The 55,382-nt window shown below is 69.1% G+C and carries 51 protein-coding genes and 11 tRNA genes (2 of these 62 only partly in view); 17 read left to right on the top strand and 45 right to left on the bottom strand.

Annotated elements, in window-relative coordinates; translation table 11 throughout:
• Window positions 1–404 carry the 5' portion of a 3-deoxy-D-manno-octulosonic acid kinase gene (locus ACE3TE_RS01850; RefSeq protein WP_374601663.1) on the bottom strand. The gene continues 367 nt to the left of window position 1, outside the view, so only the first 404 of its 771 coding nucleotides appear in the window; it begins with the start codon at window positions 402–404; the stop codon falls past the left edge of the window.
• Window positions 405–420: 16 nt separating this feature from the next.
• Between ACE3TE_RS01850 and ACE3TE_RS01855 the strand changes: the two genes are divergently transcribed.
• Window positions 421–1,467: a glycosyltransferase family 9 protein gene (locus ACE3TE_RS01855; RefSeq protein WP_374601665.1), complete on the top strand. Its 1,047-nt coding sequence runs from the start codon at window positions 421–423 to the stop codon at window positions 1,465–1,467.
• Window position 1,468: 1 nt separating this feature from the next.
• Here ACE3TE_RS01855 and ACE3TE_RS01860 read toward each other — a convergent pair whose 3' ends face one another.
• The 3 genes from ACE3TE_RS01860 to ACE3TE_RS01870 all read right to left on the bottom strand — a co-directional run bounded on the left by ACE3TE_RS01860 (window position 1,469) and on the right by ACE3TE_RS01870 (window position 4,155).
• Window positions 1,469–1,876: a DUF6165 family protein gene (locus tag ACE3TE_RS01860; protein WP_374601667.1), complete on the bottom strand. Its 408-nt coding sequence runs from the start codon at window positions 1,874–1,876 to the stop codon at window positions 1,469–1,471.
• 116 nt (window positions 1,877–1,992) lie between these two features.
• A tRNA-Ser gene (locus ACE3TE_RS01865) sits at window positions 1,993–2,083 on the bottom strand.
• Window positions 2,084–2,151: 68 nt separating this feature from the next.
• A complete protein-coding gene (locus ACE3TE_RS01870) occupies window positions 2,152–4,155 on the bottom strand; it encodes a caspase family protein (protein ID WP_374601669.1) in 2,004 nt (667 codons plus the stop codon).
• 107 nt (window positions 4,156–4,262) lie between these two features.
• Between ACE3TE_RS01870 and ACE3TE_RS01875 the strand changes: the two genes are divergently transcribed.
• Together ACE3TE_RS01875 and ACE3TE_RS01880 are read left to right on the top strand one after the other, a co-directional pair.
• A complete protein-coding gene (locus tag ACE3TE_RS01875) occupies window positions 4,263–7,484 on the top strand; it encodes an autotransporter domain-containing protein (RefSeq protein ID WP_374601670.1) in 3,222 nt (1,073 codons plus the stop codon).
• 86 nt (window positions 7,485–7,570) lie between these two features.
• Entirely contained in the window at window positions 7,571–8,272 is a 702-nt protein-coding gene (locus tag ACE3TE_RS01880) for a PP2C family serine/threonine-protein phosphatase (protein WP_374601672.1), read from the top strand.
• An 18-nt stretch (window positions 8,273–8,290) separates the two neighbouring features.
• On the opposite strand, the gene ACE3TE_RS01885 is transcribed toward ACE3TE_RS01880, so the two are convergent.
• Genes ACE3TE_RS01885 through ACE3TE_RS01900 form a run of 4 tightly spaced genes read right to left on the bottom strand, consistent with a single transcriptional unit; the run spans window position 8,291 to window position 11,748 of the window.
• Window positions 8,291–9,832, bottom strand: coding sequence for a protein kinase (locus ACE3TE_RS01885; protein ID WP_374601674.1), 1,542 nt, complete (start codon window positions 9,830–9,832; stop codon window positions 8,291–8,293).
• 44 nt (window positions 9,833–9,876) lie between these two features.
• Window positions 9,877–10,596, bottom strand: coding sequence for a DNA polymerase III subunit epsilon (gene dnaQ, locus ACE3TE_RS01890; RefSeq protein ID WP_374601676.1), 720 nt, complete (start codon window positions 10,594–10,596; stop codon window positions 9,877–9,879).
• Between the two features lie 8 nt (window positions 10,597–10,604).
• Window positions 10,605–11,048 carry a ribonuclease HI gene (gene rnhA / locus ACE3TE_RS01895; protein WP_374601678.1) on the bottom strand — a complete coding sequence of 148 codons (444 nt, stop codon included), beginning with the start codon at window positions 11,046–11,048 and terminating at the stop codon, window positions 10,605–10,607.
• A 7-nt stretch (window positions 11,049–11,055) separates the two neighbouring features.
• Window positions 11,056–11,748 (bottom strand): methyltransferase domain-containing protein, encoded by a 693-nt coding sequence (locus ACE3TE_RS01900; protein ID WP_374601680.1) that lies wholly within the window; start codon window positions 11,746–11,748, stop codon window positions 11,056–11,058.
• Between the two features lie 75 nt (window positions 11,749–11,823).
• Here ACE3TE_RS01900 and gloB point away from each other — a divergent pair, with 75 nt between their 5' ends.
• The 3 genes from gloB to ACE3TE_RS01915 all read left to right on the top strand — a co-directional run bounded on the left by gloB (window position 11,824) and on the right by ACE3TE_RS01915 (window position 14,676).
• Window positions 11,824–12,591 (top strand): hydroxyacylglutathione hydrolase, encoded by a 768-nt coding sequence (gene gloB, locus ACE3TE_RS01905; protein ID WP_374601920.1) that lies wholly within the window; start codon window positions 11,824–11,826, stop codon window positions 12,589–12,591.
• Entirely contained in the window at window positions 12,588–13,799 is a 1,212-nt protein-coding gene (locus ACE3TE_RS01910; protein WP_374601682.1) for a transglycosylase SLT domain-containing protein, read from the top strand. The genes gloB and ACE3TE_RS01910 overlap by 4 nt, the downstream gene beginning before the upstream one ends.
• 85 nt (window positions 13,800–13,884) lie before the next feature.
• Entirely contained in the window at window positions 13,885–14,676 is a 792-nt protein-coding gene (locus tag ACE3TE_RS01915) for an enoyl-ACP reductase (RefSeq protein ID WP_374601684.1), read from the top strand.
• 76 nt (window positions 14,677–14,752) lie between these two features.
• Here the strand turns inward: ACE3TE_RS01915 and ACE3TE_RS01920 are convergent, their stop codons facing one another.
• The 14 genes from ACE3TE_RS01920 to ACE3TE_RS01985 all read right to left on the bottom strand — a co-directional run bounded on the left by ACE3TE_RS01920 (window position 14,753) and on the right by ACE3TE_RS01985 (window position 24,242).
• On the bottom strand, window positions 14,753–16,693 hold the full coding sequence (locus ACE3TE_RS01920; protein WP_374601686.1) for a SurA N-terminal domain-containing protein: 1,941 nt from the start codon (window positions 16,691–16,693) through the stop codon (window positions 14,753–14,755).
• A gap of 83 nt (window positions 16,694–16,776) precedes the next feature.
• Window positions 16,777–16,853, bottom strand: a tRNA-Asp gene (locus ACE3TE_RS01925).
• A 14-nt stretch (window positions 16,854–16,867) separates the two neighbouring features.
• Window positions 16,868–16,942: transfer RNA gene (locus tag ACE3TE_RS01930), tRNA-Val, on the bottom strand.
• Window positions 16,943–16,958: 16 nt separating this feature from the next.
• Entirely contained in the window at window positions 16,959–17,231 is a 273-nt protein-coding gene (locus tag ACE3TE_RS01935) for an HU family DNA-binding protein (protein WP_374601688.1), read from the bottom strand.
• A gap of 207 nt (window positions 17,232–17,438) precedes the next feature.
• Window positions 17,439–19,871 (bottom strand): endopeptidase La, encoded by a 2,433-nt coding sequence (gene lon / locus ACE3TE_RS01940; RefSeq protein ID WP_374601690.1) that lies wholly within the window; start codon window positions 19,869–19,871, stop codon window positions 17,439–17,441.
• 136 nt (window positions 19,872–20,007) lie between these two features.
• Window positions 20,008–21,297 carry an ATP-dependent Clp protease ATP-binding subunit ClpX gene (gene clpX, locus ACE3TE_RS01945; RefSeq protein WP_374601692.1) on the bottom strand — a complete coding sequence of 430 codons (1,290 nt, stop codon included), beginning with the start codon at window positions 21,295–21,297 and terminating at the stop codon, window positions 20,008–20,010.
• Between the two features lie 117 nt (window positions 21,298–21,414).
• Complete coding sequence (gene clpP, locus ACE3TE_RS01950; RefSeq protein ID WP_374601694.1) at window positions 21,415–22,038, bottom strand: ATP-dependent Clp endopeptidase proteolytic subunit ClpP; 624 nt, start codon at window positions 22,036–22,038, stop codon at window positions 21,415–21,417.
• Between the two features lie 25 nt (window positions 22,039–22,063).
• Window positions 22,064–23,365, bottom strand: coding sequence for a trigger factor (gene tig, locus ACE3TE_RS01955; RefSeq protein WP_374601696.1), 1,302 nt, complete (start codon window positions 23,363–23,365; stop codon window positions 22,064–22,066).
• A gap of 88 nt (window positions 23,366–23,453) precedes the next feature.
• Window positions 23,454–23,538: transfer RNA gene (locus ACE3TE_RS01960), tRNA-Leu, on the bottom strand.
• 31 nt (window positions 23,539–23,569) lie between these two features.
• Window positions 23,570–23,645 (bottom strand) — tRNA-Lys (locus tag ACE3TE_RS01965).
• Between the two features lie 52 nt (window positions 23,646–23,697).
• Window positions 23,698–23,774 (bottom strand) — tRNA-His (locus tag ACE3TE_RS01970).
• Between the two features lie 38 nt (window positions 23,775–23,812).
• Window positions 23,813–23,889: transfer RNA gene (locus ACE3TE_RS01975), tRNA-Arg, on the bottom strand.
• Between the two features lie 67 nt (window positions 23,890–23,956).
• Window positions 23,957–24,033 (bottom strand) — tRNA-Pro (locus ACE3TE_RS01980).
• A gap of 132 nt (window positions 24,034–24,165) precedes the next feature.
• Window positions 24,166–24,242, bottom strand: a tRNA-Arg gene (locus tag ACE3TE_RS01985).
• A gap of 14 nt (window positions 24,243–24,256) precedes the next feature.
• Between ACE3TE_RS01985 and ACE3TE_RS01990 the strand changes: the two genes are divergently transcribed.
• Window positions 24,257–24,385, top strand: a complete 129-nt coding sequence (locus ACE3TE_RS01990; RefSeq protein ID WP_374601697.1) for a hypothetical protein — start codon at window positions 24,257–24,259, stop codon at window positions 24,383–24,385.
• Here ACE3TE_RS01990 and ACE3TE_RS01995 read toward each other — a convergent pair.
• From ACE3TE_RS01995 to ACE3TE_RS02025, 7 genes are all read right to left on the bottom strand, one after another.
• Window positions 24,375–24,467 (bottom strand) — tRNA-Ser (locus ACE3TE_RS01995). The genes ACE3TE_RS01990 and ACE3TE_RS01995 overlap by 11 nt on opposite strands.
• A 55-nt stretch (window positions 24,468–24,522) precedes the next feature.
• Window positions 24,523–24,741, bottom strand: a complete 219-nt coding sequence (gene csrA, locus ACE3TE_RS02000; RefSeq protein ID WP_374601699.1) for a carbon storage regulator CsrA — start codon at window positions 24,739–24,741, stop codon at window positions 24,523–24,525.
• Between the two features lie 141 nt (window positions 24,742–24,882).
• Window positions 24,883–27,552: an alanine--tRNA ligase gene (gene alaS / locus ACE3TE_RS02005; protein ID WP_374601700.1), complete on the bottom strand. Its 2,670-nt coding sequence runs from the start codon at window positions 27,550–27,552 to the stop codon at window positions 24,883–24,885.
• Window positions 27,553–27,659: 107 nt separating this feature from the next.
• Window positions 27,660–28,148 (bottom strand): regulatory protein RecX, encoded by a 489-nt coding sequence (locus ACE3TE_RS02010; protein ID WP_374601702.1) that lies wholly within the window; start codon window positions 28,146–28,148, stop codon window positions 27,660–27,662.
• A 7-nt stretch (window positions 28,149–28,155) separates the two neighbouring features.
• A complete protein-coding gene (gene recA, locus ACE3TE_RS02015; protein WP_374601704.1) occupies window positions 28,156–29,190 on the bottom strand; it encodes a recombinase RecA in 1,035 nt (344 codons plus the stop codon).
• A 182-nt stretch (window positions 29,191–29,372) separates the two neighbouring features.
• Complete coding sequence (gene lexA, locus ACE3TE_RS02020) at window positions 29,373–30,017, bottom strand: transcriptional repressor LexA (RefSeq protein WP_374601706.1); 645 nt, start codon at window positions 30,015–30,017, stop codon at window positions 29,373–29,375.
• A gap of 54 nt (window positions 30,018–30,071) precedes the next feature.
• Window positions 30,072–30,578: a CinA family protein gene (locus ACE3TE_RS02025; protein ID WP_374601708.1), complete on the bottom strand. Its 507-nt coding sequence runs from the start codon at window positions 30,576–30,578 to the stop codon at window positions 30,072–30,074.
• A gap of 41 nt (window positions 30,579–30,619) precedes the next feature.
• On the opposite strand from ACE3TE_RS02025, the gene mutS reads away from it, so the two are divergent.
• A complete protein-coding gene (mutS, locus tag ACE3TE_RS02030; protein ID WP_374601709.1) occupies window positions 30,620–33,196 on the top strand; it encodes a DNA mismatch repair protein MutS in 2,577 nt (858 codons plus the stop codon).
• A gap of 82 nt (window positions 33,197–33,278) precedes the next feature.
• Complete coding sequence (locus tag ACE3TE_RS02035; protein WP_374601711.1) at window positions 33,279–34,583, top strand: amidohydrolase family protein; 1,305 nt, start codon at window positions 33,279–33,281, stop codon at window positions 34,581–34,583.
• 18 nt (window positions 34,584–34,601) lie between these two features.
• Here the strand turns inward: ACE3TE_RS02035 and ACE3TE_RS02040 are convergent, their stop codons facing one another.
• Window positions 34,602–35,786, bottom strand: a complete 1,185-nt coding sequence (locus tag ACE3TE_RS02040) for a PLP-dependent aspartate aminotransferase family protein (RefSeq protein ID WP_374601713.1) — start codon at window positions 35,784–35,786, stop codon at window positions 34,602–34,604.
• A 92-nt stretch (window positions 35,787–35,878) separates the two neighbouring features.
• Between ACE3TE_RS02040 and ACE3TE_RS02045 the strand changes: the two genes are divergently transcribed.
• The gene (locus tag ACE3TE_RS02045; RefSeq protein ID WP_374601714.1) at window positions 35,879–36,355 is read left to right on the top strand and encodes an Lrp/AsnC family transcriptional regulator; all 477 of its coding nucleotides are present in this window, start codon (window positions 35,879–35,881) and stop codon (window positions 36,353–36,355) included.
• 1 nt (window position 36,356) lies between these two features.
• On the opposite strand, the gene ACE3TE_RS02050 is transcribed toward ACE3TE_RS02045, so the two are convergent.
• The 6 genes from ACE3TE_RS02050 to ffh all read right to left on the bottom strand — a co-directional run bounded on the left by ACE3TE_RS02050 (window position 36,357) and on the right by ffh (window position 40,453).
• Window positions 36,357–36,773, bottom strand: a complete 417-nt coding sequence (locus ACE3TE_RS02050) for an RNA-binding S4 domain-containing protein (protein ID WP_374601716.1) — start codon at window positions 36,771–36,773, stop codon at window positions 36,357–36,359.
• 80 nt (window positions 36,774–36,853) lie between these two features.
• Complete coding sequence (gene rplS / locus ACE3TE_RS02055) at window positions 36,854–37,222, bottom strand: 50S ribosomal protein L19 (protein WP_374601718.1); 369 nt, start codon at window positions 37,220–37,222, stop codon at window positions 36,854–36,856.
• A 137-nt stretch (window positions 37,223–37,359) separates the two neighbouring features.
• Window positions 37,360–38,118 carry a tRNA (guanosine(37)-N1)-methyltransferase TrmD gene (gene trmD / locus ACE3TE_RS02060; protein ID WP_374601720.1) on the bottom strand — a complete coding sequence of 253 codons (759 nt, stop codon included), beginning with the start codon at window positions 38,116–38,118 and terminating at the stop codon, window positions 37,360–37,362.
• A gap of 14 nt (window positions 38,119–38,132) precedes the next feature.
• Entirely contained in the window at window positions 38,133–38,642 is a 510-nt protein-coding gene (gene rimM, locus ACE3TE_RS02065; RefSeq protein WP_374601921.1) for a ribosome maturation factor RimM, read from the bottom strand.
• A 31-nt stretch (window positions 38,643–38,673) separates the two neighbouring features.
• Window positions 38,674–38,931, bottom strand: a complete 258-nt coding sequence (rpsP, locus tag ACE3TE_RS02070) for a 30S ribosomal protein S16 (RefSeq protein ID WP_374601722.1) — start codon at window positions 38,929–38,931, stop codon at window positions 38,674–38,676.
• Window positions 38,932–39,079: 148 nt separating this feature from the next.
• Entirely contained in the window at window positions 39,080–40,453 is a 1,374-nt protein-coding gene (gene ffh / locus ACE3TE_RS02075) for a signal recognition particle protein (RefSeq protein WP_374601724.1), read from the bottom strand.
• On the opposite strand from ffh, the gene ACE3TE_RS02080 reads away from it, so the two are divergent.
• From ACE3TE_RS02080 to ACE3TE_RS02090, 3 genes are all read left to right on the top strand, one after another.
• On the top strand, window positions 40,452–40,928 hold the full coding sequence (locus ACE3TE_RS02080; protein WP_374601725.1) for a type II toxin-antitoxin system RelE/ParE family toxin: 477 nt from the start codon (window positions 40,452–40,454) through the stop codon (window positions 40,926–40,928). The genes ffh and ACE3TE_RS02080 overlap by 2 nt on opposite strands.
• A gap of 9 nt (window positions 40,929–40,937) precedes the next feature.
• Window positions 40,938–41,240 carry an addiction module antidote protein gene (locus ACE3TE_RS02085; RefSeq protein ID WP_374601727.1) on the top strand — a complete coding sequence of 101 codons (303 nt, stop codon included), beginning with the start codon at window positions 40,938–40,940 and terminating at the stop codon, window positions 41,238–41,240.
• 96 nt (window positions 41,241–41,336) lie between these two features.
• Complete coding sequence (locus ACE3TE_RS02090; protein WP_374601729.1) at window positions 41,337–42,134, top strand: inner membrane protein YpjD; 798 nt, start codon at window positions 41,337–41,339, stop codon at window positions 42,132–42,134.
• A gap of 438 nt (window positions 42,135–42,572) precedes the next feature.
• Here the strand turns inward: ACE3TE_RS02090 and radA are convergent, their stop codons facing one another.
• The 3 genes from radA to ACE3TE_RS02105 form a co-directional block, all read right to left on the bottom strand.
• Window positions 42,573–43,970, bottom strand: coding sequence for a DNA repair protein RadA (gene radA / locus ACE3TE_RS02095; protein ID WP_374601731.1), 1,398 nt, complete (start codon window positions 43,968–43,970; stop codon window positions 42,573–42,575).
• A 102-nt stretch (window positions 43,971–44,072) separates the two neighbouring features.
• Entirely contained in the window at window positions 44,073–44,882 is an 810-nt protein-coding gene (locus tag ACE3TE_RS02100) for a metallophosphoesterase (RefSeq protein WP_374601732.1), read from the bottom strand.
• Window positions 44,879–45,844, bottom strand: a complete 966-nt coding sequence (locus ACE3TE_RS02105) for a diacylglycerol kinase family protein (RefSeq protein WP_374601734.1) — start codon at window positions 45,842–45,844, stop codon at window positions 44,879–44,881. The genes ACE3TE_RS02100 and ACE3TE_RS02105 overlap by 4 nt, the downstream gene beginning before the upstream one ends.
• Before the next feature lie 137 nt (window positions 45,845–45,981).
• Between ACE3TE_RS02105 and lexA (ACE3TE_RS02110) the strand changes: the two genes are divergently transcribed.
• The 4 genes from lexA (ACE3TE_RS02110) to ACE3TE_RS02125 are packed head-to-tail and all read left to right on the top strand — an operon-like array spanning window position 45,982 to window position 51,720.
• Complete coding sequence (gene lexA, locus ACE3TE_RS02110; RefSeq protein WP_374601736.1) at window positions 45,982–46,587, top strand: transcriptional repressor LexA; 606 nt, start codon at window positions 45,982–45,984, stop codon at window positions 46,585–46,587.
• Between the two features lies 1 nt (window position 46,588).
• Window positions 46,589–47,209, top strand: a complete 621-nt coding sequence (imuA, locus tag ACE3TE_RS02115) for a translesion DNA synthesis-associated protein ImuA (protein WP_374601738.1) — start codon at window positions 46,589–46,591, stop codon at window positions 47,207–47,209.
• Between the two features lie 12 nt (window positions 47,210–47,221).
• Window positions 47,222–48,640 (top strand): DNA polymerase Y family protein, encoded by a 1,419-nt coding sequence (locus tag ACE3TE_RS02120; RefSeq protein ID WP_374601740.1) that lies wholly within the window; start codon window positions 47,222–47,224, stop codon window positions 48,638–48,640.
• Entirely contained in the window at window positions 48,637–51,720 is a 3,084-nt protein-coding gene (locus ACE3TE_RS02125; RefSeq protein WP_374601742.1) for an error-prone DNA polymerase, read from the top strand. Before ACE3TE_RS02120 ends, ACE3TE_RS02125 begins: the two co-directional genes overlap by 4 nt.
• Before the next feature lie 5 nt (window positions 51,721–51,725).
• Here the strand turns inward: ACE3TE_RS02125 and ACE3TE_RS02130 are convergent, their stop codons facing one another.
• The 6 genes from ACE3TE_RS02130 to ispH form a co-directional block, all read right to left on the bottom strand.
• Window positions 51,726–52,697 (bottom strand): PIG-L family deacetylase, encoded by a 972-nt coding sequence (locus tag ACE3TE_RS02130; protein ID WP_374601744.1) that lies wholly within the window; start codon window positions 52,695–52,697, stop codon window positions 51,726–51,728.
• 42 nt (window positions 52,698–52,739) lie between these two features.
• Window positions 52,740–53,429, bottom strand: coding sequence for an SOS response-associated peptidase (locus tag ACE3TE_RS02135; protein ID WP_374601746.1), 690 nt, complete (start codon window positions 53,427–53,429; stop codon window positions 52,740–52,742).
• Window positions 53,430–53,472: 43 nt separating this feature from the next.
• Complete coding sequence (locus ACE3TE_RS02140) at window positions 53,473–54,225, bottom strand: MauE/DoxX family redox-associated membrane protein (protein WP_374601748.1); 753 nt, start codon at window positions 54,223–54,225, stop codon at window positions 53,473–53,475.
• Between the two features lie 110 nt (window positions 54,226–54,335).
• Entirely contained in the window at window positions 54,336–54,947 is a 612-nt protein-coding gene (locus ACE3TE_RS02145) for a hypothetical protein (protein WP_374601750.1), read from the bottom strand.
• Between the two features lie 126 nt (window positions 54,948–55,073).
• A tRNA-Thr gene (locus ACE3TE_RS02150) sits at window positions 55,074–55,149 on the bottom strand.
• Window positions 55,150–55,186: 37 nt separating this feature from the next.
• Window positions 55,187–55,382: the final stretch of a 4-hydroxy-3-methylbut-2-enyl diphosphate reductase gene (ispH, locus tag ACE3TE_RS02155; protein ID WP_374601752.1), read on the bottom strand. It continues 755 nt past the right edge of the window; the window shows 196 of its 951 coding nt (coding positions 756–951); its start codon lies off the right edge, out of view; it ends in the stop codon at window positions 55,187–55,189.

The following is a 55,382-nucleotide window of genomic DNA, read 5'->3' on the forward strand; positions in this document are numbered from 1 at the left end:
TCGACCACGATCGCGGCCCGATAGGACAGGCCCTGGCGCCAATAGCCGGCCAGCAGCGGCGCCGGCACCGGCAGGCCCAGGCCATGCAGCCTCGCCAGCAGCCGGAACTCCGCGAAACTGCGCACGCGGCGTTCCCCGAGCCACAGGTAGGCATCGCGGCTGGCGCGCGCCGCCAGGCCCCCGCGCCGGTAGCGGCGCAGCACGCCATGTCCGAACGGCCCTTCGACGAACCAGGCGGCGCCGCGGCCGCCGGCGGCGACCGGCGTGGCCTTGTCCCAGCCCGCGGGCTCGAGCGCCGCCGCACTGGCTTGCGGCCATCGCGCAGCGTCGAACACAATCGCTCCCTCTCCCCGTTCATCGCGGATCGGCTGCCTGGTCGCGGCGATGGCGGCGGTGTTTCCCATCCGTGCAGTCTAACCAATGACCGTGAAGCCCGCGCCGCGTTCGATCTGCCTGCTGCGCCTGTCGGCGCTGGGCGACGCCGTGCATGCGGTGGCGGTGGTTCGCGAACTGCAGCGCGCCTTTCCCGACGCGGCGCTCACCTGGGTGATCGGCAAGGGCGAGGCGAAGCTGCTGGAGGACCTGGACGGCGTCGAATTCGTCGTCTTCGACAAAAAGGCCGGACTGGCGGGCTGGCGCGACTTGCGCGCCCGCCTGGCCGGCCGCCGCTTCGACGTGCTGCTGAACATGCAGCTGGCGCTGCGCGCGGGCCTGGCCTCCACGGCGATCCGCGCCTCGCGGCGCATCGGCTTCGACCGGGGCCGCGGCAAGGAGGGCCACGGCCTGTTCATCAACGAACGCATCCCGGCCGGGGGCCATCACGTGCAGGACGCCTTCCTGCAGTTCCTGCGACCGCTCGGCGTGACGCCGGGGCCGGCGCAATGGCGGTTGCCGGTGCCCGAAGCCGCCCACCGCTGGGCGGCCGACCAGCTGCCGGGTGAAACGCCCACCCTGCTGGTCTCGCCCTGTTCCAGCCACGTGCTGCGCAACTGGCGACCCGACCGTTACGCGGCGGTCGCCGACCACGCCGCGTCAAAAGGCTGGCGTATCGCCCTGTGCGGCGGTCGCAGTGCGCTCGAGCGCGAGACCGCCGACGCGATCCTGGCAGCGATGCAGGCGCCCGCGCTGGACCTCGTCGGCAAGGACACGCTCAAGCAGCTGCTCGCGCTGCTGGGTCGCGCCCGGCTGGTGCTGAGCCCCGATTCGGGGCCTGCGCACATGGCCAACGCCATGGGCACGGCCGTGCTGGGCCTGCATGCCTGCACCGACGCCGAACGGTCTGGCCCCTATTCGGACCGGCGCTGGACGGTGAACCACTACGACGCCGCCGCACGGCAGTTCCTGGGCAAACCCGCCCGCGAACTGCCCTGGGGCAAACGCGTCGAATTCCCCGGGGTGATGGACCTGGTGCAGGTGGACGAGGTGATCGCCCGCTTCGAGGCCTTCCGCGCCGAAACCGGCGCCTGACTCAGGCCTGCGGCGTCGCGCGGTAGTCCTGGTAGGACTTTTCCTCGACGTAGGCCGAGCCCAGGGCCAGGTTGATGTCCTTCTTGATGCGCGCGCGCTCGTCGTTCTCGAAATAAACGGCGCGGGCCAGGCGGATGAATTCCTCGTCGAAGGCCTGGGCCTTTTCCTTGAGCCGGATGTCGTCCTCGATCACCCACAGGCGCTCGTTGACCGCCTTGAGTTCGGCGCGCAGGCGGGCGATGTCGTTGCCGGCGGCGGGATGCGCCATCCAGGTCGATTCGAGCGCGGACAGCTCGGCGCGCACGTTCGCCAGCTTCGCCGGGTCGGACATGCGCTCGGACTTGATCTGCAGGATGGCGATCTTGTCGAGCAGTTCGCCAAAGGAAACGGGGACTTGGATTTCGGACATGAGGGGCTCCGTGGCAAGGCCGCAAGTGTAGCGCGGGCGGCGCGGCGACCATGGAAAAGCGGCCCTTTCGGGCGCCAATGAAAAAGGGGCCCTTTCGGGCCCCTTCTTGCTGCATCTGGCGGAGAGGGAGGGATTCGAACCCTCGAGGCGCTATAAACGCCTGCCTGATTTCGAGTCAGGTACATTCAACCGCTCTGCCACCTCTCCGGACCCGGCGCCGCCGTGGCTGGCGCCGGGCCCGCCATTATAGGGGCACCGGGGCCGGCCCGCCAGCCTCAGGGGCCCGCGGCGGCCCCGCCCCCCTTGGGCATGAAGAAGAACTCGCCGCTTTCGTGGCCGGCATAGCGGATCGGCGCGTATTCCGGCATCTGCGCCAGCGGCGCGTCCATCGCCCCCAGCGCCAGCGAGGTGGCCACCTCCTGGAACAGGCGCTGGCCCTCGAGCAGGCGGTCGTTGTCCTGCAGCACGTTCAGGAAGGCGCGGGCGAAGTAGCTGTGCTTGCCGCTGCCGGTGTCGGGCACCGGCATCACGCCGCCCGAGGTGAGCGCGGTACGGCTGCGGCCGTCGGCCATGGCCTTCACCCAGGCATTCCACTTGTCGGGCGGCATGGTGCCGGTGGCGAAGGTCGGCACCGACGCGCGGGTCATCGTGCCCGAGTAGCAGGAATCGGCCACCACCAGCACGTGGCGCGCCGCGACGGTGTTGAGGATGTCGCTGACGGCGGCGTTGGACACCCAGGACTTCGGGTTGCCCTGCACGCCGTCGGTCGGCACCCAATAACCCTGGCCGTCGGCCCCGATCTCGCCGTGCCCGGCGTAGTAGATCAGCAGGTTGTCCTCGGGCTTGAGCTTCTCGCGCATGTCGTTGAGCGCGCTGAGCAGTTCAAGGCGCGTGGCATTGAGCACCACGGTGGTTTCGTAGCCATAGCGGCCGCGCAGCAGGTTGGCGACGGCATTGGCGTCGTTCATCGCGCTTTGCAGGGTCGGGTAACCGGCGTCCCGGTAGCTGTTGTTGCCCACGACCACCGCGTAATAGCGGCCGAGCTTGACGCCCCGCGGCAGCGTGCCCGCGGTCGCCGGTGCCGCCGTCACCGGCGCGCTGCCGCCGCCCGCCTGCGGCAGCAGGGTGAAGTCGAGCTGGGCGCGGGCGCCGCCGGTGTCCACTGCCGCCACTTGGACCTGGGCACCACCGGCCGGCACGTCGACCTCGGCGCTGAAGGCCCCGTTGGCGCCGATCGGCGCCGGCTTGCCGTTGACGGTGATCTCGCGCACCAGCTGCGGGGCAGTGACGCGGCCGACGATCTTGCGCGTGCCGGGACCACCCCGGTACACGGCGGTGTTGCGGCCGCGCGTGGCCACGAACACCGGGTCGAGGATTTCCAGCCGGGACGACCCGGCAAGCATGGCACCACCGCTGCCGGCCTGGCGCTCCAGCGCGGCCAGCTGCGTACGCTGGTCGTTGATCTGTTCCTGCTGGGTCAGCAGCTGGTTTTCCAGCAGTTGGGTGAGCTGGTCGTCGCGGCTGGCGCGGGCATCGGCCAGCTGCTGCTCGGTGCGGGCCAGCTCCTGGCGGGTCTGCTGCAGAGCGCTTCGACGCTGCGCCAGCTCCTGTTCGAGCTTGCGGACCTTTTCGCGCAGTGCTGCCGACTCCGCCTCGCCCTGCACCACCTGCTGCTGCAGGCCGGAAATGCGTTCGTCCTTCGCGCGGATCTCGACCTGCACCACCGACGCGTAGAGCAGTTCGTCCTCGATGCCGGAAGCTTCGCGATAGAGATTGAGCGCGGCCGCCTGGTCCTGGGGCACGCCCAGGCCCTGTTCGTACAGGAAGCCAAGATTGATCTTGGCGCGCCCGTAACCCTGCTCGGCGGCCTTCTTGAACCACTGGAAGGCCATGCCGTAGTCAGGCGCGGTGCCCAGGCCCTTGGCATAGATCTCGCCGACGTTGTTCTGTGCCTCGGGGCTTCCGGCCATCGCGCCCTCCAGCCACACCTTCAGCGCGGTCTGGTAATTGGCGCGATCGTAGGCCACGTACTCGCCGCCACGGATCTCGCAGTCGGCCTGCGTGGTGCGCACCGGGCGCCGGGCGCTGAGGTAGGTGGCCTGGCGGCCGAGCTTGCGGATCTGCCCGGGCAACAGGCAGTCGACGATCATCAGGTCCTCGGCGTTTCGCACCGCCGCGTGGGCCGGCGCAAGCGGCCAGCCGGCGAGCATCACGAGGACGAAACCAAAAGCGAAAACGGAGATCCGGGACAGGACCGGACACGCTTGGCGCAGGTTCATTGGCGTGGCTCCCAGGGAAGCAACGCGACCCGCGCCGGGGCACTTGCAGCGGCGCGACAGCCGCTATACTCGTGCCGCCGTTATAGCGGCATCGCAGGGGAAAAGCGATGGACAGTCGGGGCAAGGTCGAGAGTGGCCGACGAACGGCCGGATCGGGTTTCCAGCGTTTCGCCGTCGGGTTCCTTCTTGCATTGCTGGCGGTCTGCACCGCCATGTTTCCCGACGAAGTCCGGGCGCAGGCGGCGGCCTGCAACATCGTTCCCGACGGCCTGACCGACAAGACCGTGGCAGCGGGCACGACGGTCGACTTCAGCTTCCAGCTGATCGGCGCCTGCACGACGAGCAACGTGCTCGCGACGATCACCGCCGACAACACCGGTGGCGCGACCGTCGCACCGGCCGGCACCTTCAGCGTCACGCCGGCGACGATCACCAACATCACGGTGACGCTTGGCCTCACGCCCGGCCAGTCAGGCACGGTGAGCGTCTCCTGCCCCACCGGTGGCTGCGCCGGCGCGGCGGTCTTCACCTTCCGCAGCGCCAACCAGTTCAACTACACCAACTTCAGTGCGCTGAACGTGGTGACCAACCAGATCCAGGACTTCACCGTCGCTACCGAACTGGAGCTCAATGGCGCACCCTCGACGCTGCCCAGTAATTTCACCAACATCACCACCACGACGAACTACGGCCAGCGCCCCACCGATGCCGGCGGCGTGTCGACGCTGACCGAAACCATCACCGCCGCCGGCAACTACCTGGTGCGCGCGAACATCGTCTGCCCGGTCGCCTTCGTGCTGGAAGGCTGCGCGGCGGTGCCGCCGGTGGACTTCACCGTCGTGGTGGAAGCCGTGTCGCTAGACCCGGTCACCCCGCTGGCCGTGACGGCCGCGGCTGGCGTACCGCAGGTCCTGACGGTGTCCTATGGCAGCGCCAGTTTCCCCGGCCCGGCCGGCACGCCGGTCAGCTGGGTGCTGGCCAGCCAGCCCGCGGGTGGCGACGGCGTGCTCACCGGCGCCAACCTCGCGGGCGGCGAAAGCGACGCCAGCTTCAGCGCGACCGTGCCGGGCGTCTATACCGTGCAGGCCAGCGTCGCCTGCGCGGTCTGCGCAGTGAACACGCGCACCTTCACCATCACCGTTCCGGCCGCGCCGCTGTTCAACCTCGCCAGCGCCAGCCCCAATCCGGCGCCAGGCACCGACGGCATCCCGGTCGGATTCAGCGTGCTGCTGGACGTGGGCGGCGCGCCCGTCGCCGGCGAAACCATCCAGTGGACGGCTGCCGCCCCCTTCAGTCCGGGCACCGCCACTTCGATCACCAATGGCAGCGGCGTGGCGACGGCGAGCTTTACGCCGTCGGCGCCGGGCACCTACCCCGGCGCGATCACCGCCAGCTTCGATCCCGACGGCGTGCCCGCCAGCGGCGACGAACTCGTCGTCAGCTTCGACGCCGTGATCGCCGCCACGCCTGGCCTGTCCATCGCCGGCGGCAACGGCCAGCAGGCCGTCGTCGGCAATGACTTCGGGCAGGCGCTGGTGGTGCTTGCCGACGACAGCGGCGCGCCGGCGGCCGGCGTGGGCATCGTCTGGGCGGTTGCCGGCGACGCGGTCCTGACGGCCGGTGGCCCAACGGATGCCGGGGGCCAGGCCAGCGCCAGCGTCACCGCGGGAGCGACGCCGGGGGCGGTCACCATTACCGCCACGCGGCAGGATGCGCCGGCGGCGAGCGTCAGTTTCAACCTGGTGGTCAGCGCGCCCGGCACGCTGCAGCCGGTGTCCGGCGACGGCCAGACGCTGCAGGCCGGCCAGGCTTCCGAACCGATGGTGGTGCGCCTGCTCGACCACGCCGGCAATCCGGTCGCCGGCGCCACCGTCAACTGGACGACCAGCAAGGGCACGCTTGAAACCGCCAGCAGCACGACCAATGCCAGCGGCGAAACCAGCACCCGCCTGACGCTGGAAACCGCCGGCGAAGCCGAGGTCACCGCCACCTCTTCCCTCGCCAGCGCACCGGCCGTCTTCCGCCTGCGCGGGGCACTGGCGGGCCTGGCGGGCCTGGACGAGACCCAGTCCCAGGTCGCGCAGGCCGTCGACAACTTCTGCCCGGCGCTGGCCGGATTGCCCTCGCGCACGCCGGGCCAGGAAGACCTGTACCAGCGCTGCCAGGAACTGTCCCGGGCGGCGGGACTGGATCCGGAGGCCGCCGTGCTGGCCCTGGACCAGATGATGGCCGACGTGGCCATGGCCCAGGCCAATGCCGCCTTCGCCGCGGCCCGCTCGCAGTTCCAGAACCTGCGCGCGCGCATCGCGGCGCTGCGGAGCGGCACCCAGGGCACCGACTTCGGCGGCCTCGCGCTGACGACGCCGCAGGGCCTGTTCTCGATGGGCCTGCTCATGCAGGCGCTGGGCGACGAAGACCCGGCACCGATGGAGATCGGCGCCGACTTCAGCCGCTGGGGCTTTTTCGCCTCGGGCACGCTCGGACGCGGTGAAGTGGAGCCGGGCCAGGTCGACCCGGCCTACGACACCGACATCGAAGGCATCACGGCGGGCGTGGACTACCGCATCAGCGACCGCTGGATCGCCGGCGGTTCGCTGGGCCTGACCCGGCAGGACACCACCCTGCCCGGCGGGCGCGGCGAAGTGGAAACCTCCGGCTGGAGCGTGTCCGGCTACACCACCTTCTACCAGCCCGACAGCTGGTACATGGACGGCGTACTGACCTGGGGCCGCAACGACTACGACCTGCTGCGCACCATCCGCTACACGCTGCCGCTGCCCGGCGGCGGCACGCAGAGCATTGACCAGCGCGCCGTGTCCTCCTCCGACGGCGACCTGCTGTCGATGGCGCTCACCTTCGGCCGTGACTTCAACCGCGGCGCGTGGGGCCTGGGGCCCTACGGCCGGCTGCTGTTCACGCGCATCGATTTCGAGGTCATCGAAGAAACCCTGCAGCCGGGGCCCGGCTCGGGCCTGGGCCTGCGCATCGAACAGCGCGAGCTCGAGTCGCTGGCCAGCGTGCTGGGCGGCAAGCTCACCTACACCCACAGCACCGACTGGGGCGTGCTGATGCCGCACCTGCAGCTGGAGTGGGAGCACGAGTTCCGCGACGACCCGCAGGCGCTGGAGGCGCACTTCCTCAACGACCCCACCGGCACACCGATCCTGCTGCGCGGCGACGAACTGGACACCGACTATTTCCGCATCGGCCTGGGCCTGTCGATGGTGCTGACCAAGGGCCGTTCGGGCTTCTTCTACTACGAACGGCTGATGGGCAAGGACCGCAGTTCCCAGTACAACCTGGCGCTTGGCTTCCGGATGGAGTTCTGAGTGGCCGCTTGCAGCCCGGCGCGGGGGAAACGCATGATGTCGTGCATGGAAACCACCCCCACGCCGGCCGCGGGCAGGCGACGCGCATGATCGAGTTCGGCCACCTGAGCCACGTTGGCCTGCGCCGCGAGCTCAACGAGGACACCTATTACGGCGACGCCGAACTGGGCCTGTGGCTGGTCGCCGACGGCATGGGCGGGCACGAGTTCGGCGAGGTCGCCAGCGCCCTGGCGCGCGACGCCGTGGTGCGCGAGGTGCGCGCCGGGCGTTCGCTGGTGGACGCCATCCGCCGCGCCGACGAGGAAATCATCCGCCACAGCAAGCTGCGCTCGGAAAGCCTGCCGATGGGCACCACGATGGTTGCCCTGCGGGTGGCCGACAGCCGCTTCGAGCTGGCCTGGGTCGGCGACAGCCGCGCCTACTTGTGGAACGGCCAGCTGCGCCAGCTGTCGGCCGACCACAGCTACGTCCAGGAACTGATCGACCAGGGCGCGATCACCGCCGAACAGGCGCGCGTGCACCCGCACCGCAACGTGGTCACCCAGGCCTTGGGCGTGACCGACCCGCAGAGCCTGAAAGTCGAAACCCTGTCCGGCGAACTGCGCCCCGGCCAGCAGCTGCTGCTGTGCAGCGACGGCCTGACCGAGGAAGTCGACGACGCCAGCATCGGCTCGCTGCTGGCGCGCACCGAACTTTCCGCCCAGGAATGCGTGGACCACCTGGTGTCAGCGGCGCTCGACGGCGGCGGATCGGACAACGTCACCGTCATCCTGCTGCGTCGCCGCTAGAAACCCTCGCCGGCCGGGTCAGCCGGCGGGCGGTGCGGGCAGCGTCGGGTTGCCGCCATTCTTGCCCGTGACCGCGACGTCCTGCAGCTGCTGCAGGTAGGGGTCGGCCGGATCCACCGCCTGCCCCTTCATCACCAGTACCTGGCACTGGACCCAGCGGCCCAGCCTGCAGGCTTCGTAGGCGTTGCTTCGATAGAAGGCCACCACGTTCGCAACGCCGGCGCGGGCGCGGGGGTTTTCGGGGTCGATGGCCAGGGCCTGGCGGTAATAGCCCAGCGCACTGTCGTCGGCCGGGTAATCGAGCTTGCGGCCGATGTCCGGACCCGGCCTGGTCGCGTTCTCGTACAGCGCATCACCGGCGTTGAGCAGGCTTTCCAGCCGGTCGTCGGCCGGGGCGTCCACCGGCGCCGGCAGGCTGAAACCTTCCGGCAGCGGGCCCTCGATTGCCGTCGCGGCCGTCGTGGCCGTCGTGGCCGTCGTGGCCGTCGTGGCCGTCGTCGGCCCCTTCACCTCTGCCGGCGGACCGGCGACGTCCGGCGCCGGAGGCGTCATCAGCCACCAGGCCAGCACCGCGACGACGAACACACCCAGCAAACCGGCAACCGGCAGCAGCCAGGCCGGCCGTGCGGCCTTTTCCCCAGCGCGGATGCGGGTGCGCTGCTGGGTGGCGCCGGCGACGCGGTCGCCGCCCGGACGCCGGGCCCGCGTTCCCATTCCGACCGCGCCAGCCGGGGCGCCGGCCACGCACTTGTGCATGGCTTCGACGAAGGCCGCGCCGGTGTTGAAGCGCTGCGCCGGCTCCTTCGCCATCAGGCCCTCGACCAGCGGCTGCAGCCAGGCATGCTCTTCGGGCAGCGCCGGCACCGGATGGGTCACGTGCATCAGCGCCACGGTGAAGGCGTCGCTGGCCTGGTAGGGCGGCACGCCGGCGAGCATTTCGAACAGCACGGCGCCGAGGCTGTAGAGGTCCGAGCGGCCGTCCACCGCTTCGCCGCGCGCCTGCTCCGGACTCATGTAGTCGGGCGTGCCGATCGAGGTACCGGCGACGGTCGAACTGTTGCTGCCGTCCATCGCCTTGGCGATGCCGAAGTCGGCGAGCACCACGCGGCCGTCGCTGTGGAAGAGCACGTTGCCCGGCTTGACGTCGCGGTGAACGAAACCCTTCTGGTGGGCGAAATCCAGGCCGTGGGCGATGTCGGCGGTGATGTCCAGGATCTGGCCGACGCTGAGCCCGCCTTCCTCGATGCGGTCCTTGAGGGTGCCGCCGGGGATGTACTCGGCGGCCAGGTAATAGACGTTGCCGTGGTTGCCGATGTCGTGGACCGTCACCAGGTTCGGGTGCTGCAGCCTGGCGGTGATCCTGCCTTCGGTCAGGAAGCGGTGCGCGAATTCGGCATTGGCGGCCAGCGCCGGCGCCATCACCTTCAGCGCCACCTCGCGGTCCAGCGACTCCTGCACCGCCAGGAATACCGAGGCCATGCCGCCCTCGCCGATCGGCCGCAGGATGCGGTAGCCGGGGATGTTGATGTCGACCGAGGTAAGCAGGACCGTGGCGTTCAAGGCGACCTCGTGGGAATTGACCCCAGGCTCATGCAACAACGGATTCAGGAACCAGTTCCGGTCCCCGCCCACAGCAGCTTACCGGCCTTGGCCGCGATCTTCCCCAGGCGCTCGGCGTGCGCCGACTCTTCCGCGGCGCTGGCACGCCGCACGATGCGCGCCACGCTCACGCTGGCCAGGCGGGTGGTGGTGGCCGCGGCTGCCGCGGCCTCGGCTTCGCCGCTCGCGGCCAGGCCCAGGTCGCCCTGGCCCGAGGTCATGCCCAGGTAGACCTCGGCCAGCAGTTCGGCGTCGAGCAGCGCGCCGTGCAGCTTGCGGTGGCCGTTGTCCACGCCCAGGCGACGGCACAGGGCGTCGAGCGAATTGCGCTGGCCCGGATAGCGCTCGCGCGCCATCGCCAGCGTGTCGAGCACGCCGGCGTGGTCGGTGATGCGGCCGAAGTGCTTGCCCGCCAGCGACAGTTCGTAGTCGAGGAAACCCACGTCGAAGCTGGCGTTGTGGATGATCAGCTCGGCGCCGCGGATGAAGTCGATGAACTCGTCGACCGCGGTTTCGAAGCGCGGTTTGTCCCGCAGGAACTCCAGGGTAAGCCCGGTCACTTCCTGCGCACCGGCCTCCATCTCGCGGCCGGGATTGAAATAGCGGTGGAAATGCCGGCCGCTGGGCCGGCGTTCGACCAGCTCGATGCAGCCAATCTCGACCACGCGGTTGCCCTTTTCCCAGGACAGGCCGGTGGTTTCGGTATCGAGCACGATCTGGCGCATGCGGGCGTTCAACTCCTGAATTTTTCTGCTTCGGCGCGGGCCAGCTTGTCCACGCGCTCGTTCTCGACGTGGCCGGCATGGCCCTTGACCCATTTCCAGCGCACCGCGTGCGGTTTGGCGGCGGCGTCCAGCCGCATCCACAGGTCCTGGTTCTTGACCGGCTGGCCGGCGGCGGTTTTCCAGCCGCGGCGGATCCAGTTCGGCAGCCATTCACCGATGCCCTTCTGCACATACTGGGAGTCGGTGGACAGCTCGACCTCGCAGGGCGACTTCAGCGCCTCGAGCGCCATGATCGCCGCCATCAGCTCCATGCGGTTATTGGTGGTCTCCGATTCACCGCCGGCCAGTTCGCGCTCGCGGCCGGCATGGCGCAGCAGGGCCGCCCAGCCGCCGGGACCGGGGTTGCCCAGGCAGGCGCCATCGGTGTGGATTTCAACGGACTTCTTGCTCACTTCGGACTCATCCAGCAGAGATTCCCGGCCTCAGGGCCATGGTCGGTGCGCCGGCGCGCAGTGGGGTCATGCCGGGTTCGCGCCGGCGCGCCACCAGCAGGTGCGCCGAACGCAGGCCGGCGAAAAGCCCCTGCCCGCGCGGCTCGCGAAGTTCCAGCCCGGGCGCCGGCGCCCAGACCGGGCCCAGCCAGTGCTGGCGCTCGATCTCCAGCCCGTGGTCGACGACCTGCTGGCCAAGGCGGACCGGATCGATGCCGCGCAGGCCGCGGAACGCCCATCGCAGACGGGCCAGGCCCCAGGGGTTGAGCGTGGCCAGCAGCGCCACGCCGCCGGGCTTGAGCACGCGCGAGATCTCGCCGACCAGCGCGTCGGGGTCCTGCGACGTCTCGAGCACGCACAGGGCATACACCAGCGAGAGGCTGCCACTCGAAAGCGGCAGCGCCGGGTCGCGGCAGGCCAGGGCGCCCGCGAAACGGTCGTCCTGGCGGTACAGGCTGAGCACCTGCGCCAGCATGTTCCCCGACAGTGCCTCCGGCACCGCCCGGCAGGGGCGCAGGTACAGGCCGCTGTGGCCGAACACCCGCGTCAGTTCGGGTATCGCCTCGCGCTGTATCTGGTGCAGGAGGGCCAGGCCGGGATCCCGGCAGAACCAGGAGTCGGTGCTGCCATCGTGTTGACGGGGGGTGGGAGCCGCGGGCATGTTCGCGATTCTGCGTCATTCACGCCGTCGAGGTCACCCCGCTTGCCCCAGGCCCCGCAATCCCCGGACGTCGCCCTGGACGTCATCGCCCTGCCGGCGTTCCAGGACAACTACATCTGGCTGCTGGCCAACGCGCAAGGCGACTGCATCGTGGTCGACCCGGGCGAGGCGCCGCCGGTGCTGGCGGCGGCCAAACGCGGCCTGCGCCCGGTGGCGGTGCTGCTCACCCACCATCACGCCGACCACGTCGGCGGCGTGGACGCGCTGCTGCAGGCCTTCCCGGTGCCCTGCTACGGTCCCGACGACCCGAGGATCCCGGCCGCCGCCACGCGGGTCGCCGACGGCGACCGGGTCGAGGTGCCGGCGCTGGGCGTCCGATTCGAGGTGATGGCCGTACCGGGCCATACACGCAGCCACATCGCCTTCCACGGCGCCGGCCTGCTGTTCTGCGGCGACACCCTGTTCAGCCTGGGCTGCGGCCGCCTGTTCGAAGGCAGCCCGGAACAGATGCTGGCCTCGCTCGACCGCCTGGCCGCCCTGCCCGGCGACACCCGGGTCTGCTGCGCCCACGAGTACACCGAGGCGAACGGCCGCTTCGCCCGGGCGGCCGAACCGGACAATGCCGCCCGGGACCGTCGCCTGGACGAGGTGCGGCGACTGCGCGCCCGCGGTGAACCCAGCCTGCCGGTGTCGCTGGCCAGCGAGCGCGACTGCAATCCTTTCCTCCGGGTGGATGCTCCCGGGGTACGCGGGTCGGTCGGCGAGCGACTGGGCCGTCCACCCCGCGACCGGTTCGAGGCTTTCGCCGAACTGCGCGCCTGGAAGGACGGCTTCGCCGCATGAGGGTCGTCCGCAGGCAATGGCTGCTGCTGCCGGCCCTGCTGCTGGCCGCCTGCCAGGTGCCGGTGAAACCGGTTACCCCGGAGGCGCAGGCGCCCGCCGCGGCGGCGGCGACGCCGGCCGCGCAGGCGGACGCCGCCGAAACCAGGCCCGGCAAGACGCCCCCGGCCACGCCGCCGCCAGCGCCGAAACCCGAAGAACCCGCGACCCCGCCCGACCCCATCGACACCGGTGCCGAACTGTTCGACCACCTTGCCGGCAACTTCCAGTCGCCGGTCTGCATCAAGGGCGACGCGAACCGGGCCTGGCGCAAGCGCTACGCCGGCCACCCGGCGTCCTTCGCCCGGCACCTGGAAGAGATCCTGCCGCTGATGGCCTATGTCGCCGCCGAAGTCGACCGGCGCGGCCTGCCGGCGGAATTCGTGCTCATCCCGATCGTGGAGAGCTGGTACCGGCCGGCCGTGATCGGACCCGGCGGGCCGGCGGGCATGTGGCAGATGATCGCCAGCACCGCACGCAACCACGGTATCCGCATCCACGCCGGCTACGATGGCCGCCTGTCGCCGGTCGCATCGACGGATGCGGCGCTGGACTACCTGGCGGCGCTGTCCGGGCGTTTCGACGGCGACTGGCGCGCCACCGCCATGGCCTACAACGCCGGCGAATACCGCATCCTTCGCGCCTTCCGGTCGAACGGCCACCGCGATGCCTCGGCCGAGCGCAAGCTGCCACAGGGCCTTTCGCGGATCACCTACGACTACGTCGCCAAGATCCGCGCGCTGGCCTGCCTGATCGCCGAACCCGGCCGGCAGGGGCTGGAACTGCCCCGCGACGCCCGCTTCGTGCCGCTGGCGCGTTTGCCGCTGCCGCCCGGCGCCACCAGCCTGGACCAGGCGGCGCTGAAGCTGGTCGCCGACGCCCGCGAGCTGCGCCGGCTCAACCCGGCCTATCGCGGCGGACGGGTTCCCGCAGGCGCGCCGCGCGAGGTGCTTGTGCCCGCTGTCCCCGCCACGCTGCTCGCCGCGCAGTCGCTGCCACCGGCTCCCCCGCCGGGCGACGTGCCCGCGCGCAGCCATCGCGTGCGCAGCGGCGACACGCTGTCGGGCATCGCGCGCAAGTACGGCGTCGGCCTGCGCCAGCTCTACCGGCTCAACGACCTGGACGGCCGCTCGGTGCTGCAGGTCGGCCAGCAGCTGCAGGTCGACCCCTGAAGAGGTTCCATGCTTGGCGGTATGGCCCGCGCCGGGCGAAACTAGGCCGTTCGCACCGCCGACACGGCGGCACCAGGAGGAGAACATGGGATTTCTGACGGGCAAACGTGCCCTGATCGTGGGTATCGCCAGCCAGCGCTCGATCGCCACCGGCATCGCCGAGGCGATGCGCCGCGAAGGCGCCGAGCTTGCATTCACCTACCAGAACGACAAGCTCAAGTCGCGCGTCGAGGACGCCGCGCGCGAGAACGGCTCGGACATCGTGCTGCCGCTGGACGTGGCCGACGACGCGCAGATCGACAACGTGTTCGCTGAGCTGGGCAAGCGCTGGGACGGCCTGGACATCCTGGTGCACTCGGTCGGCTTCGCGCCGCGCGAGGCCATCGAAGGTGAATACCTGCAGGGACTGAGCCGCGAGAACTTCCGCATCGCCCACGACATCTCCAGCTACAGCCTGGCAGCGCTGGCCAAGGCCGCGCGACCGATGATGAAGGGCCGCGGCGGCAGCATCCTGACGCTGAGCTACCTGGGCGCCCAGCGCGCGCTGGTGAACTACAACGTCATGGGCGTGGCCAAGGCCAGCCTGGAAGCGAACATGCGCTACCTGGCCCTGAACCTGGGTCCGGAAGGCACGCGCGTGAACGCTATCTCCGCCGGGCCGATCAAGACCCTGGCGGCGGCGGGCATCGCCAACTTCCGCAAGATGCTGGGCCACGTCGAGGAATACGCGCCGCTGCGCCGCAGCGTCACGATCGAGGACGTCGGCAACGTCGCCGCCTTCCTGTGCTCGGACCTGGCGTCGGGCGTCACCGGCGAGGTCACGTACGTCGACGCGGGTTACAACATCCTTGGCATGACCGGCATCGAAGGGGTCTGAGCCCCGCCCGGTCCGCGCAAGCGACAAAAAAAGGCCCGGGATTCCCGGGCCTTTTTTCTTGCCTCGTGTCCGGCGATCAGAGCCGGTCTTCGGCGACCGTGATCGTGTACTGGCGACGCAGGGCCTGCACGTAGGCCTCGGCCTCGACCACGGCGCGTGCCTGCGCGAGCTGCTGGCGCAGCGCGTCGCGGGTGGCGTCGTCGAGCTCGCCCAGCTCGCCCTCGCGAACCGCGGTGACCCGCAGCAGCGCGTGGCGGTCCGCACCCAGGCGGACCATGCCGACGCTGGCCTGCGCGTCCTCCGGCGCCGACAGGCGGAATGCTTCCTCGATCAGCGCGGGCGGCAGCTGCGCCTGCCGGGTGATGCCCGGCAGTTCGGCGACGGTGCGGCCCACTTCGGCGGCCAGGTCGGCGAAGCTCTCGCCTGCGCGGGCGCGCTCGAGCAGGGCCTTGGCCTGGGCCTCGGAGGCCTTGGACAGGCTGTCGGCGACCAGGTCGGCGCGAACGCGCTCACGGACCTCCTCGAAGGGGATCAGGGCAGCCGGTTCGACCTCGACCACGTGCAGCACGACCAGGTGGTTCGGGCCGATCTCGACCGCGTCGCTGACCTGGCGATCAACGCGCTGGGCGTCGGCAAACGCGGCCGCACGGACCTCTTCCAGCGCCGCGATGCCTTCACCGGCGTCGCGGGTGAACAGGGCGCTGCGCCTGACCTCGAGCCCCACTTCCTCGGCCGCCGGGGCCAGGGCGGTCGGATCGCGGTAGATGCGCTCGACCAGGCGGTTGCCAAGGTCGCTGTAGACGCGGTCGCGTTCGGTGGACAGGTATTCGGCCTCAATCTCGGCGCGCACTTCGTCGAACGTGCGTTCGCTGCCGGCGCTGAGGTCCGCGAGCTGGATGACGTGCCAGCCCTCGGGCGTGCGCACCGGGTCTGTGACCTGGCCCACTTCCGTGAGCGCGAACAGCGCGTCCTGGAAGGGACCTTCAAGCACGCCGGCCTCGATCGGACCGAGCATGCCGCCGGACGCGCTGGAGCCGATGTCGTCGGAGTTCTCGCGGGCAAGCGCCGCGAAGTCCGCACCCTCCTCGCGGGCCTGGGCGGCCAGGGCTTCGGCGCGCTCGCGGGCGGCCTCGACCTCGGCGTCATCGGCGTCCGCCGCCACCTTCACCAGGATGTGCGCGGCGCTGCGCACCGGCTCGGTGACATAGCGGCTGCGCTGCTCGTCGTAACGCTGGCGCAGGGTCTGCTCGTCCACGACGGTGGGCACGTCGAGCGTGGCGCCATCGACCTCGACGTATTCGATGGCGACCTGTTCCGGGCGGGTATAGCGGTCGCCGTGGCTGTCGTACCAGGCCTTGAGCTCCTCGTCGGTCGGCGCCTCGGGCGCGGCCGGGGTGGGCAGGTCGATCAGCTCGAGGTCGCGCTGCTGGCGCGCAAGCGTCAGGTAGGCCTCCATCTCGGACTCGGTGGCCAGGCCAGTGCCGGCGATTTCGCCGGAAACGGTGCGGCGCGCCATGTCGGCGGCCACCGTGGCAATGAACTGGCCGTGGGTCATGCCGCGGGCAGCGAGGCCCAGCCGGTACTGGTCGGGGCTGTACTGGCCATTGACCTGGAATTCCGGCATCTGCTTGAGCTCGGCGGCGATCTCCGCCTCGCCGAAAGTGATGCCGTCGCGCTCGGCGGCCATGGCCATCACTTCTTCATCGATCATCCGGTCCAGCACTTCGCGCTTGCTGTCGATCGACTCGAACCGGGCGGAATCGAACTGTTCGCCCTGGCGCTCGCGCTCAGCCTGGCGGGCCTGTTCGAACCGGCGCTGGAACTGGTCCTGCGGAATTTCGCGGACCTGCTTGCCCCAGATCCAGAACTTCGCCGGCCCCTCGATCTTGGCCGAGTAGGTCTCGATTTTCGGGGAAAAATAGGATTCGACGCCGAAGAAGGCCATCGTGATGATGACCAGGCCGAGGATGGTGAACGCCATCCAGCCTGAAGACTTGTCTCGGATTCTCTGGAGCATGTGTGCGATGCCGTCCGGTGATGCCCCGGGCCTACCGGGGCCTGAAAAAACGAGGGCGCCCTTTTGGGGCGCCCTCGGGGATATGGCGGAGTGGACGGGACTCGAACCCGCGACCTCCGGCGTGACAGGCCAGCATTCTAACCAACTGAACTACCACTCCGCGTATCACTTACCTGGTGGGTGCTGAGGGTTTCGAACCCCCGACCCTCGCCTTGTAAGGGCGACGCTCTACCGCTGAGCTAAGCACCCTTCCCAAGGAAGACGCTCAGTTTACAGCATCCTTCAGGGCTTTGCCAGCCTTGAACGCAGGATTTTTCGAAGCCTTGATCTTGATGGTCTCGCCGGTCTGCGGATTGCGGCCCTGGCGGGCGGCGCGCTTGCGGACCGAGAAGGTGCCGAAACCCACCAGCGTAACGGTGTCGCCCTTCTTCAGGGCCTTGGTGATGGTCTCGATCATCGCGTCGACGGCGCGCGCGGCGTCGGCCTTGGACATCTCGGCGGCGTCGGCGACGGCACCCGTGAATTCGGCTTTGTTCATTATTGACTCCCTGAGCGAGTAGAACCCGCGTGTTTGAAAACCGGGGGCGCCCGGCTTGGCCTGGGCTCGCCCCGATCCACCTGTACCGCCACTGCCCGGAACCTGGTCCGTGCGACGGTTGAACGATTTATACCAGCGGCATTTTGCATGCGCAACAAGCGAAAGCCTTTTATTTCGCGGCTTCCAGCCATTGTTTCGTGCAAATACTCAATGCCTGATCGATGCGCCTCCGCCGTCCTTCTGGTCCTGCCCCTCGGCCGCATCGGGCGTGGGTTCGGGCGTCGATTCGGGGGCCAGGGCGCTCACCAGGGCGATGTCCAGCACCTCGTCGATCCACTTGACCGGGATGATCTCCAGGCCCTGTGTGACGTTCTTCGGAATGTCCGCCAGGTCCTTGCGGTTCTCCTCGGGGATGATCACGGTGCGGATTCCGCCACGCAGCGCGGCGAGCAGTTTTTCCTTGAGCCCGCCGATCGGCAGCACCCGGCCACGCAGGGTGATTTCGCCGGTCATCGCCACGTCGGCACGCACCGGCACGCCCGACAGCACCGACACCAGCGCGGTGACCATCGCGATGCCGGCACTCGGTCCGTCCTTCGGCGTCGCCCCTTCGGGCACGTGCACGTGGGTGTCGAACTTCTGGTGGAACTCGGTGTCCAGGCCCAGGCGTTCGCTGCGCGACCGTACGACGCTGTAGGCGGCCTTCACCGACTCCTGCATCACGTCGCCCAGCTTGCCGGTGAGGATCAGCTGGCCCTTGCCCGGCAGCAGCGTGGCTTCGATCTGCAGCAGTTCGCCGCCGACCTCGGTCCAGGCCAGTCCGGTGACCAGGCCGATCTCGTTTTCCTGTTCGGCGCGACCGAAATCGAAGCGGCGCACGCCGAGGTATTTGTCGAGGTTCTTGGACGTGACGTTGATCGCGGCCTTGCCCGATTTGCGCGGGCCGGCGAGCGCGATTTCCTTGACGACCTTTCGGCAGATCTTGGACACCTCGCGCTCGAGGTTGCGCACGCCGGACTCGCGCGTGTAGTAGCGCACGATGTCACGCACCGCGCCCTCGCCGATCTTCAGCTCCGCCGGATCCAGGCCGTTGGCCTTGAGCTGCTTGGGAATCAGGTACCTCTGCGCGATGTGCAGCTTCTCGTCCTCGGTGTAACCCGGGATGCGGATCACTTCCATGCGGTCGAGCAACGGACCCGGGATGTTGAGCGAATTGGCGGTGGCGATGAACATCACCTCGCTCAGGTCCAGGTCCACTTCCAGGTAGTGGTCGTTGAAGGCGCTGTTCTGTTCCGGGTCCAGCACCTCGAGCAGGGCCGACGACGGGTCGCCGCGGAAATCCATGCTCATCTTGTCGAGCTCGTCGAGCATGAACAGCGGGTTCTTGCTGCCGACCTTGCTCAGGTTCTGCACGATCCGGCCCGGCATCGAGCCGATGTACGTGCGGCGATGGCCGCGGATTTCCGCCTCGTCGCGCACGCCGCCGAGCGACATGCGCACGAACTTGCGGTTGGTGGCCTTGGCGATCGACTGGCCGAGCGAGGTCTTGCCCACGCCGGGCGGGCCGACCAGGCACAGGATCGGGCCGCGCATCTGCTTCACGCGCGACTGCACGGCGAGGTATTCGAGGATGCGTTCCTTGACCTTCTCCAGGCCGTAGTGGTCGGCGTCGAGCACGTCCTGCGCGGCCTTGAGGTCCTTGCGCACCTTGCTGCGCTTTTTCCACGGCACGCCGACCAGCCAGTCGATGTAGTTGCGCACGACGGTGGCTTCGGCCGACATCGGCGACATCTGCTTGAGCTTGTTGAGCTCGGCCTTGGCCTTGGTTTCCACGGCCTTGGGCATGCCCGCCTTGGCGACCTTCTTGGCCAGCTCCTCGAGTTCGTTGGGCGCCTCGTCGAGTTCGCCCAGCTCCTTCTGGATGGCCTTCATCTGCTCGTTGAGGTAGTACTCGCGCTGGCTCTTCTCCATCTGCGACTTCACGCGGCCACGGATGCGCTTCTCGATCTGCTGGACGTCGATCTCGCCGTCGACCAGGCCGATCAGCATTTCCAGGCGCTGGCCGACCTCGAGGGTCTCGAGCAGCTGCTGCTTGTCGGCCAGGCGCGCGCCGAGGTGGGCCGAGATGGTGTCGGCCAGGCGGCTGGGGTCCTCGATGCCAGACAGCGTCGTGAGCAGCTCGGGCGGCAGCTTGCGGTTGGTCTTGACGTACTGCTCGAACAGGCTCATCAGCGAACGCAGCGTGACCTCGAGCTCGCGCTCGTCGCGTTCGTGCACCGAGTCCACTTCCTCGCCGGTGGCGGTCAGCGCGCCCTCGCGCTCGCCGTAGCCGTCGATGGCCACGCGCGCGGAACCCTCCACCAGCACCTTGATCGTGCCGTCAGGCAGCTTGAGCAGCTGCAGGACCTGCGCCAGGGTGCCGACCGAATAGAGGTCCGCGGCGGCCGGGTCGTCGGTGTCCGGGCTCTTCTGGGCGACCAGCAGGATCTGCTTGTCCCCGGCCATGGCCAGGTCCAGCGCCTTGATCGAACGGTCGCGGCCCACGAACAGCGGAATCACCATGTGCGGGTACACGACGACGTCGCGCAGCGGCAGCACGGGCAGGTCGATCCGGTGGGCGATCTTTGGATTGTCTTGCATGTGAAGGCTCCTCGGGGGCGAGGCCCCGGCATGGCTCAGGTTATGGGGTCCCGGGGGGCTGCTTGCAAGCGCTGCCGCCAAAACGGACACGGGCCGGAAAAACCGGCCCGTGTTTCAAGGACTTGCGTGCCGCGGTTCAGTCCGCGGAAGCGGCCTTCGGACTGGCCTGGGCACCCGAGCTGTAGATCAGGTAGGGCTCGGTCTGGTGGTTGATCACCGACTCGTCCACGACGACCTTGCTGACGTTTTCCAGGGACGGCAGCTCATACATGGTGTCGAGCAGCACCGACTCCATGATGGTGCGAAGGCCACGGGCACCGGTCTTGCGCTTGAGCGCCCGGCGCGCGATCGCCAGCAGGGCGTCCGGGCGTACCTCGAGCTCGACGCCTTCCATCTCGAAGAGCTTGCGGAACTGCTTGGTGATCGCGTTCTTGGGCTCGGTCAGGATCTTCACCAGCGCGGCCTCGTCGAGCTCCTCGAGCGTGGCGACCACCGGCAGGCGACCGACGAACTCGGGGATCAGGCCGAACTTGACCAGGTCCTCGGGCTCGACCTCGGCCAGCAGCTTGCCGACCTCGACCTTGCGCTCGCTGGACTTGACCTTGGCGCCGAAGCCGATGCCGCCGGCTTCCGTGCTGCGCGCCTGGATGATCTTGTCCAGGCCGGCGAAGGCACCGCCGACGATGAACAGGATGTTCTTGGTGTCGACCTGCAGGAATTCCTGCTGCGGGTGCTTGCGGCCGCCCTGCGGCGGCACCGAGGCGACCGTGCCTTCGATGAGCTTGAGCAGGGCCTGCTGCACGCCCTCGCCCGAGACGTCGCGGGTGATGGACGGGTTCTCGGACTTGCGCGAGATCTTGTCGATCTCGTCGATGTAGACGATGCCCTGCTGCGCCTTGTCGACGTCGTAGTCGCACTTCTGCAGCAGCTTCTGGATGATGTTCTCGACGTCCTCGCCGACGTAGCCCGCCTCGGTGAGCGTGGTGGCGTCGGCGATCGTGAAGGGCACGTTGAGCAGGCGGGCCAGCGTCTCGGCCAGCAGGGTCTTGCCCGAGCCGGTGGGGCCGACCAGCAGGATGTTGGACTTCGACAGTTCGATGTCGTCGTTCTTGATCCGGCTTTCGATGCGCTTGTAGTGGTTGTACACGGCCACCGACAGCGTCTTCTTCGCGCGGTGCTGGCCGATCACGTACTGGTCGAGGACCTCGAGGATTTCCTTCGGCTTGGGCAGGTGGCTGCGCGCAGCGTGGGCCTTTTCCTCGAGCTCTTCGCGGATGATGTCGTTGCACAGCTCGACGCATTCATCGCAGATGAACACGCTGGGGCCCGCGATCAGCTTGCGCACCTCGTGCTGGCTCTTGCCGCAGAAGGAGCAGTAGAGGATCTTGCTGCTGTCGCCGGAGCGGCCCTGGCGGTCTTCGGTCATGCTTTCTGGGCCCTGGTGAAGTGGGTCGGGAGCGAGAATATCACAGGCCGGCACGGGTCAAGGCCCGGCCCCCGCATGGGGCCCGGGCGGGCGTGAAGGCCACGTGGAAGGCGGGGTTCAGCCGGCCTGGATGGTGTCTTCGGGACGGCGGCTGAGCACTTCATCGACCATGCCGTAGGCCTTGGCGGTCTCGGCGTCCATGAAGTTGTCGCGGTCGGTGTCCTTGGCGATGCGCTCGACCGGCTGCCCGGTGTGCGTCGACAGGATCTGGTTGAGCCGGTCGCGCATCGTCAGGATCTCGCGCGTGTGGATCTCGATGTCGCTGGCCTGGCCCTGGAAGCCGCCCAGCGGCTGGTGGATCATCACCCGCGAGCTGGGCAGGCAGTAGCGCTTGCCGGCCGCACCGGCGGCCAGCAGCAGCGAGCCCATCGACGCCGCCTGGCCGACGCAGATGGTGCTCACGTCGGGCCGGATGAACTGCATGGTGTCGTAGATCGCCATGCCCGAGGTGACCACGCCGCCCGGCGAATTGATGTACAGGCTGATGTCCTTCTCGGGGTTTTCCGCCTCGAGGAACAGCAGCTGGGCGACGATGACGTTGGCCATGTAGTCGTCGATGGGACCGACCAGGAAGATGACGCGTTCCTTGAGCAGCCGCGAATAGATATCGTAAGCGCGTTCACCGCGGCTGGTCTGTTCGACCACCATCGGCACCAGGTTCAAGCCCTTGATCGGATCCATTCGCGATTCCTCCTTGGTGGCCGCCTCAGGCGACCGGACGCATCAGTTCGGTGAAGCTCACGCTCGTTTCGGTGGCCTTGGCGCGCTCGGCGATCCAGTCGATCACCTGCTCTTCCATCACGCGGTTGCGCAGCCCGGACATCAGGTTGGCGTCGTTGCGGTAGAGCTCGATGACCTGCGCCGGGTCCTCGTAGGTCGAGGCGATCAGCTGCATCGTCTCGGTGAGGCGCTTGTTGTCGAGCTGCAGCTTGTTCTGGCGGGCGACTTCGCCGACCAGCAGGGCCGCGGCGACGCGCTTGTGGGCGACGTCCTTGAACTGGCCGGCTTCGAAGGTGGCGTTGGCGTGGCCCTTCTGGCGCGCGTCCTGCTGCGCGGCGGCGGCCATCTTGCGGGCCTCGGCCTCGACCAGGCGCGGCGGCAGTTCGACATCGGCGTAGGCGGCGACCAGCTTGCTGGCCACTTCCGCGCGCAGGCGCTGCATCAGGTTGCCCTTGAGCTCGCGCTCGAGGTTGGCGCGCACTTCCTTGCGGAAGACTTCCAGCTTGCCGCCCTTGATGCCGAAGCTCTTGATGAAGGCCTCGTCGACTTCGGGCAGCTTCGGCGCCGAAACCTTCACGGCCTTGAGCGCGACCTTGGCGGCCTTGCCGGCCAGGTCGGGGTTGCGCCAGTTTTCCGGGAAGGTGACGTCGACTTCGACTTCGTCGCCGGGCTTCATGCCGACCAGGCGCTGCTCGATTTCCGGGTAAAGCACGTTCGAACCGACGACGGTGGCGCCACGCTCGGCGCCTTCGGCCGGCACGCGGCCATCGGCGGTGGTCGCCGAGGTCTCGACCTGGACCAGGTCGCCGGCGGCGGCGGCACGCTCGACCGGCTCCCAGGTACGACGCTGCTGGCGCAGGGTCTCGATCATGTTGTCGATGTCCGACTCTTCGATCGCCGCGGTGGTGCGAACGATCTCGAGCTTGGAAGCGTCGATGTCGCCGAAGTCGGGCACGACTTCGAAGGTCGCGGTGTAGCGGATCTCGCCGCCCTCGCCTTCCTGCTCCGGCTTCACTTCCGGGGTGCCGGCGACCTGCAGGTTCTGCTGGCGAAGCGCTTCGCCCAGGCTTTCGCGGACCAGGTCGCCCCAGGCCTCCGAACGCACCTGCTGGCCGAAGCGCTGCTCGATCACCTTGGTCGGGACCTTGCCCTTGCGGAAGCCCTTGATGTTGGCCGTGCGCGCGATCTCGCGCAGGCGGTTGCCGACGGCGCCCTCGAGACGGTCGGCCGGCAGGCTGACGGTGAGGCGACGTTCCAGGTTGGCGGTATTCTCAAGCGAGACTTGCATGTTCACTCCTGCGACGCGCCTTTGGATTGGGCGCGAAAATGAAAAAACCCGCGGAGCTTCGGTTCGTCCCCGCGCCTCCGTTGCCGGATGGTGCGAAAGGAGAGACTCGAACTCTCACGGGTTGCCCCACTGGAACCTAAATCCAGCGCGTCTACCAGTTTCGCCACTTTCGCAACGCCGCGCGGGATCGATTCTTGGGGAAGATGGTGGGCCGTGTAGGATTCGAACCTACGACCTATTGATTAAGAGTCAACTGCTCTACCAACTGAGCTAACGGCCCGTTATCTTCCCGCCGAAGCGGCTGCGACGCGACATTATGCCGCGCTTGGAACTGGGGTGGAAGACGGGACTCGAACCCGCGACCCTCGGAATCACAATCCGATGCTCTAACCAACTGAGCTACATCCACCAATGTAAAACCACCCTGCCTTCGCCACCCTTCCCACCTGGCGCGCCCGGCAGGACTCGAACCTGCAACCGCCGGCTTAGAAGGCCGGTGCTCTATCCGGTTGAGCTACGGGCGCCTGCCGGGATGATACCGGCCGGTGCTCGCCGCATCCATGCGGGTTGCAGTTCCGGGAAAGAACGGCCTGGTCGGGGCAGAGGGATTCGAACCCACGACATCCAGCTCCCAAAGCTGGCGCTCTACCAGGCTGAGCTATACCCCGGCGGTGAAGCCCGACGCCCGCACCGGCGCGCCTTGAGGAGTCTCACTGTACGGCCGGCGGGGTTTCGGGCGCAATGCGCCGTGGCCCCGTCGTCCGAACAAAAAGGGTGCCGAAGCACCCTGTTTGCATTAGTGGCGCGCCCGGAGAGATTCGAACTCCCGACCACCAAGTTCGTAGCCTGGTGCTCTATCCAGCTGAGCTACGGGCGCGCAGAAGCGAAATTATGGGGCACTTCACCGAAACCGTCAATACTTTCGTAACAACTTTTTCGCTGCGCTGGCGTGCCGCCATCGTTTGCCGGGACGAAAAAATCGCCGCCCTCGGGCGGCGATCCAACGACCTGGCGGAGTGAGAGGGATTCGAACCCTCGATAAGGCTTTTGACCCTATACTCCCTTAGCAGGGGAGCCCCTTCAGCCACTCGGGCATCACTCCGGAAACAGTCCCCGGCATCACCTTTGGGGCGAAACCGGCCGCATAGGATAGCCCTTCAGCCCGGCTTAGGTAAACCCGCATCTGCCTGGTCCGATTCGGACCCCGGCACATCGTCCTTCTGGATGCGCTGGAAGATTTCCTCACGGTGCACGGCCACGTCCTTCGGCGCGGTGATGCCGATGCGAACCTGGTTGCCCTTGACGCCCAGCACCGTGACGGTGACCGAGTCACCGATCATCAGGGTCTCTCCCACCCTTCGCGTCAGAATCAGCATCCCCTTCCCTCCCGATACGTCCCTGCACCGGCCCGCATGGTGCAAAACCCGCGGTTCCCCGGCCGCGCACGACGCGCGGCATGAACCGGAGGATAGTTCGGCACCGCCCGGGGCGCAACGAAGGCCCCGGGCCGCCGCGAATCAGCTGCCCAAGCGTTCGGCCACCCACGACGGCACATCCGCCAGCGCAGCCACCAGTTCGGGGCCATCGCTGCCGCCGCCCTGGGCCATGTCGGGGCGACCGCCGCCCTTGCCACCGATGCGGCCGGCGACGTGCGAAAGCAGCTCGCCCGCCTTCACCTTGCCCAGCGCACCGCCCTGCACGCCGGCGACCAGCGAGGCCTTGCCGTCGCTGGCGGAGGCCAGGAGGATCACGGCGTCGCCGAGGCGGGATTTGAGCTGGTCCACGGCGTCGCGCAAGGACTTGGCGTCGAGGCCTTCCAGGCGCGCGGCGACGACCTTCACGCCGGCGACTTCCGGCGCTGACGCCGCGAGGTCGGCGGTGGCGCCAGCCGCGGCCTTTGCCTTGATCGATTCGAGTTCGCGCTCGAGCTTTTTCTGCCGGTCGAGCAGCTGGGCAAGCTTGTCGAGCACGTCGCGCGGGCTGCCACCGAGCAGTCCGGCGACCTGCGCCAGCCGGCGCTCTTCTTCGGCGATATGCGCAAGCGCACCCTCGCCCGTCACCGCTTCGATGCGGCGCACGCCGGCAGCGACGCCGCCTTCGCTGAGGATCTTGAACAGGCCGATGTCGCCGGTGTGGTGCACGTGGGTGCCGCCGCAAAGTTCGGTCGAGAACCCGCCCATGCGCAGCACGCGCACGCGCTCGCCGTACTTCTCGCCGAACAGCGCCATCGCGCCGAAGTCCATGGCTTCCTGCATGCCCATGTGATGGATCTCGGCTTCGGCGTTGCCGCGGATTTCAGCGTTGACGAGGGCCTCGATGCGCGCGAGTTCTTCGGGCGTGATCGCCTGGAAGTGCGCGAAGTCGAAGCGCAGACGATCTGGCGCGACCAGCGAGCCCTTCTGGGTGACGTGTTCGCCCAGCACCTTGCGCAGCGCCGCGTGCAGCAGGTGGGTGGCCGAGTGGTTGAGCACGATGGCCTGGCGGCGGGCTTCGTCGACGCGCGCCGACACCAGGTCGCCGCGCTTGAGGCTACCCGCGGCCAGCTTGCCGACGTGGCCGTGGAAAACGCCGGCAAGCTTCAGCGTGTCGGACACCTCGAAGCGGGTGCCACGTGCGTCGAGCAGCAGGCCGGTGTCACCGACCTGGCCACCGGACTCGGCGTAGAAAGGCGTGCCGTCGAGCAGGACGACCGCATCGTCGCCCGCAGCGATTTCATCGACCGGCTTGCCGTCGCGCACCAGCGCGACCACGCGGCAGCCGTCGGTCTCGAGCGCGTCGTAACCGCGGAAATCGCTGGGCTTGAGGCCCGAGACAAGCTCCGCGGGCAGCACCACGCCACCGGCGAACTTGCTCGCGGCGCGGGCGCGGTCGCGCTGCTGGTCCATCAGCATGTCGTATTCGGCCAGCGCACCGTCGGCCAGCGCCCAGCCCTTGTCGGCGTTTTCGCGCAGCAGGTCGGCGATCAGGTCGGGCGGGCAGCCGTAGGTGTCGTGCAGCTGGAACAGCTGCTCGCCGCGGATGCGGTTGCCCGAGGCAGCCAGGTAGTCCTCCAGGCGGGCCATGCCGGCGTCGAGCGTTTGCGCGAAAGCGGCCTCCTCGCCCTTCAGGGCCTGCTCGACCAGCTTCTGCTTCGCGGCGAGTTCGGGATAGGCCTCGCCCATCGCCTCGACCAGCGGCTGCACCATGCGCCAGAACTTGCCTTCGGGCGTCAGGCCGTCGAGCTTCCAGAAGTGGCGGATGGCGCGGCGGATGATGCGGCGCAGGACGTAGCCCCGGCCTTCGTTGGACGGCAGGACGCCGTCGACGACCAGGAAGCTGCAGGCGCGGATGTGGTCGGCGATCACGCGCAGGGATTTGTGCTCGAGGTCTTCCTGCTTGCCGGTCAGCGCGGCGGCGGCCTTGATCAGGTGCTGGAACAGGTCGATCTCGTAGTTGCTGTGCACGTGCTGGAGCACCGCCGAGATGCGCTCCAGACCCATGCCGGTGTCCACGCAGGGCGCCGGCAGCGGCAGCAGCGTGCCGTCGGCCTGGCGGTCGAACTGCATGAAGACGTTGTTCCAGATTTCGATGAAACGGTCACCGTCCTCGTCAGGGCTGCCCGGCGGGCCACCGGCGATGTGCTCGCCGTGGTCGTAGAAGATTTCGCTGCAGGGACCGCAGGGGCCGGTGTCGGCCATCTGCCAGAAGTTGTCGCTGGCGAAGGGCGCGCCCTTGTTGTCGCCGATGCGGATGATGCGGTCTGCTGGCAGGCCGACATCCTTGTGCCAGATGTCGAAGGCTTCGTCGTCGGTGTGGTAGATCGTGACCAGCAGGCGCTCCTTCGGGAGCTTCCACACTTCGGTCAGCAGTTCCCAGGCCCAGGTGATCGCTTCGCGCTTGAAGTAGTCGCCGAAGCTGAAGTTGCCCAGCATTTCGAAGAAGGTGTGGTGGCGCGCGGTGTAGCCGACCTGGTCGAGGTCGTTGTGCTTGCCGCCGGCGCGCACGCAGCGCTGCGAGGACACGGCGCGCGTGTAGCTGCGCTTCTCGGCGCCCAGGAACACGTCCTTGAACTGGACCATGCCCGCGTTGGTGAACAGCAGGGTCGGATCGTTGCCGGGCACGAGCGGGCTCGAGGGCACGACCTGGTGGCCTTTGGATTTGAAGAAATCGAGGAAATCCTGGCGGATCTGGTGGCTGGTCTTGGTCATGGGCTGGCTGGCAGTGAGTCGGGGGCCACGCCTGGAAGGTGCGGCCAGACCCGCAAGATTACCAGCACGGGGCAGCCAGCCGGACCCGCCGACGCCCCGCGGAACGACTACGCCCCGTGAAAACCGTCGTCTTCGTCCTCGCCACGGGCACGCACGGCGCCCCAGGCGCTGTCCTGGTCGAAACCCCGCCGCAGCAGGAACTCGACTGCCTTGCGCCGGCGGTCGGGTTCGGCGAGGGCCGCGGCAGTCCACCGCCGCCCGACCTGGCGGCGGGCGAGCGCCGGCCAGTCGGCTTCACAGGCCTCGAGGGCCCGCAGGATGGCGTCCTCGCCCAGGCCATGGCCGGCCAGTTCCACCCGGATGCGCACCGGGCCGTAGCCGGAGTTCGCCCGGTCGCGGGCGAAACTGGCGGCAAAACGTTCGTCGTCCTGGTAGCCCTGCCCCGCCAGCCGCTCCACGGCGGCCTCGGCCTCGGCCGGCTCGACACCCCGCTGGGCCAGCTTGCGGGCCAGGTCGCGCCGGGAGTGTTCACGCCTGACCAGCAGGCCCAGGGCGCGCTGGTAGGCGTCGCCGGCTTCGCCGCGGGGCCGGCCCATGCCGGCCTCAGCCCTCGACGGCCTCGGCGTTTTCGTCGCCGATCACCAGGCCGGGCACGAACTTCTCGCGCAGCTTGGCCTCCAGGTCCCTGGCCACGGCCGGGTTGTCCTTGAGCCACTGGCGCACGTTTTCCTTGCCCTGGCCGATGCGCTCGTCGTTGTAGCTGTACCAGGCACCGGCCTTGTCGATCAGCTTGGCGTCCACGCCCATGTCGATCAGTTCGCCTTCGCGGCTGATGCCCTGGCCGTAGAGGATTTCGGTGACGATGATCTTGAACGGCGGCGCCATCTTGTTCTTGACCACCTTGATCTTGGTCTGGTTGCCGATGATCTCGTCGCCCTTCTTGACCGCGCCGATGCGACGGATGTCCAGGCGCACCGAGGCATAGAACTTGAGCGCATTGCCGCCGGTGGTGGTTTCCGGGCTCTGGCCCGGCATCATGATGCCGATCTTCATGCGCAGCTGGTTGATGAAGATGACCATGCAGTTGCTGCGCTTGATGTTGCCGGTGAGCTTGCGCAGGGCCTGGCTCATCAGGCGGGCCTGCAGGCCCGGCAGCTGGTCGCCCATTTCGCCCTCGATCTCGGCGCGCGGGGTCAGCGCGGCGACCGAGTCGACCACGACCATGTCCACCGAGTTCGAACGCACCAGCATGTCGGCGATCTCGAGCGCCTGCTCACCGGTGTCGGGCTGGCTGACCAGCAGGTCATCGACGTTCACGCCCAGCTTCTGGGCATAGGTGGGGTCGAGCGCGTGCTCGGCGTCGATGAAGGCGGCGGTGCCGCCGGCCTTCTGGCATTCGGCGATGGCCTGCAGGGTGAGCGTGGTCTTGCCCGAGGACTCCGGCCCGTAGATTTCGATGACGCGGCCCTTCGGCAGGCCGCCGATGCCCAGCGCGATGTCGAGCATCAGCGAACCGGTGCCGATGACTTCGGCCGCTTCGATGGCCTTGTCGCCCATGCGCATGACCGCACCCTTGCCGAACTGCTTTTCGATCTGGCTCAGGGCGGCGGTGAGGGCGCGCTTCTTGTTCTCGTCCATGGGTTGTTTCCTCGGGGTCTTGTTGTCGGTGGTCGCCAGCTTAGTGGGGCCGGGTCTCACGGATTGAGAAGCTTCCGGCGACCCTGAATCTGCCTGCCCTGCCGGGCCCGCGGCAGCCTCTTGTGCTTCGATGCGCTGTAGGGAATGGGACTTCTTCCTCGCGGCTTTTTTCTTGCCCAGGCTCAACGGTTCGGCCTTACGAGGCCGCAGTACAGGCCTTCGATGGCGAAGTCCTGGTCGGGCTGGACGACGATGGGGGCGAAGTCGGGATTGCGCGGCAGCAGGCGGATGCCGTCCTTGCCGATCTTGAGCAGTTTCACGGTGATTTCCTCGTCGATTCGCGCGACCACGATCTGGCCGCTGCGTGCGTCATTGGTGCGGTGCACGCCGATCAGGTCGCCGTGCAGGATGCCTTCGTCGCGCATGGAGTCGCCCTTGACCCGCAGCAGGTAGTCCGGCGCCGGGGAAAAGAACACACGGTCGAGCAGCACCATGTCGTGAAGGCCGGCGTCGGCGCCGATCGGCAGGCCGGCGGCGACCTGGCCCAGCACCGGCAGCCGCAGGGGTGCGTCCCCGGCCGCCGGGACGAGGTCGGCGGCCGGGGACGACGAAACAGGGGCCGAGGCCAGCCGGATGCCACGCGCCTGCCCGGGCACGCGGCGGATGGCGCCGGCCTGCTCCAGGGCTTCGAGGTGGTATTGCGCCGCGCGCACGCCCTTGAAGCCGAAGGCATGGGCGATCTCGACCTGGGACGGCGGCACGCCGTCGGCCTCGATGCGCTCGGTGATCATGGCCAGGATGGCCTGCTGGGTGTCGGTGATGTCCATTAGTAGTAATACTACTAATGGACACCCCCGGGCTGTCAAGCCCCTTGTTTCGCCCTAGCGGGCCAGGGCCAGCAGGCCATGCAGCGCGGCGGCGACGGTCTGCCGGCGTACCGCGTCGCGGTCGCCGTCGAAGTGGAAGAGTTCGGCCTTGGGGTAACCGCCGCGGCGCTTCCAGCCGATCCAGACCGTGCCGACCGGCTTGTCGGCATTGCCGCCGGTGGGGCCGGCGATGCCGGTCACGGCCACGGCGATGCTGGCGCCCGAATTCACCAGCGCGCCGGACACCATCTCGGTGACCGTTTCCCGGCTCACCGCACCGTGTTCGACCAGGGTTTCCGGCCGCACGCCCAGCAGCGCCTGCTTGGCCTCGTAGCTGTAAGCCGCCATGCCGCAGTCGAACCAGGCCGAACAACCCGGGATGTCGGTGATCATCTTGGCGATCCAGCCGCCGGTGCAGCTTTCGGCGGTCGCCAGCATCAGGTGGCTGGCCTGCAGGCGTTCGCCCACCTCCTGGGCCAGGGCGTGCAGTTCGTCGTCGGTCAGCAGGGCGTGGATGGCCATGGCCGCTAGACTATAGGGCCACCCCCGCCTTTGCCATCCGGATGCCCGCCTCGGAAACGCCCCAGCACACCCCGCTGATGAAGCAGTTCTTCGCCGCCAAGGCGGAGTATCCGGACATCCTGCTGTTCTTCCGGATGGGCGATTTCTACGAGTTGTTCTACGACGACGCCCGCAAGGCTGCGCGGCTGCTCGACATCACCCTGACCCAGCGCGGCAGCTCCGGCGGCGCGCCGATCCCGATGGCCGGCGTGCCCGTGCACGCCTACGAGGGTTACCTCGCGCGCCTTGTCGCGCTGGGCGAGTCGGTGGCCATCTGCGAACAGATCGGCGACCCGGCCGCCAGCAAGGGCCTGGTCGAGCGCAAGGTGGTGCGCGTCGTCACCCCGGGCACCGTCACCGATGAGGCCCTGCTGCAGGAACGCCGCGACACCCTGCTGATGGCGGTCAGCCGCGGCCGCACGGGTTTCGGCCTGGCCTGGGCCGACCTGGCCGGTGGCCGTTTCCTGGTGTCCGAAGTCGCCGACGAGGACCAGCTGGCCGCCGAAATCGCCCGCCTGGACCCGGCCGAACTGCTGCTGCCCGACGAAGACGGCTGGCCGTCCTTCCTGGCCAGCCAGCCCGGCCTGCGCCGCCGCCCGCCCTGGGGCTTCGACACCGACGCCTGCCGGCGCCAGCTGCTGAAGTTCTTCAAGCTGCACGACCTCAGCGGCTTCGGCCTCGAGGACAAGGCGCTGCCCACCGCCGCCGCCGGCGCCCTGCTCGCCTACGTCGAAGAAACCCAGAAGCAGCAGCTGCCGCACCTGACCGCGATCGCGTTCGAATCGGCTGGCGACGGCATCGCGCTCAACGCGGCAACGCGCCGGCACCTGGAACTCGACAGCCGCACCGACGGCCGCAATGAACACACCCTGCTGGGCGTGCTCGACACCAGCGTCAGCCCGATGGGTGGCCGCCTGCTGCGGCGCTGGCTGAACCGCCCGCTGCGCGACCGCGGCGTGCTCGGCCAGCGCCACCATGCCGTCGCCACCTTCATCGATTCCGGCGCCCACGAGACCCTGCGCGAAACCTTCCGCGGCCTGGGCGACATCGAACGCATCCTTTCGCGCGTTGCGCTGCGTTCGGCGCGCCCGCGCGACCTGTCGACGCTACGCGATGGCCTGGCGCTGCTGCCGGGCGTGCGCGAGGTGCTGGCGCCGCTCGATTCCCCTCGCCTCGAAGCACTGGCTGCCGCGCTGGGTGAACACGAGGCCACCGCCGACCTGCTGGCCCGCGCCGTCGTGCCGCAGCCGCCGGTGCTGATGCGCGACGGCGGCGTGTTCGCCGAAGGTTTCGACGCCGAGCTCGACGAACTGCGCACGCTGTCCACCACCGCCGACCAGTTCCTGATCGACCTGGAGGCCCGCGAGCGCGCCGCCACCGGCATCGCCACGCTCAAGGTCGGCTACAACCGCGTGCACGGTTATTTCATCGAGATCAGCAAGGGCCAATCTGTGAAAGCGCCGACGCACTACACGCGCCGGCAAACGCTGACCGGCGCCGAGCGTTACATCACCGAAGAGCTCAAGACCTTCGAGGACAAGGTGCTCAGCGCCCGCGAACGTTCGCTCACGCGCGAGAAGGCCCTGTACGAGGAATTGCTGGAAACGCTGAACCAGTCGCTGGAGCCGCTGAAGCACTGCGCCGCGGCATTGAGCGAGCTGGACGTGCTGGCGGCCTTCGCCGAACGCGCCCAGGCCCTGGACTGGTCGCGCCCGGAACTGACCGACGCGCCCGGCCTGTGCATCGAACGCGGCCGGCACCCGGTGGTGGAAGCGGTGCGCGACGAACCCTTCGAGCCCAACGACCTGGTGCTCGACGAAGGCCGCCGCATGCTGGTGATCACCGGCCCGAACATGGGCGGTAAATCCACCTACATGCGCCAGAACGCGCTGATCGTGCTGCTCGCGCACATCGGCAGCTTCGTGCCGGCCTCGCGCGCGGTCATCGGCCCGGTGGACCGCGTGCTCACCCGCATCGGCGCCGGCGACGACCTGGCGCGCGGCCAGTCCACCTTCATGGTGGAAATGGCCGAGACCAGCTACATCCTGCACCACGCCACCGCGCAGTCGCTGGTGCTGATGGACGAAATCGGCCGCGGCACCTCCACCTACGACGGCCTGGCCCTGGCCGAAGCCTGCGCGCGCCACCTGGCGCATTCGAACCGCGCCTACACGCTGTTCGCGACGCACTATTTCGAGCTCACCACGCTGGCCGAACCGGGCAGCGGCATCGCCAACGTGCACCTGGACGCCATCGAGCACGGCGACCGCCTGGTGTTCATGCACGCGGTAAAGGACGGCCCGGCCAACCGCAGCTTCGGCCTGCAGGTGGCGGCGCTGGCGGGCCTGCCGCGCAGCGTGGTCGAACAGGCGCGGCGCACGCTGGCCAGCCTGGAACAGCGCGGCGCGCCGCATTCGGTGGCGGAAATGAGCCCGGCGGCGCTGGACGCGCCGCAGCAGTTCGGGCTGTTCGCGCCGCAACCCTCGCCCGCCCTCGAGGCGCTGGATGCGATCGATCCGGACGAGCTGACGCCCAAGCAGGCGCTCGAGGCGCTTTACCGGCTGCGGCAATTGCGCTGAAAAGCGACGGCGTCCTCACCGGACGCCGACACGCTTCTGCTAGCGTTCGGGTTTTCCGCCCATGCCGCCCCGGAGCGCCCGAATGAAATTCCGCACTGCCCTGCTCGCCCTGCCGCTGCTCGCGGCCGCCTTCGATGCCCGCGCCGGGGCCCTGCTCGTGCAGGCTGGCCAGCTGCTCGACCGCCCGGGCCAGGCGCCGCGCGGCGCCGCCACGCTCTACATAGTCGACGGCAGGGTGGCCGAGGTGCGCGACGGCCACCTCGGCGCCGGGGCCTTCGGCGCGCCGGCCGACACCGAAGTGCTCGACCTGCGCCGGCACTTCGTGCTGCCCGGGCTGATCGACAGCCACGTGCACCTGACCAACGACCTCGGCGGCCTCGCCGGCCAGCTGGCCCAGGTGCAGCGCAGCCCGGCCGACAATGCGCTCGAGGCCGCCACCAATGCCCGCAAGACCCTGCGCGCCGGCTTCACCACGGTGCGCAACCTCGGCGACGGCGACGGCGAGATCCGTGCCCTGCGCGACGCCATCAACGCGGGCAAGCTGCCGGGCCCGCGCATCCTGACCGCCAACACTTCGATTTCGGCCACGGCCGGCCACGGCGATCCGCGCCTGGGTTTCCGCGGCGACCTGCACGAGGCGCTTGACGCCGGCAACGTCTGCGACGGCGTCGAATCCTGCCGCCGCGCGGTGCGCAGCCAGGTCGCCGGCGGCGCGGACGTGATCAAGCTGCTGATCACCGGTGGCGTCAACAGCCGCATCGGCGCCGGCCTGGGCGCGCAGATGTTCGAGGACGAAGCGCGCGCGGTGGTCGAGACCTCGCGCATGTACGGCAAGAAGGTGGCCGTGCACGCGCACGGCGCCGATGGCATCAACCTGGCGCTGCGCCTGGGCATGGATTCGATCGAACACGGCACCCTGCTCGACCGCGAGGGCCTGGAGCTGTTCCGCCGATCGGGCGCCTATTACGTACCCACGCTTTCGACCGTCAACGGCTACCGCGAGCGCCTGGCCGCCAATCCCGAGGCCTACCAGGGCGAGGTGCTGGCGAAGATCCGCTGGCGCATCGACATCACCGGCAAGGCGCTGGAACAGGCGGTGCCGGCGGGGGTGAAGATCGCCTTCGGCACCGACGCCGGCGTCAGCCTGCACGGCCGCAACGCCGACGAGTTCGAACTGATGGTGGCGCACGGCATGACGCCGGCCCAGGCCATCGTCGCCGCCACCGGTAACGCCGCCGACCTGCTGGGCCTGGGCGACAGCGTCGGCAGCCTTGAGCCGGGCAAGCATGCGGACCTGATCGCCGTGGGCGGCAATCCGCTCGAGGACGTCACCGTGCTCAAGCGCGTGGACGTGGTGGTCAAGGGCGGCGAGGTGTTCCGGCCCTGAGTGCGGGGCGCCGGCGGTTCAGGCCACGGCGCTGAGCGCGTCGCCCTCCAGCGCCTGGGCCAGGTCGGCCCAGAGGTCGTCGACGTTTTCGATGCCCACCGACAGGCGCAGCAGGCCCGGGCCGATGCCGCTGGCCAGGCGCGCCTGCGGATCCACCACGCGGTGGGTCAGGCCGGCCGGGTGCTGGATCAGCGTGTCCACCGAGCCCAGGCTCACGGCCGGCGTCATCAGGCGCACGCGCGACATCACCGACGCCGCGGCCTCGTGGCCACCGTGCAGGTCGAAGCCCATCAGCGCGCCCGGGCCCGCCATCTGCGTACCGACCAGGTGGGCGTTGCGGACCGTGCCCAAGCCCGGGAAATAAACCCGGGCCACGGCGGGATGCGACGCCAGCCGCTGCGCGATCACGATGGCGTTGGCCTGCGCACGCTCGACGCGGATCGCCAGCGTCGGCAGGCCGCGATGCAGCAGGTAGGCGCCCAGCGGATGCAGCAGCGCACCGGTGGCCGCACGCACCGTGCGCAGCGGCTGCGCGCGTTCTTCGCTGCAGCAGACCACGCCGGCGATGACGTCGCCGTGGCCGCCCAGGAACTTGGTGGCGCTGTGCATGACGTAGGTGGCGCCCAGCGATGCGGGCTGCTGCAGCACCGGCGTGGCAAAAGTGGAATCGACAAGCACCGGCACGTCGCCGGCAGCGGCGACCACGGCGCGGATATCCACCAGGTCGAGCGTGGGATTGGCCGGGGTTTCGATGATCACCAGGGCGGTGTCGGGGCGGCGACGCGCGGCGACTTCCGCGGCATCGACGAACTCCGCCTCCAGTCCGCACAGGCCGGAGGCCAGCAGGTGGTCGGACGTGCCGTACAGCGGCCGCACCACCAGCACGTGGCCACCGCGGGAGCGCGCATCGAGCAGCACGGCGGTCAACGCGGCCATACCCGAGCCATAGGCCACGCAGGCTTCGGTGCCCTCGAGCCGGGCCAGCGCATTCTCGACGCGGGCGACGGTCGGGTTGTGCAGCCGCGCGTAAATCGGGTTCGCGGCGCTGGCGGCGCCGCCGACCAGGGCATCGAAACTTTCCGTGCCGGCATCGAGGTCGGCCACCGGATAGGTGGTGGACAGGTCGATCGGCGGCGCGTGCACGCCCAGGCGGGCGAAGTCTTCGCGGCCGGCGTGCACGGCGAGGGTGTCGAAATGGTCCATGGCGGGCTCCTGGGTCGGCAGGCGGCCACTATGGCGTAGACTCGGGCGCGGTTCGGTCGCACCGAACACTATTTCCGATCCGGGGGTCTCCCATGCAGCTTGACCGAACAGACTTCGCCATCCTTCGTCTTCTGCGAAAGAATGCACGGCTACCGAACAAGGACCTGGCCGCCCGGATCGGCGTGGCACCGTCCACGGCGCTCGAGCGCGTGCGGCGGCTGCGGGAGGCCGGGGTGCTGCAGGGCTTCCACGCCGAGATCGCCCCGGCGGCGGTCGGCATCGGCCTGCAGGCCATGGTGGCGGTCCGGCTGGCCCGCCACTCCCGGCCGCAGGTGGAAGCCTTCCATGCCCACCTGCTGTCGCTGCCCGAGGTGCTGAGCCTCTACCACGTGGCCGGGGCCGACGATTTCCTGGTGCACGTGGGCGTCCGCGACAGCGACCACTTGCGCGACTTCGCGATGGCGGCGCTGACCAGCCGCGAGGAAGTGGCGCACATCGAGACGCACCTGATCTTCGCCTTCAAGCGCAACACCGACCTGCCGGACTACCTGGACGCGGACAGAGACTGAGCTACAGCGAATCCAGGTCGCCCAGGGCCTGGATCAGGCGACGCGCCCGCTTGTCGGGCTTGCCCGACGGCGGCCGGTAGCCGGCGACGGCGGCACGACGTTCGGCCGCTGCCTGCAGGCGCGCCTGCCTGGCCGCCTCGTCTTCCGCGTACAGGGCCTGGGCCGCAGTGGCCGGCCCGCGCCTGTCGCTCAGTCCCAGCACGTGGATCTCGAAAAGCTCTTCACCGCGCCGCACCTGCATGGTTTCGCCGACGCGCACCGAACGAGAGGCCTTGGCGCCCTGCCCGGCCACCAGCACCTTGCCGCCCTCGATGGCCTGCTTGGCCAGTGCGCGGGTCTTGAAGAAGCGCGCCGCCCACAGCCAGACATCGAGGCGGACGGCATTGGCCGCGTCGGCGGCGCCGGATTGTTTTGCCATGCGGGGATCGTGCTATCGGGAATCCGTGAACGCAAACGGCCGCCCGAAGGCGGCCGTCCGGATGGAGCATGCAGCGCGTATCAGCTGTTCGAACGCGCGGCCAGGTCTTCCTTGATGCGCGCCTTCTTGCCCTGCAGGCCACGCAGGTAATACAGCTTGCTCTGGCGGACCTTGCCGTGGCGCTTGACGATCACCGAGTCGATGATGGCGCTGTGGGTCTGGAAGACGCGCTCGACGCCGAAGCCGTGCGAGATCTTGCGCACGGTGAAGGCGGAATTCAGGCCGGCGTTCTTGATCGCGATGACCACGCCTTCGTAGGCCTGCACGCGCTCGCGGTTGCCTTCCTTGACCTTGACGTTGACGACGACGGTGTCGCCCTGGGAAAACTTCGGCATTTCCCGGGTGGCCTGCTCGGCCTCGAACTGCTGCAGCAGCTTGTGGATGCTCATGATGTATACGCCTGTGATGTTTGTTTTGAGTGCGCGCCAGAGGCCCGGGAACCGTGCGTGGCTATCGTGGATCTGGCCGGTGGGCTGGCCGTGGAGCCGCGCAGTATACCCGCGCAAGCCCTTGAAAGGGAAGCGGTTCAGGCCACCGGCGGCTGGCTGGCCCGCCACTGGGCGATGAAGTCCGCCAGCAGGGCCCGGTCGGCGGCGTCCAGCCGGGCCCGCGCAAGCAGGTCCGGGCGGCGCAGCCAGGTGCGGCCCAGGCTCTGCTGCCGGCGCCAGCGGGCGATCGCAGCGTGGTCGCCGGACAGCAGCACCGCCGGCACGCCCTCGGTGCCGGTCGCCTCCGAGCGGGTGTAGTGCGGGCAGTCCAGCAGGCCGTCCTCGAAGCTGTCCTGGGTGGCCGAATCGGCGTGGTTCAGGGCCCCTTCCTGCAGGCGGCCGACGGCGTCGACCAGCACCGCCGCGGCCAGTTCGCCACCGGACAGCACGTAGTCGCCGATCGACAGTTCCTCGTCCACCTCGCGCTCGATGAAGCGCTCGTCCAGGCCTTCGTAACGCCCGCAGAGCAGCAGCAGGCGCGGCAACGCGGCCAGTTCGCGGACCTTGGCCTGGGTCAGCCGCGGCCCCTGGGGACTGAGGTAGATCACCCGCGCCGGCGCCGGGTCGGCGGCCTTCGCGGCAGAAAGGCAGGCCGACAGGGGTTCGGCGAGCATCAGCATGCCGGGACCGCCGCCGAAGGGGCGCTGGTCGACGCGGCGGTAGTTGTCGGTGGCGTAGTCGCGGGGATTCCAGCCGTGTACGGCCAGCAGCCCACGCTCCTGCGCACGGCCGACCACGCCGAGCGCGGCGCTGTCGCGGATGAAATCGGGGAACAGGCTGACGACGTCGATGCGCATGGGCGGCACCGGGCTCAGAAGTCCGGGTCCCAGTCGACGATGATGCGACCGGCTTCGAAATCGACCGAGACGATGTACTGGCCGGTGACGAAGGGCAGCAGGCGCTTGCGCTCGCCTTCGACCACCATGACGTCGTTGGCGCCGGTTTCGAACAGGTGCGAGACCTTGCCCAGCGCGACGCCTTCGGTGGTTTCCACCGCCAGCCCTTCCAGGTCGGCCCAGTAGTATTCGCCCGGCGCCGGTGGCGGCAGGCGGTCGCGCGGCACCCAGATTTCGGTGCCGGCCAGGGCTTCGGCCTGTTCGCGGGTTTCCACGTCGGGGAAACGCGCGATCACGGTCTTGGTGGTGTCGCGGCCAGACACGCCCGTGACCTCGCGTTCGGACTCGCCGGAACGCAGGATCCAGGGTTGGTAGCGGAACAGGGCGTCGCGGGGCTCGGTCCAGGAGAAGAGCTTGAGCTCGCCCCGGACGCCAAAGGCGCCGGCGACCCTGCCCAGCAGGATGCGGCGCCCGTTGGTCATCAGATCAGGCCTCGCGCGGGGCGAGGCCGGGGCCTCAGGCCGCAGCCTTGGCCGAGGAGACTTCCTTCACCAGCGCACTGACCTTGTCGGTCAGCTGGGCGCCGTGGGAAACCCAATGCTCGACGCGCTCGGTGTTGAGCTCGACGCGCTTTTCGTTGCCCTGGGCGACCGGGTTGTAATAACCCAGGCGCTCGATCGAGCGGCCGTCGCGCTTGTTGCGCGAGTCGGTGACGATGATGTGGTAGAAGGGGCGCTTCTTGGCGCCGCCGCGGGTCAGACGGATCTTGACCATGTGGGTTAGCTCTTTATGCAGTTCTGGGACGGTGGTCCAGACCGCAAGCGGCCCGGGGAATCGCGGATTATAGCGGGAATGTGGCGCTTTTGGGAAGCCGGCAGCGGGGATCAGGGCTGAAGCCCCTCCCACAGGGGCCCGTGGTGGTTCAGCGGCCCGGGAAGCGGCCGGGGAAGCCCCCGCCCATCATGCCCTTCATGCCCCGCATCAGGCCCTTCATGCCGCCCTGGGACAGCTTGGACATCATCTTTTCCATCTGCTGGTACTGCTTGAGGACCTTGTTCACCTCGGCCGGGGTGGTGCCGGAGCCCCGGGCCACCCGGGCCCGGCGCGAGCCGTTCAGCAGGCCGGGATTGCGGCGTTCCTTCTTGGTCATCGAATTGATGATGGCCACCATGCGCGGCACTTCCTTGCCGGTCACCTGGTTCTTCACGTGGTCGGGCAGCTGGCCCATGCCCGGCAGTTTGTCCATCAGGCTCGAAAGGCCGCCCATGTTCTGCATCTGCTCGAGCTGGTCGCGCATGTCGTTGAGGTCGAACTTCTTGCCCTTGGCGACCTTCTCGGCGAGCTTCTGGGCCTTGTCCTTGTCGACCTTCTGCTCGACTTCCTCGACCAGGCTGAGCACGTCGCCCATGTCCAGGATGCGGCTGGCGGCGCGGTCGGGGTGGAATACGTCCAGGCCGTCGGGCTTTTCGCCGACGCCGACGAACTTGATCGGCTTGCCGGTGATGTAGCGCACGCTCAGGGCGGCACCGCCGCGGGCGTCGCCGTCGGTCTTGGTGAGCACGACGCCGGTCAGCGGCAGCGCTTCGGCGAAGGCCTTGGCGGTGTTGGCGGCGTCCTGGCCGGTCATGGCATCGACCACGAACAGCGTCTCGACCGGCTTGACCGCGGCATGCAAGGCCTGGATCTCGGCCATCATGGCCTCGTCGATCGTGGTGCGGCCGGCGGTGTCCACCAGCAGCACGTCGACGAAACTCTTGCGCGCGTCCTCGATGGCGGCGCGCACGATGTCCTCGGGTTTCTGCGAGGCGTCCGAGGCGAAGAACAGCACGTCCACCTGTTTGGCCAGGGTCCTGAGCTGTTCGATGGCGGCCGGCCGGTAGACGTCGGCCGACACCACCATCACCTTTTTCTTCTTGCGTTCCTTCAGGTGCTTGGCGAGCTTGCCGACCGTGGTGGTCTTGCCCGCGCCCTGCAGGCCGGCCATCAGGATGACCGCCGGCGCCGGCACGTTGAGGTTGAGTTCGCTGGCCGAGGAGCCCATGACCGCGGCCATCTCGTCGCGCACGACCTTGATCAGGGCCTGGCCCGGGGTGAGGCTGGTCAGCACTTCCTGGCCGACCGCACGCGCCTTGATGCGCTCGATCAGGGCCGACACCACCGGCAGGGCCACGTCGGCCTCGAGCAGGGCGATGCGCACCTCGCGGGTGGCCTCGCGGATGTTCTCCTCGGTCAGGCGGCCGCGGCCGCGCAGTTTCTGGAGGGTGCCGGACAGGCGCTGGGTCAGCGACTCAAACATGGGCTGCAGGTCTTTCGAAGGGGTGCGAAGTATACCGCGGGGCGCGGGGCGGCCCGGGCCAGCGCCAATTGGCCAGGCCATTTCCGGCCTGGGCGCGTTCTGGTGTGAAACAAGTGAATTACTGGGTTCCGTTCAGATTGGGCGCAGCGACCGCTTGACGCTTTCGTCTTCCAAGGGAGACACTCCCGCATTGGAAGTGGTCTTGACACTGGAATTTGACGACTGGCTTGCAGGAAGCGTCCCCAGAGCCAAGGCAAAGGTCCTGGCCCGCATCCGAAACATGGAACTTGGCAACTACGGTGACTGCAAGCCCGTGGGCAATGGTGTTTCCGAATCAAGGATCAACTGGGGCCGGGGTCTGCGCCTTTACTTCGTGGAACGTGGAAACACATTGGTCGTGCTGCTGTGTGGCGGAGACAAATCCACACAAGAGGCCGATATAGAAAGAGCCCTCGAGTTGGCTGAAACGGTATAGGAGGCAACCATGACCAAGACCCGAAAATTCGACATCGGCGAACACCTTACCGATGAAGAAACCATGGCCGAGTATCTCGACGCCTGCATCGAAGAGGGTGGCCAGGAGCTGTTCCTCAAAGCCCTTGGCGATGTCATGAAGGCAATCGGGGTGACGGAGGTTACGAAAAAGGCCGGCATCGCAAGTCGATCCAGCGCCTACAAGTCTTTCTCCGAGAACGGGAAGCCAGAACTGGCAACCGTAGGCGCTGTTCTGGACGCGATGGGAATGCGCTTTTCCGTGGTTCCGAAGGAGCCTGCTCACACCGCGTGAAGCCCCACCCCGCCTGGGCGGGCTTCCCATGCTTTGGAACCTGTCGATCAGTCGGGAATGGTTCTGGCTGGCCGGCCGCTGTGCCAAACTCGGCGGATGCCCGCCCTCCTCCTTGCCCTGCTCGCGACTACCCTGTACGCCTTCGCCAGCCACCAGCTGGCCGGGCATGCCCACGCCCCGCATCCGGCGCCCCGGCGCTGGCTGTGGCTGGCGCTGCCGGCGGTGGCCCTGCACGCGGCGGTGCACGGCTGGGCCTGGCAGCACATGGGCGCGGCCGACCTGCACTTCTTCCCGGCGCTGTCCCTGGTGGGCCTGGGCATGGCGGCGCTGACCACGGCGCTGGGGCCGGCCCAGCGCATCGAAGCCCTGGGCATCATCGTGTTCCCGCTGGCGGCGCTGGTGCTGCTGGCCTACGCGCTTCTGGGCGGCAGCGTGGCCCGGTCCGGCCTGGACTGGCGGCTGCAGCTGCACGCGCTGATGGCGCTGCTGGCCTATGCGACGCTGGCGGTGGCGACGCTGCTGGCGCTGATGCTGTGGTTCCAGGACCACGCGCTGCGCCAGCGCCAGCTGGGCGGCTGGATGCGGCTGCTGCCGCCGCTGACGCAGATGGAAACGCTGCTGTTCCGCAGCCTGGTGGCCGGCTTCGTACTGCTGAGCCTGACGCTGCTGACGGGCGTGCTGTTCGTGGACGACCTGTTCGCGCAGGACCTTGGCCACAAGACGCTGCTTTCGATCCTGTCGTGGATCGTGCTGGCGGTGCTGCTGTTCGGCCGCTGGCGCTGGGGCTGGCGCGGCCCGCGCGCGGCCAAGCTGACGCTGGTCGCGATGGTGCTGCTGCTGCTTGCGTTCTTCGGCAGCAAGTTCGTCTACGAACTGGTGCTGCACCGCGTCTGAGTCATTTTGTAGGAGGGGCTTCAGCCCCGAAGTTTTTGCCCTTGCCCTCCGGGCAAGCAGTGCGGTCCGTGCTGCGTTCGTCGGAGGCGCCGCCGCGCACGCTATGTCCTCGCCGCCCGGCCGGGACCAAGCGTCATCCATGACCAGCTCACGGCCGGCCGCTACAGGCATCCTGCCTTCCGCTTCGTCGAGGACATAGCGTGCACGACGTCGCTCCTACTCCATCACGGGCCGCAGGTCGCCAGCCCGACGCTTCGCGTCGAAGTGCAGTTGTCACGCCAGTCACCGGTTGCCGGTGAACGTCTCCGACGACAGTGTCCCTTGGCTCTCCCGACGGCCACGACCCCATTTCGAGGAGGTAGCGTGCAGTCGCCCTGCTTGGCCAAAGGCCAAGGGCAGGAGATTCGCGCCTGAAGGCGCACCTGCAAAAGGTGACGTTTATTCGGCGGCGGCTTCGAGGGCTTCGGAGAGGCGCTCGACCGCGATGACTTCCATGTCCTTGTAGGGGTTTTTCTTCGGCGCGTTGGCCTTGGGAACGATGGCGCGGCGGAAGCCGTGGGTGGCGGCTTCCTTCAGGCGCTCTTCGCCATTGGGCACCGGGCGGATCTCGCCACTCAGGCCGACTTCGCCGAAGGCGATGGTCTTTTCCGACAGCGGCCGGTCGCGCAGCGAGCTGAGCACCGCCAGCAGCACCGGCAGGTCGGCGGCGGTTTCCTGCACGCGAATGCCGCCGACGACGTTGACGAACACGTCCTGGTCGCCCGTCACCACGCCGCCGTGCCGGTGCAGCACCGCCAGCAGCATCGCCAGGCGGTTCTGCTCCAGGCCCAGGGCGACGCGGCGCGGATTCGAAAGCGGCGAGGCATCCACCAGCGCCTGCACTTCCACCAGAAGCGGCCGCGTGCCTTCGCGGGTCACCATCACCGCGCTGCCCGGCTGCGCCGTGCTGGAGCCGGACAGGAAGATCGCCGAAGGATTCGGCACTTCGCGCAGGCCCTTGTCGCCCATCGCGAACACGCCCAGTTCGTTCACCGCGCCGAAGCGGTTCTTGAACGCGCGCAGCACGCGGAAGCGGCTGCCCGCCTCGCCTTCGAAATACAGCACCGCGTCGACCATGTGTTCGAGCACGCGCGGGCCGGCGATGCCGCCTTCCTTGGTGACGTGGCCGACCAGGAAGACGGACGTACCGGTTTCCTTGGCGAAACGCACCAGCTTGGCGGCGCTTTCGCGCACCTGGCTGACCGAACCCGGCGCGGCGGTGAGCAGTTCGCTCCACAGCGTCTGGATGGAATCGGCCACCAGCAGGCGCGGCGAAGGTTTCGCCGACGATGCCTGGGCGAGGATTTTTTCGACGCAGGTTTCGGCCAGCGCGTGCAGGTTGTCGAGCGGAAGTCCCAGCCGCTGCGCGCGGCCGGCGACCTGGGCCAGGCTTTCCTCGCCGGTGACGTACAGGGCCGGCAGCCGCGCCGACATCAGCGCCAGCGCCTGCAGCAGCAGCGTGGACTTGCCGATGCCAGGGTCGCCGCCGACCAGCACCACCGAGCCTTCGACCAGGCCACCGCCGAGCACGCGGTCGAGTTCGCCGATGGTGGTGGACACGCGCACCTCGGCGTCCTGGCTGACGTCGCGCAGCGCGGTGACACCCGCGGCTTCCGGCCGGCCGGCCCAGCCGCCGTGGCGCACCGCCGCCGGCGCCGCCGCCTTGGCGCTACTGGCGGGTTCGACCACGAAGCTGGTGAGCGTGTTCCAGGCGCCGCAGTCGCCGCACTGGCCCTGCCACTGGGTGGTGGAAGCGCCGCAATCGCTGCAGACGTAGGCGGTCTTGGCCTTGGCCATGGGAGGTTCACCAAAAAAGTCAGCGGCTACTCTAACCGGGACCCGTCGCAGGGATTGAGAGCGCGCCCCCGCCAGGGGCCGGGGCCGGCCAGCGCCGCCCGGTCAGGCCGGCGTCCGGTCCAGGTCGAGCACGACGCGCTGCACGGGCGCGAAGCCCTTGCCCTCCACGTGGTCCCAGCGCTCGGCGAAACCGAGGCAGGCCTCCTCGTCGTGCCCGATGAAGTTGACGGAGTTGGGAACCTTGCCGCGCACCCTGCGGGAAACGGCCGTGCCCGCCTGGACGCACCAGGCCCGCCGGGAAAGTCCGGGGAAACGCAGGGACAGCGGGCGGATGAAAGGCAGGTGGATGTGCCCGCCCATCACCACGTCGGCGCCGGCATCAACCCATTCCGGCACCGCTTCGGCGTGGCCGCGCAGCAGGTTGTTTTCGTCGGCCGGGCCGGGCACGTCCACCGGCTGGTGCGTGACCACCACCCGCAGTTGCCCCGGCGCCGCCCCGCGCAGGCGCGAGGCCACGCGGGAAACCTGGGAGGGCGACACTTCACCATGCTTGTGGCGATACCAACGCGTGGTGTTGACCCCCAGCACCAGCAACGACGGCGTATCCACCACCGGCTCCAGGTCCTCGTCGAACCAGCGGCGCTGGAGCCGGTAGGGATGGAGCACGCGCGAGAACACGTTGAACAGGGCGATGTCGTGGTTGCCGGGGATGACCAGGCGAGCGGGCGCCGGCATGCGCGCCCAGAACTTCGCCGCCGCCTCGAACTGGCCGCGGCGGGCGCGCTGGGTGATGTCGCCGGACAGCACGAGCACGTCCGGCCTGCGCGCGGCGCACAGGTCCACCAGGTCCTCCAGCACCCCGGCCCGTTCGGTACCGAAGTGCGTGTCCGACACCTGCAGCAGCAGGCTCATTCGACCGGCGCCCGGTCTTGCCGCCGCGGCATCATCAGCGGCAGCGGCTCGGGAGAGACTTCGAACACCAGCGGCGTGCGCAGCCACAGGATCTCCCCGTCCACGGCCACCTTGGCCAGCCGGTTACCGCGCGGGGAAACGGTCATCTTGCGGAAGGGGAAGTGGCGCACGTTGTCGGCATCGCCCAGCTTCCCCAGTGCGCCACGCAGGGCCAGGCCCAGCATGGCGAGGTGCCCCATCGGACGCACCATGATGCCGGCCAGGCGGCCGTCGGCGAGCGCCGCTTCCTCGGGAAGGCCCAGGCGATCGAGCTGCAGCCGGTTGTTGCCGACGAAGAGCGAAGGCGTGCGCACGCGCTGGCGGCCGTTTTCCGATTCGATCTCCAACTGCAGCCGGCGGCCTTCCCGCATCAGCGTGCGCAGGCCCGAGAAGATCGCCACCCAGCGGCTGCGGCCCAGCTTTTTCTTGAAACCCTCGCGGTCCTGCAGGATCTCCGGATACAGCCCGAGACTGGCGTTGACCAGGAACACGTGGCCGTTCACGCGCCCCACCTGCACCGGCTCCACGCTTGCCCGCAGCAACGCCGGCACGGAATCGGCCAGGTCCTGCGGGATGCCGTGCGTGCGCCCGAAATAATTGAAGGTGCCCTGGGGCAGCACGCCACAGGCGCAGCCGCTGCCGGCCACCGCCTGCGCCACCGCGTTGAGCGTGCCGTCGCCCCCGGCGGCAACGACGATGCCCCCTTCCGCGCGGGCCCGCGCCACGGCCGCCTTCGCGACCCCGGCGATATGCGCGGGATCTTCGACGACCAGGAACGCGTGGCGGCGGCCGGCGGCCTCCAGCAGGGCGGCGATGGTTTCCCGGGGCGTTTCCCCCTCGTGCTTGCCGGAGCCTTCGTTGATGACGATGAACAGGGGGGCGTCCGGCGCGGGCGCGGGCAGAGGGAGGGGATGGCTGGCCATGGCGCCAGAGTAGGCAGCGCCCTATTAGCGGGCGGTAAACCAGCGTCTCAGGCCGTGAGCCTGCCCGGGGGCAGGCTGTTGCCACGCCCCGCGACGGGGGACTGGCCGGCCACGGGAATACCACATATATTTGTGCCATGGACACCCTCACCGACCGCCAGCAGGCCATCCTCGATTTCGTCACCGCCCGGGTGGCGCGCGAAGGCCGGCCACCCACCCTGGCCGAAATCGCCCGTGAATTCGGCTTCCGGCAGGCGCGCTCGGCGCAGGCGCACCTGCAGGCGCTCGAGGCCAAGGGCGCGCTGACCCTGCTGCCGGGCCAGGCCCGCGGCATCCGGCTGGCCACGCTGCCGGCGCCGACGCATTCGCTGTCGCTGCCGGTGCTGGGCAAGGTCGCCGCCGGCGAGCCCATCGGCGACCCGGATTTCGAAGGCCACCTGCTGCTCGACCGCGCGCTGTTCTTCCCACGGCCCGATTACCTCTTGCGGGTGAAGGGCGACTCGATGCGCGACGACGGCATCTTCGACGGCGACCTGATCGCCGTGCACCGCACGCCCGAGGCCGGCGACAACCAGATCGTGGTCGCGCGCCTGGACGGCGAGCTCACCGTCAAGCGCCTGCGCCGGCGCAAGGACCGCATCACCCTGCTGCCGCGCAATCCCGACCACGCACCCATCGAAGTGCCCGCCGGCGCCGTGTTCGCCATCGAAGGCGTGTACTGCGGCCTGGTGCGCCGGGGCTGACATGGGCGCCGTGCTTTCCCTCGACACCCTGCTGGCCCAGCGCCGGCTCTGGCGCGGCCAGCCCCGCGGCCAGGCCCGGGCCGCCTGCGAGCCCACCGGCCACGCCGCGCTCGACGCCGCCCTGCCCGCCGGCGGCTGGCCCGAGGCCGCGCTCACCGAACTGCTGCTGCCCGCCGACGGCGTCGGCGAACTCTCGCTGCTGCTGCCCACCCTCGCCCGGCTCAGCCGCGCCGGCCGCGACATCGCCTGGGTGGACCCGCCCTACCGGCCCTACGCGCCGGCGCTGGCCCGCGCCGGCATCGACCTCGCCCGCCTGCACATCGTCGATACCGGCGGCCGGCAGTCGGCCTGGGCGCTGGAACAGTGCCTGCGCAGCCAGGCCTGCGGCGCCGTGCTGGGCTGGCCCCAGCGCGCCGACGACAAGACCCTGCGCCGGCTGCAGGTAGCGGCGGAAGCCGGCCAGGCCATGGGTTTCCTGTTCCGGCCGCTGGCGGCGGCGCGCAACTCTTCGCCCGCCGCGCTGCGGCTGCAGGTCGAAAGCGGCGGGCTGCGCATCCTCAAATGCCGCGGCAGCCATCCCCCTGCGTCGCCGGTGCCCTGGGCGCCGGCGCTCCGGCACTGATGCCGGCCCGCCGTGCTCTGGGCCGCCATCCACCTGCCGCGACGGGCGCTCGACGCCGCGCTCCGGCGCCAGCCTGACCCTTCCGCCCCGCTGGCCCTGGCCGACGGGCCGCCGCAGCGGCGCATGGTGGTGCAGGCCAACGCGTCTGCCCTGGCCGCCGGCGTGCGCGCCGGGCAGCCGCTGGCAGCGGCGATGGCGCTGTGCCCGACTCTCGCCGCCGTGTCTTTCGACGCGGGTGAAGCCAGCCGTCTGCTCGACCTGGCCTGCGCCTGGGCCTACCGCTATTCCGGCCAGGTCTGTCGCGACGAGGGCGACACCCTGTGGCTGGAAGTCGGCGGCAGCCTGGGCCTGTTCGGGCCCTGGCCCCGTTTTGAACGCCTGCTGCGCGACGACCTGCGCGAACTGGGCCTGGCGCACACGCTCGCGGTGGCGCCGACGCTGCTGGGCGCGCTGTGTTTGGCAAAACAGCAGGACGGCCTGATGGTGCGCGATGCCACCCAGCTGCGCCGCGCGCTCGATGCACTGCCGATGGCGCTGGCGCCTTTCGATCAACGCACGCACGAGGCCCTGGCCAGCCTGGGCCTGCGCCGCATGCGGCAATTGTTCGCGCTGCCGCGGCCGGGCCTGCGCCGGCGATTCGGCGCCGGGCTGCTCGACACCCTCGACCGGCTTACCGGCGACGCGCCCGATCCGCGGCCGTGTTACCAGCCGCCGGACATCTTCGAGGCGCGCTTCGAGTTCGACGACGAAATCCGCTACCACACCGGCCTGCTGTTTCCGCTCAAACGCCTGCTCGGCGACCTGTGCGCGTTCCTCGTCGGGCGCGACGGCGGTGTGCAGCAGTTCGAGCTGGTGTACGAACACGACCTGCGCCCGCCCAGCGCACACGTCGTCGGCGCGGTCGCGGCCGAACGCGACCCGGCCCGCCTGTTCGATCTGGCGAAGCTGGTGATCGAACGCGAACCGATCCCGGCACCGGTGCGCGCCTTCGGCATCCGCGCCACCGACCTGCCGCCCTTCGTGCCGGCCGGGCGCGACCTGTTCGAAGCCCGCCCCGCCGGCGCGATGGACTGGCCGGCGCTGCAGGCGCGGCTGCAGGCCCGTTTGGGCGACGAGGCCGTGCACCAGTGGGCGCCGCACGCCGACCCGCGCCCCGAACACGCCCAGCGCCGCGTGCGCGAACTGCGCGGCCGCTACCTGCTGCCACCCGCCCTGCCCCGCCCGGCCTGGCTGCTCGAGCGCCCGATCCCGCTGCGCGGCCCGGCGCCGCGATTGCTGGCCGGGCCCGAGCGCATCGAGTCAGGCTGGTGGGACGGCGACGACCTGCGCCGCGATTACTACGTCGCGCTCACCGCCGAAGGCCAGCACGCCTGGGTGTTCTGCGCCGCCGGCGAACGCGGGCCCTTCATGCTGCACGGCTGGTTCGCGTGAGCACGCCCGGCTACGCCGAACTGCACTGCCTGTCGCCCTTCAGTTTCGGCCGCGGCGCCTCCAGCGCGCGCGAACTGTTCGACCGGGCGAAGAAGCAGGGCTATGCCGCGCTGGCGATCACCGACGAATGCACCCTGGCCGGCATCGTGCGCGCCTGGGAAGCGTCCAAGGCCACCGGCGTGCCGCTGATCACCGGCAGCGAACTGCGCCTGGACGACGGCCTGCGCTGCGTGCTGCTGGTCGAAGACGAAACCGGCTACCGACGCCTGTGCGAACTGATCACCACCGGCCGCCGGCGCAGTGCCAAAGGCGAATACCGCTTGCACCGCCACGACCTGGAAGCCGACACCACCGGCCTGCTGGCGCTGTGGCTGCCCGGCGCCGAACCCGACCCGCGCGAGGGCGAATGGCTGCGCAGCTGTTTCCCCGGCCGCTGCTGGCTGGCGGTGGAGCTGCACCGCGGTCCCGACGACGACGCCCGGCTGGCGACGCTGCAGGCCTTGGCCAACAGGCTGGGCCTGCCGGCGGTGGCCAGCGGCGACGTGCACATGCACGTGCGCGGCCGGCGCGCGCTGCAGGACGTGCTGACCGCCACCCGCCACCATCTGACCGTCGCCGACGCCGGCGCCCACCTGTTCCCCAACGGCGAACGCCACCTGCGCACGCGCCGCGCGCTGGCCGCCATCCACCCGCCGGAACTGTTGCAGGAAAGCCTGCGCATCGCCGCCCGCTGCCGTTTCGACCTGGGCGCGCTGCAGTACCGCTATCCGCAGGAACTGGTGCCCGGGGGCCACACGCCTTCGAGCTGGCTGCGCGAACTCACGATCGAAGGCATGGCCAGGCGCTGGCCGGATGGCACGCCGGAGAAAGTCCGCGCGCAGATCGAACAGGAACTCGTGCTCATCGCCGAGCTGCAGTACGAAGCCTTCTTCCTGACCGTGCACGACATCGTCCGGTTCGCGCGCAGCCAGGGCATCCTGTGCCAGGGCCGCGGCTCGGCGGCCAATTCGGCGGTGTGTTTCGCGCTGGGCATCACCGAGGTGGACCCGGCGCGCATGAACCTGCTGTTCGGGCGTTTCCTGTCAAAGGAGCGCAACGAACCGCCCGACATCGACGTCGATTTCGAGCACGAGCGGCGCGAGGAAGTCATCCAGTACGTGTTCCGTAAATACGGCCGCGACCGCGCCGCGCTGGCGGCCACGGTCATCTGCTACCGCGGCAAGAGCGCCGTGCGCGACGTCGCCCGCGCCCTGGGCCTGCCGCCGGACCAGGTGGACCAGCTCAGCCGCGCCTTCGCCTGGTGGGACGGCGAATCGCCGATCGAAGAGCGCCTGCGCGAACGCGGCTTCGACCCCGATGCGCCGGTGATGCGCCGGGTGCTGGTCCTGACCCGCCAGCTGCTCGACGCGCCGCGGCACCTGAGCCAGCACGTCGGCGGCTTCGTCATTTCCGGCCAGCCGCTCCACCACCTGGTGCCGGTGCAGAACGCCGCCATGCCCGAGCGCACGATCATCGAGTGGGACAAGGACGACCTGGAGTCCCTGGGCTTGCTGAAGGTCGATTGCCTGGCGCTGGGCATGCTCACCGCGGTCAGCAAATGCCTGGCCCTGCTGCGCGAACACCGCGGCCGCGACCTCACGCCCGCCACCATCCCCGCCGAAGACCCGGCCACCTACGCGATGATCCGCAAGGCCGACACCGTCGGCGTGTTCCAGATCGAATCGCGCGCGCAGATGGCGATGCTGCCGCGGCTGAAGCCGCGCACCTTCTACGACCTGGTGGTGCAGGTGGCCATCGTCCGCCCCGGCCCGATCCAGGGGAAGATGGTGCACCCCTACCTGCAGCGCCGGCAGGGCCTGGAGCCGGTCACCTACCCGTCGGCGGCGCTGGAGGAAGTGTTCCGGCGCACCCTGGGCGTGCCGCTGTTCCAGGAACAGGTGATGCAGGTGGCGATCGTCGCCGCCGGTTTTTCCGCCGGCGAAGCCGACGAATTGCGCCGCGGCATGGCCGCCTGGAAACGCCGCGGCGGACTCGAACACTTCCGCGACCGCCTGTTCGCCGGCCTGGCGAAAAACGGCTACGACACCGACTTCGCCGAACGCATCTTCGAACAGATCCGCGGCTTCGGCAGCTACGGCTTCCCGGAATCGCACGCCGCCAGCTTCGCGCTGATCACCTACGCCAGCTGCTGGCTCAAGTGCCACGAACCGGCCGCCTTCACCTGCGCGCTGATGAACTCGCAGCCACTGGGGTTTTACTCCAACAGCCAGCTGGTGCAGGACGTGCGCCGCGCCGGCATCGTGGTGCGGCCGGTGGACGTGCGCCACAGCCTCTGGGACAACGCGCTGGAAGCCTGGCCCGGCGATGCCGCGCGGCAACCGGCGATCCGTCTGGGGCTGCGGGAAATCGCCGGGCTGTCGCACGCGGCCGGCGAAGCGCTTGTGGCGGCGCGCGCGGCGCGTGCTTTCGAGGACGTCGCCGACCTGTGCCATCGCGCCAACCTGGACGAACGCGCCCGCGCCCTGCTCGCCGAAGCCGGCGCGCTGAAGGGCCTGGCCGGCCACCGGCATCGCGCGCGCTGGGCCGTGGGCGGCGTCGAGAAGCAGCTGCCGCTGTTCGATGCGTCGCCGGCCGAAGACGCGGTCAGCCTGCCCGTGCCCAGCACCGGCGAGGACCTGCTGGCCGACTACGCCCGCCTGGGGCTCACGCTGGGCCCGCACCCGCTGTCGCTGCTGCGCCGCCAGCTGGCCAGCCGCCGCTACCGGCGCTCACGCGAACTGCGCGACCTGCCCCACGGCAGCCGCGTGCGCGCCGCCGGCCTGGTGACCATGCGCCAGCGCCCGGAAACCGCCAGCGGCATCACCTTCGTCACGCTCGAGGACGAAGACGGCATGGTCAACGTGGTGGTCTGGCGCGACCTCGGCGAGCGCCAGCGCCGCGTGCTGATCGAATCCCGCCTGCTCGGCGTCGAAGGCCGCTGGGAAACGGTGGACGGCGTGCACCACCTCATCGCCAGCCGGCTGCACGATGAAAGCGCGCTGGCGCACCAACTCAATGCGAAGTCGCGGGACTTCCGCTAGGGACATCAGCGGCCGATCACGGCCTTCACGAAAACGTCATCCGGCATTGATTCCACATTGCGCAGGAAACCCGGCGCGCGCTCCTCGCATAGCCCTGCCTGCGCGGGGTCAATGTCCGCCCGCCGCACGAGGGGTAATCGCCTGTGGCTCGGATCCGGCGAAGGCGTCAGCCGTCCCGTGGCGACTTCGCCGAACTGCGTGGCATTGAGCCTCAGGGCATCGACGAGATAGTCGTAGGCCGTCCGGCCATCCGGCAGCGGTGCCGTCATGTCGTACCAAACCACCGGGGCTCTGTCTCCGGGCCAGCGGACGATACCGAACCCGTCGGTGATCCGGGCAATCTCTTCAGGCGCCCCGGGCACCGCGAAGTCGCTGCCAAACCATACTTCGGGTCGCTGCCTGGGCTCCAGTCTGTCCACCGCCTCAAGCAGCAATCGCACCACAGCCCGATGATTGGGATGGCACGTAGTGCCATGCCGCGGGTCGAAAGCCAGGACGACCTCCGGACGGAAAGACTCCAGCGTCTGCATGAAACGGTCGACGAGCCTGGAACGTCCCCCTTGTTCCCGTGCCAACCCCGCGAGATTGCTCTCCACGCCAGCGTCGTTCCAGTTGTACCGACCTTCGCGCCACCCGAAGAACTCGTGGGTTGCATTGAGGTTCGCGGCGGACGCAGACACTTCCATCCGTCGCATTTCGCTGCACTTGTCACGATCCTCCAGGCCCAGGCCCATCAGGCAACCCCAGCTATCGGCATCCTGCGCCACCACGAGATGGCACCTGGCGCCGTTGAACCGGCAAGCTTCGGCCAGCATCGGGGCGAAGGTGCTCTCGTCGTCGGGATGCGCACCCACATGCAGAATGCGCCTGCCCGCCAACACGAGGGCGGGAGGATCCGGTGCCTCAGACGATCCGGCCACCTGCGGGCTCGGCGAAGCCAGCGAGAGGATTGCGGTCAAAAGCGATGGCATGAACATGGCTGCTCGCGCTCGGGTGGAATCCCTTTCAGAACGACAGAATTAGTCGCCACCGGCAATACGCAGGGGCGCCACCAGCCCCGGACCCTGGTTGCGCGGGTTCCCGACTTCGAGGCCGACGGCGTCGATGCGCAGCGCGGTGACGACGGGCTTCAGCAATGCCGTGGCCTCGAGGGCCGGCGCCTGCAGCCAGGTATCCCAGGCATCGGCAGGCAGGACCTGGGGCTGGCGGTCGTGCACGCGGCGGACCTCGCCCATCGCTTCGGTAGTGACGACGGTGTAGGTGGCCACCTGTTTGCCCTCGGCGTCAGTCCAGCGCGACCACAGGCCGGCGAACATCATCGGATTGCTTTCGTCTGCGGCGCGAAGGAAATACGGCTGCTTGCGCTTGCCGCCCTGGTCCACCCATTCGTACCAGCCGGTGACCGGCACCAGGCAGCGCTGGCCGCGGTGCCAGGCGTCGCGGAAGGCTGGCTTGTCGGTCAGGGTTTCGGCGCGGGCGTTAATCGTGGAATAGGCGATCTTCGGGTCCTTCGCCCAGTGCGGAAGGAGGCCCCAACGCATCGATTCCAGGCCCGGGCCACCGCCGCCGGCCACCACCACCGGGTTCACCAGGCTCGGCGCGATGTTGTACTGCGCGAACCCGGCGAGCGGATTGATGACGTGCTCGACGAAACCCGGCACCAGGTTGCCCGGGCTGAAGGGACCGAACAGGGCGTAGCGTGCGCACATGGTGGCGAGTCTAACGCCGGCCGCTCGGGGCCGGCATCCGGCTTCAGAGCGCAGGCAGCAGGTAACGCCAGCCCATCCACAGACCCATGGCCAGCATCATCAGGTTTTCGGTCAGCGACACGAAGCCCAGCGGCACCTGGCTGCCGCCACCCACGCAGGCGCAGCGCAGTTCGCGCTTTTCCACGTAAACGGCCTTGAACACCGATACCGCGCCGACGCTGCCGGTGAACAGCGCCAGCGGCACCGACAACACGTGCAACACCCCGGCCAGCATCAGCACGCCGGCCGCCAGCTCGGCGAAGGGGTAGAAGTAGGCATAGGGCACGAAGCGCCGCCCCAGCAGGTCGTAATTGAGGAACATGCTGGAGAACTGTTCGACGTCCTGCAGCTTAAGCATGGCGAGCAGGCACATGCCGATCGCGATGAAGCGTTCGGCCAGGGCAATCGCCGGCAGGGCCGGCCACAGGCTGGCGACGGCTAGCAGGGCCGCCACGGCGAACACGGCCACCACCGGGACGTAGCTGGTCTGATCTTTGGTGCGGACCTTCAGGCCGAAGTGCCTGCGCAGGTCGTCGTATCCGCCGATCCGGCGACCGTCGATGAAGGTCTGCGGCGTGGTTTCGACACCGTGCTCGAGCTTGAACGCATCGGTCTGGGCACGTGTTGTCAGCCAGCGATCATCGACCTCGTAGCCCTTGCGGCGAAGCAGCCAGCGCGACTTCAGGCCGTAGGGACAGACATGTCCGGGCATCACCATGCGATGCAGGCGGGCTTGGGGCGTATTGGCCTGGGCCATGACAGATCGGCTCCCTTGGCGACGGTGACACCACCATAGGCCCTGCAGCCTCACCAAGCCCGAACCCTGCCTGACCGGGGCGGGAAACCATTCCCGCCCCGCCGATGCGCTCATCCCTTGTCGGGACTGGGCCGGGGACCACCCCCTTCTTCCGGATCCTTGGGCAGCGGACAGCTGGCCATCCGCTCCTCGCGAACCGACGTTGCCTGCCACCGGCCATCCACCTTCCTGTATTCGACTTCGCGAAACACGCCGTTGCTGCAGGTCCACAGGACCATCATCGAACCTTCCGGCGCGCTCCAGCCCGGTGCCGGATCGTCGCAGTCGGCATCGCGGCAGTCTTTCACCGGCCCACGCGGCGTCGCGAGGGCCAGCGCCTCGCTGACCGGGCCAGGCACGGATTCACAGCCTGCGAAGTCGAGCCGCAGCCCGAACTGCGTCGCCGACGCCGGGATGCGGAAGCCCACCGACTTGGGCAGGCTGCGCGCCGCATTGGCCGGCACCTGCACCAGGGTGGCATTGAGCTGGTCACGCATCCAGTCGAAATCGACATCGGCCAGCGTGTAGTGCTTGGACACCGACAGGGCCGAACAGACCTCGGCCGGCTGCACGGCCCATTCCCCCGGCGACCCGGGTTCCGCGACCTTGGCCGGCGACAAGGCCGGCAAACCAACGCCCACGGCCACGACCCCGGCGACCAGCAGCTTCCTGAAAATAGTCATCTTTCCTCCCTTGCCCGCAATTGGACGGGACAAGGGTGGCAAGCCGAACCCGGCGCCGCCGTAGGAAATCCCCGCGCCGGGACAAAGAAAAACGCCGCTCCGGAGGGAGCGGCGTTCTGGTCACGCTGGTGCCGGAAACAGGAGTCGAACCTGCGACCTACGCATTACGAATGCGCCGCTCTACCAACTGAGCTATTCCGGCGGAAGGCGCGAATTCTAGGCTTTCGGGGGGCCTGCGGTCAATTTACCAGCTGGATCCGCAGCTCCTTGGGCAGGGCGAACACCACGTCCTCGGGCTTGCCCTCCAGGTGCTCGACCCCGGTGGCGCCCAGGTCGCGCAGGCGCTGGACCACGTCCTGGACCAGTACTTCCGGGGCCGAGGCGCCGGCGGTGATGCCGACCCGGGCCACGCCGGCCACCCACTCGGGGTTGATG

Source organism: Arenimonas sp., from assembly GCF_041919775.1.
In the GTDB taxonomy this organism is placed as follows: Bacteria; Pseudomonadota; Gammaproteobacteria; order Xanthomonadales; family Xanthomonadaceae; genus Arenimonas.

Coding starts and splice junctions, on each gene's coding strand:
- ACE3TE_RS01860 (WP_374601667.1), bottom strand. CDS start 1,876: ATGTCCGAAATCCAAGTCCCCGTTTCCTTTGGCGAACTGCTCGACAAG.
- dnaQ (WP_374601676.1), bottom strand. CDS start 10,596: ATGCGCCAGATCGTGCTCGATACCGAAACCACCGGCCTGTCCTGGGAA.
- csrA (WP_374601699.1), bottom strand. CDS start 24,741: ATGCTGATTCTGACGCGAAGGGTGGGAGAGACCCTGATGATCGGTGAC.
- rplS (WP_374601718.1), bottom strand. CDS start 37,222: ATGAGCATCCACAAGCTGCTGCAGCAGTTCGAGGCCGAGCAGGCCACC.
- ACE3TE_RS01910 (WP_374601682.1), top strand. CDS start 12,588: ATGAGGGTCGTCCGCAGGCAATGGCTGCTGCTGCCGGCCCTGCTGCTG.
- clpP (WP_374601694.1), bottom strand. CDS start 22,038: ATGGATCCGATCAAGGGCTTGAACCTGGTGCCGATGGTGGTCGAACAG.
- ACE3TE_RS02085 (WP_374601727.1), top strand. CDS start 40,938: ATGACCAAGACCCGAAAATTCGACATCGGCGAACACCTTACCGATGAA.
- lexA (WP_374601706.1), bottom strand. CDS start 30,017: ATGGACATCACCGACACCCAGCAGGCCATCCTGGCCATGATCACCGAG.
- ACE3TE_RS01855 (WP_374601665.1), top strand. CDS start 421: ATGACCGTGAAGCCCGCGCCGCGTTCGATCTGCCTGCTGCGCCTGTCG.
- ACE3TE_RS02080 (WP_374601725.1), top strand. CDS start 40,452: ATGGGCTGCAGGTCTTTCGAAGGGGTGCGAAGTATACCGCGGGGCGCG.
- lon (WP_374601690.1), bottom strand. CDS start 19,871: ATGCAAGACAATCCAAAGATCGCCCACCGGATCGACCTGCCCGTGCTG.
- ACE3TE_RS01990 (WP_374601697.1), top strand. CDS start 24,257: ATGGGGCACTTCACCGAAACCGTCAATACTTTCGTAACAACTTTTTCG.
- imuA (WP_374601738.1), top strand. CDS start 46,589: ATGGGCGCCGTGCTTTCCCTCGACACCCTGCTGGCCCAGCGCCGGCTC.
- ACE3TE_RS01870 (WP_374601669.1), bottom strand. CDS start 4,155: ATGAACCTGCGCCAAGCGTGTCCGGTCCTGTCCCGGATCTCCGTTTTC.
- ACE3TE_RS02050 (WP_374601716.1), bottom strand. CDS start 36,773: ATGGCAAAACAATCCGGCGCCGCCGACGCGGCCAATGCCGTCCGCCTC.
- mutS (WP_374601709.1), top strand. CDS start 30,620: ATGCCCGCCTCGGAAACGCCCCAGCACACCCCGCTGATGAAGCAGTTC.
- ACE3TE_RS02090 (WP_374601729.1), top strand. CDS start 41,337: ATGCCCGCCCTCCTCCTTGCCCTGCTCGCGACTACCCTGTACGCCTTC.
- ACE3TE_RS01900 (WP_374601680.1), bottom strand. CDS start 11,748: ATGCCCGCGGCTCCCACCCCCCGTCAACACGATGGCAGCACCGACTCC.
- tig (WP_374601696.1), bottom strand. CDS start 23,365: ATGCAAGTCTCGCTTGAGAATACCGCCAACCTGGAACGTCGCCTCACC.
- ACE3TE_RS02135 (WP_374601746.1), bottom strand. CDS start 53,429: ATGTGCGCACGCTACGCCCTGTTCGGTCCCTTCAGCCCGGGCAACCTG.
- ACE3TE_RS02025 (WP_374601708.1), bottom strand. CDS start 30,578: ATGGCCATCCACGCCCTGCTGACCGACGACGAACTGCACGCCCTGGCC.
- ACE3TE_RS02045 (WP_374601714.1), top strand. CDS start 35,879: ATGCAGCTTGACCGAACAGACTTCGCCATCCTTCGTCTTCTGCGAAAG.
- ACE3TE_RS02145 (WP_374601750.1), bottom strand. CDS start 54,947: ATGACTATTTTCAGGAAGCTGCTGGTCGCCGGGGTCGTGGCCGTGGGC.
- ffh (WP_374601724.1), bottom strand. CDS start 40,453: ATGTTTGAGTCGCTGACCCAGCGCCTGTCCGGCACCCTCCAGAAACTG.
- ACE3TE_RS02100 (WP_374601732.1), bottom strand. CDS start 44,882: ATGAGCCTGCTGCTGCAGGTGTCGGACACGCACTTCGGTACCGAACGG.
- recA (WP_374601704.1), bottom strand. CDS start 29,190: ATGGACGAGAACAAGAAGCGCGCCCTCACCGCCGCCCTGAGCCAGATC.
- ACE3TE_RS02035 (WP_374601711.1), top strand. CDS start 33,279: ATGAAATTCCGCACTGCCCTGCTCGCCCTGCCGCTGCTCGCGGCCGCC.
- ACE3TE_RS02010 (WP_374601702.1), bottom strand. CDS start 28,148: ATGGGCCGGCCCCGCGGCGAAGCCGGCGACGCCTACCAGCGCGCCCTG.
- lexA (WP_374601736.1), top strand. CDS start 45,982: ATGGACACCCTCACCGACCGCCAGCAGGCCATCCTCGATTTCGTCACC.
- ACE3TE_RS02040 (WP_374601713.1), bottom strand. CDS start 35,786: ATGGACCATTTCGACACCCTCGCCGTGCACGCCGGCCGCGAAGACTTC.
- ACE3TE_RS01915 (WP_374601684.1), top strand. CDS start 13,885: ATGGGATTTCTGACGGGCAAACGTGCCCTGATCGTGGGTATCGCCAGC.
- clpX (WP_374601692.1), bottom strand. CDS start 21,297: ATGACCGAAGACCGCCAGGGCCGCTCCGGCGACAGCAGCAAGATCCTC.
- rpsP (WP_374601722.1), bottom strand. CDS start 38,931: ATGGTCAAGATCCGTCTGACCCGCGGCGGCGCCAAGAAGCGCCCCTTC.
- ACE3TE_RS02140 (WP_374601748.1), bottom strand. CDS start 54,225: ATGGCCCAGGCCAATACGCCCCAAGCCCGCCTGCATCGCATGGTGATG.
- alaS (WP_374601700.1), bottom strand. CDS start 27,552: ATGACCAAGACCAGCCACCAGATCCGCCAGGATTTCCTCGATTTCTTC.
- ACE3TE_RS01880 (WP_374601672.1), top strand. CDS start 7,571: ATGATCGAGTTCGGCCACCTGAGCCACGTTGGCCTGCGCCGCGAGCTC.
- ACE3TE_RS01875 (WP_374601670.1), top strand. CDS start 4,263: ATGGACAGTCGGGGCAAGGTCGAGAGTGGCCGACGAACGGCCGGATCG.
- ACE3TE_RS01920 (WP_374601686.1), bottom strand. CDS start 16,693: ATGCTCCAGAGAATCCGAGACAAGTCTTCAGGCTGGATGGCGTTCACC.
- ACE3TE_RS02130 (WP_374601744.1), bottom strand. CDS start 52,697: ATGTTCATGCCATCGCTTTTGACCGCAATCCTCTCGCTGGCTTCGCCG.
- trmD (WP_374601720.1), bottom strand. CDS start 38,118: ATGCGCATCGACGTCGTCAGCCTGTTCCCCGATTTCATCCGCGACAGC.
- ACE3TE_RS01935 (WP_374601688.1), bottom strand. CDS start 17,231: ATGAACAAAGCCGAATTCACGGGTGCCGTCGCCGACGCCGCCGAGATG.
- radA (WP_374601731.1), bottom strand. CDS start 43,970: ATGGCCAAGGCCAAGACCGCCTACGTCTGCAGCGATTGCGGCGCTTCC.
- ACE3TE_RS02105 (WP_374601734.1), bottom strand. CDS start 45,844: ATGGCCAGCCATCCCCTCCCTCTGCCCGCGCCCGCGCCGGACGCCCCC.